53 protein-coding genes and 5 pseudogenes (1 of these 58 running past the window's edge) are annotated in these 55,737 nt (G+C 57.1%); 22 read left to right on the plus strand and 36 right to left on the minus strand.

The features are described 5' to 3' along the window. From RLEG4DRAFT_RS26590 to RLEG4DRAFT_RS26600, 3 genes are all read right to left on the minus strand, one after another. A protein-coding gene (locus tag RLEG4DRAFT_RS26590) for a DUF3320 domain-containing protein (protein ID WP_003581419.1) crosses the window boundary here: on the minus strand, positions 1–3,499 show its 5' portion. It extends 2,063 nt beyond the left edge of the window; the window shows 3,499 of its 5,562 coding nt (coding positions 1–3,499); the start codon lies at positions 3,497–3,499; its stop codon lies off the left edge, out of view. A 161-nt stretch (positions 3,500–3,660) separates the two neighbouring features. Beyond that, positions 3,661–3,921, minus strand: coding sequence for a hypothetical protein (locus RLEG4DRAFT_RS26595; protein WP_125869661.1), 261 nt, complete (start codon positions 3,919–3,921; stop codon positions 3,661–3,663). A 702-nt stretch (positions 3,922–4,623) separates the two neighbouring features. Then, positions 4,624–5,703 (minus strand): LacI family DNA-binding transcriptional regulator, encoded by a 1,080-nt coding sequence (locus tag RLEG4DRAFT_RS26600; protein WP_003581423.1) that lies wholly within the window; start codon positions 5,701–5,703, stop codon positions 4,624–4,626. A 383-nt stretch (positions 5,704–6,086) separates the two neighbouring features. On the opposite strand from RLEG4DRAFT_RS26600, the gene RLEG4DRAFT_RS26605 reads away from it, so the two are divergent. Beyond that, positions 6,087–6,794 (plus strand): GntR family transcriptional regulator, encoded by a 708-nt coding sequence (locus RLEG4DRAFT_RS26605; protein ID WP_003581425.1) that lies wholly within the window; start codon positions 6,087–6,089, stop codon positions 6,792–6,794. 551 nt (positions 6,795–7,345) lie between these two features. Here RLEG4DRAFT_RS26605 and RLEG4DRAFT_RS26610 read toward each other — a convergent pair. The 7 genes and pseudogenes from RLEG4DRAFT_RS26610 to RLEG4DRAFT_RS26635 form a co-directional block, all read right to left on the minus strand. Further along, positions 7,346–8,413 (minus strand): D-alanine--D-alanine ligase family protein, encoded by a 1,068-nt coding sequence (locus RLEG4DRAFT_RS26610; protein ID WP_003581427.1) that lies wholly within the window; start codon positions 8,411–8,413, stop codon positions 7,346–7,348. 610 nt (positions 8,414–9,023) lie between these two features. Then, complete coding sequence (locus RLEG4DRAFT_RS26615) at positions 9,024–10,253, minus strand: ATP-grasp domain-containing protein (RefSeq protein ID WP_003581430.1); 1,230 nt, start codon at positions 10,251–10,253, stop codon at positions 9,024–9,026. Between the two features lie 57 nt (positions 10,254–10,310). Further along, positions 10,311–11,171: a hypothetical protein gene (locus tag RLEG4DRAFT_RS26620; protein WP_003581432.1), complete on the minus strand. Its 861-nt coding sequence runs from the start codon at positions 11,169–11,171 to the stop codon at positions 10,311–10,313. Positions 11,172–11,452: 281 nt separating this feature from the next. After that, a pseudogene (locus RLEG4DRAFT_RS39275) lies at positions 11,453–11,745 on the minus strand (transposase); the annotation flags it as partial. A gap of 510 nt (positions 11,746–12,255) precedes the next feature. After that, positions 12,256–13,140 carry a formyltetrahydrofolate deformylase gene (gene purU / locus RLEG4DRAFT_RS26625; RefSeq protein WP_003581433.1) on the minus strand — a complete coding sequence of 295 codons (885 nt, stop codon included), beginning with the start codon at positions 13,138–13,140 and terminating at the stop codon, positions 12,256–12,258. A 123-nt stretch (positions 13,141–13,263) separates the two neighbouring features. After that, the gene (locus RLEG4DRAFT_RS26630) at positions 13,264–13,959 is read right to left on the minus strand and encodes a GntR family transcriptional regulator (protein WP_003581435.1); all 696 of its coding nucleotides are present in this window, start codon (positions 13,957–13,959) and stop codon (positions 13,264–13,266) included. Next, a complete protein-coding gene (locus tag RLEG4DRAFT_RS26635) occupies positions 13,959–14,732 on the minus strand; it encodes a maleate cis-trans isomerase family protein (protein ID WP_003581436.1) in 774 nt (257 codons plus the stop codon). Before RLEG4DRAFT_RS26635 ends, RLEG4DRAFT_RS26630 begins: the two co-directional genes overlap by 1 nt. A gap of 163 nt (positions 14,733–14,895) precedes the next feature. Here RLEG4DRAFT_RS26635 and RLEG4DRAFT_RS26640 point away from each other — a divergent pair, with 163 nt between their 5' ends. The 7 genes from RLEG4DRAFT_RS26640 to RLEG4DRAFT_RS26670 all read left to right on the plus strand — a co-directional run bounded on the left by RLEG4DRAFT_RS26640 (position 14,896) and on the right by RLEG4DRAFT_RS26670 (position 22,026). Further along, complete coding sequence (locus RLEG4DRAFT_RS26640) at positions 14,896–16,041, plus strand: M24 family metallopeptidase (RefSeq protein ID WP_003581438.1); 1,146 nt, start codon at positions 14,896–14,898, stop codon at positions 16,039–16,041. 9 nt (positions 16,042–16,050) lie between these two features. After that, on the plus strand, positions 16,051–16,260 hold the full coding sequence (locus RLEG4DRAFT_RS26645) for a hypothetical protein (protein ID WP_003581440.1): 210 nt from the start codon (positions 16,051–16,053) through the stop codon (positions 16,258–16,260). Continuing rightward, positions 16,257–17,597, plus strand: a complete 1,341-nt coding sequence (locus RLEG4DRAFT_RS26650; protein ID WP_003581441.1) for an amidase — start codon at positions 16,257–16,259, stop codon at positions 17,595–17,597. Before RLEG4DRAFT_RS26645 ends, RLEG4DRAFT_RS26650 begins: the two co-directional genes overlap by 4 nt. Positions 17,598–17,660: 63 nt before the next feature. Next, positions 17,661–18,725: a polyamine ABC transporter substrate-binding protein gene (locus RLEG4DRAFT_RS26655; protein ID WP_003581442.1), complete on the plus strand. Its 1,065-nt coding sequence runs from the start codon at positions 17,661–17,663 to the stop codon at positions 18,723–18,725. 98 nt (positions 18,726–18,823) lie between these two features. After that, positions 18,824–19,933, plus strand: coding sequence for an ABC transporter ATP-binding protein (locus RLEG4DRAFT_RS26660; RefSeq protein ID WP_003581444.1), 1,110 nt, complete (start codon positions 18,824–18,826; stop codon positions 19,931–19,933). Then, positions 19,926–21,176, plus strand: a complete 1,251-nt coding sequence (locus RLEG4DRAFT_RS26665) for an ABC transporter permease (protein WP_003581445.1) — start codon at positions 19,926–19,928, stop codon at positions 21,174–21,176. Before RLEG4DRAFT_RS26660 ends, RLEG4DRAFT_RS26665 begins: the two co-directional genes overlap by 8 nt. A 10-nt stretch (positions 21,177–21,186) precedes the next feature. After that, entirely contained in the window at positions 21,187–22,026 is an 840-nt protein-coding gene (locus RLEG4DRAFT_RS26670; protein ID WP_003581446.1) for an ABC transporter permease, read from the plus strand. Positions 22,027–22,297: 271 nt separating this feature from the next. Here the strand turns inward: RLEG4DRAFT_RS26670 and RLEG4DRAFT_RS38145 are convergent, their stop codons facing one another. The 16 genes and pseudogenes from RLEG4DRAFT_RS38145 to ccoN form a co-directional block, all read right to left on the minus strand. Next, positions 22,298–22,546 carry a hypothetical protein gene (locus tag RLEG4DRAFT_RS38145; protein ID WP_051040914.1) on the minus strand — a complete coding sequence of 83 codons (249 nt, stop codon included), beginning with the start codon at positions 22,544–22,546 and terminating at the stop codon, positions 22,298–22,300. A 157-nt stretch (positions 22,547–22,703) separates the two neighbouring features. After that, the gene (locus RLEG4DRAFT_RS58710) at positions 22,704–23,009 is read right to left on the minus strand and encodes a hypothetical protein (protein ID WP_003574546.1); all 306 of its coding nucleotides are present in this window, start codon (positions 23,007–23,009) and stop codon (positions 22,704–22,706) included. Beyond that, positions 23,009–23,242 carry a transposase domain-containing protein gene (locus RLEG4DRAFT_RS47255; RefSeq protein WP_245277986.1) on the minus strand — a complete coding sequence of 78 codons (234 nt, stop codon included), beginning with the start codon at positions 23,240–23,242 and terminating at the stop codon, positions 23,009–23,011. The genes RLEG4DRAFT_RS58710 and RLEG4DRAFT_RS47255 overlap by 1 nt, the downstream gene beginning before the upstream one ends. Further along, positions 23,209–23,619: pseudogene (locus tag RLEG4DRAFT_RS39285) on the minus strand (IS66 family transposase); the annotation flags it as partial. The gene RLEG4DRAFT_RS47255 and the pseudogene RLEG4DRAFT_RS39285, both read right to left, overlap by 34 nt. Further along, a complete protein-coding gene (gene tnpB / locus RLEG4DRAFT_RS26690; RefSeq protein WP_003581447.1) occupies positions 23,601–24,041 on the minus strand; it encodes an IS66 family insertion sequence element accessory protein TnpB in 441 nt (146 codons plus the stop codon). The pseudogene RLEG4DRAFT_RS39285 and the gene tnpB, both read right to left, overlap by 19 nt. Then, positions 24,038–24,418, minus strand: a complete 381-nt coding sequence (tnpA, locus tag RLEG4DRAFT_RS26695) for an IS66-like element accessory protein TnpA (RefSeq protein ID WP_003581448.1) — start codon at positions 24,416–24,418, stop codon at positions 24,038–24,040. Before tnpA ends, tnpB begins: the two co-directional genes overlap by 4 nt. A gap of 377 nt (positions 24,419–24,795) precedes the next feature. Further along, positions 24,796–25,461 carry a Crp/Fnr family transcriptional regulator gene (locus tag RLEG4DRAFT_RS26705; RefSeq protein WP_003581449.1) on the minus strand — a complete coding sequence of 222 codons (666 nt, stop codon included), beginning with the start codon at positions 25,459–25,461 and terminating at the stop codon, positions 24,796–24,798. 32 nt (positions 25,462–25,493) lie between these two features. Next, the gene (ccoS, locus tag RLEG4DRAFT_RS26710; protein ID WP_003581450.1) at positions 25,494–25,652 is read right to left on the minus strand and encodes a cbb3-type cytochrome oxidase assembly protein CcoS; all 159 of its coding nucleotides are present in this window, start codon (positions 25,650–25,652) and stop codon (positions 25,494–25,496) included. Then, positions 25,649–27,937 carry a cation-translocating P-type ATPase gene (locus tag RLEG4DRAFT_RS26715; RefSeq protein WP_003581451.1) on the minus strand — a complete coding sequence of 763 codons (2,289 nt, stop codon included), beginning with the start codon at positions 27,935–27,937 and terminating at the stop codon, positions 25,649–25,651. Before RLEG4DRAFT_RS26715 ends, ccoS begins: the two co-directional genes overlap by 4 nt. After that, on the minus strand, positions 27,934–28,419 hold the full coding sequence (locus tag RLEG4DRAFT_RS26720) for a FixH family protein (protein ID WP_003581452.1): 486 nt from the start codon (positions 28,417–28,419) through the stop codon (positions 27,934–27,936). Before RLEG4DRAFT_RS26720 ends, RLEG4DRAFT_RS26715 begins: the two co-directional genes overlap by 4 nt. Continuing rightward, positions 28,416–29,984, minus strand: coding sequence for a cytochrome c oxidase accessory protein CcoG (gene ccoG / locus RLEG4DRAFT_RS26725; RefSeq protein WP_003581453.1), 1,569 nt, complete (start codon positions 29,982–29,984; stop codon positions 28,416–28,418). Before ccoG ends, RLEG4DRAFT_RS26720 begins: the two co-directional genes overlap by 4 nt. A 166-nt stretch (positions 29,985–30,150) precedes the next feature. Next, on the minus strand, positions 30,151–30,336 hold the full coding sequence (locus tag RLEG4DRAFT_RS26730) for a hypothetical protein (RefSeq protein WP_003581454.1): 186 nt from the start codon (positions 30,334–30,336) through the stop codon (positions 30,151–30,153). Between the two features lie 11 nt (positions 30,337–30,347). Further along, on the minus strand, positions 30,348–31,211 hold the full coding sequence (ccoP, locus tag RLEG4DRAFT_RS26735; RefSeq protein WP_003581455.1) for a cytochrome-c oxidase, cbb3-type subunit III: 864 nt from the start codon (positions 31,209–31,211) through the stop codon (positions 30,348–30,350). A gap of 1 nt (position 31,212) precedes the next feature. Further along, positions 31,213–31,365: a CcoQ/FixQ family Cbb3-type cytochrome c oxidase assembly chaperone gene (locus RLEG4DRAFT_RS26740; protein ID WP_003568501.1), complete on the minus strand. Its 153-nt coding sequence runs from the start codon at positions 31,363–31,365 to the stop codon at positions 31,213–31,215. 7 nt (positions 31,366–31,372) lie between these two features. After that, positions 31,373–32,107 (minus strand): cytochrome-c oxidase, cbb3-type subunit II, encoded by a 735-nt coding sequence (gene ccoO / locus RLEG4DRAFT_RS26745; RefSeq protein ID WP_003581456.1) that lies wholly within the window; start codon positions 32,105–32,107, stop codon positions 31,373–31,375. Between the two features lie 8 nt (positions 32,108–32,115). Further along, positions 32,116–33,738 carry a cytochrome-c oxidase, cbb3-type subunit I gene (ccoN, locus tag RLEG4DRAFT_RS26750; RefSeq protein WP_003581458.1) on the minus strand — a complete coding sequence of 541 codons (1,623 nt, stop codon included), beginning with the start codon at positions 33,736–33,738 and terminating at the stop codon, positions 32,116–32,118. Between the two features lie 237 nt (positions 33,739–33,975). Here ccoN and RLEG4DRAFT_RS26755 point away from each other — a divergent pair, with 237 nt between their 5' ends. The 5 genes and pseudogenes from RLEG4DRAFT_RS26755 (at position 33,976) to RLEG4DRAFT_RS26770 (ending at position 38,346) form a co-directional block, all read left to right on the plus strand. Next, entirely contained in the window at positions 33,976–34,707 is a 732-nt protein-coding gene (locus tag RLEG4DRAFT_RS26755) for a Crp/Fnr family transcriptional regulator (RefSeq protein ID WP_003581460.1), read from the plus strand. Positions 34,708–34,733: 26 nt separating this feature from the next. Then, positions 34,734–36,659: a hybrid sensor histidine kinase/response regulator gene (locus RLEG4DRAFT_RS26760; RefSeq protein WP_037094823.1), complete on the plus strand. Its 1,926-nt coding sequence runs from the start codon at positions 34,734–34,736 to the stop codon at positions 36,657–36,659. Positions 36,660–36,874: 215 nt separating this feature from the next. Beyond that, a pseudogene (locus RLEG4DRAFT_RS39290) lies at positions 36,875–37,018 on the plus strand (pseudoazurin); the annotation flags it as partial. Positions 37,019–37,102: 84 nt separating this feature from the next. Then, positions 37,103–37,429 carry a hypothetical protein gene (locus RLEG4DRAFT_RS26765; protein ID WP_003581465.1) on the plus strand — a complete coding sequence of 109 codons (327 nt, stop codon included), beginning with the start codon at positions 37,103–37,105 and terminating at the stop codon, positions 37,427–37,429. A 191-nt stretch (positions 37,430–37,620) separates the two neighbouring features. Continuing rightward, positions 37,621–38,346 (plus strand): response regulator, encoded by a 726-nt coding sequence (locus RLEG4DRAFT_RS26770; protein ID WP_003581467.1) that lies wholly within the window; start codon positions 37,621–37,623, stop codon positions 38,344–38,346. 314 nt (positions 38,347–38,660) lie between these two features. On the opposite strand, the gene RLEG4DRAFT_RS58715 is transcribed toward RLEG4DRAFT_RS26770, so the two are convergent. Beyond that, the gene (locus RLEG4DRAFT_RS58715; protein ID WP_348529959.1) at positions 38,661–39,110 is read right to left on the minus strand and encodes a hypothetical protein; all 450 of its coding nucleotides are present in this window, start codon (positions 39,108–39,110) and stop codon (positions 38,661–38,663) included. Here RLEG4DRAFT_RS58715 and RLEG4DRAFT_RS39295 point away from each other — a divergent pair. Next, a pseudogene (locus RLEG4DRAFT_RS39295) lies at positions 39,100–39,330 on the plus strand (transposase); the annotation flags it as partial. The gene RLEG4DRAFT_RS58715 and the pseudogene RLEG4DRAFT_RS39295 sit on opposite strands and share 11 nt — an antisense overlap. A 214-nt stretch (positions 39,331–39,544) precedes the next feature. Here RLEG4DRAFT_RS39295 and RLEG4DRAFT_RS47260 read toward each other — a convergent pair. The 8 genes from RLEG4DRAFT_RS47260 to nifH form a co-directional block, all read right to left on the minus strand. Next, positions 39,545–39,859, minus strand: coding sequence for a hypothetical protein (locus RLEG4DRAFT_RS47260; protein WP_003581472.1), 315 nt, complete (start codon positions 39,857–39,859; stop codon positions 39,545–39,547). Beyond that, complete coding sequence (gene nifN, locus RLEG4DRAFT_RS26785) at positions 39,822–41,210, minus strand: nitrogenase iron-molybdenum cofactor biosynthesis protein NifN (RefSeq protein WP_003581474.1); 1,389 nt, start codon at positions 41,208–41,210, stop codon at positions 39,822–39,824. The genes RLEG4DRAFT_RS47260 and nifN overlap by 38 nt, the downstream gene beginning before the upstream one ends. Next, positions 41,195–42,673 carry a nitrogenase iron-molybdenum cofactor biosynthesis protein NifE gene (gene nifE / locus RLEG4DRAFT_RS26790; protein WP_003581476.1) on the minus strand — a complete coding sequence of 493 codons (1,479 nt, stop codon included), beginning with the start codon at positions 42,671–42,673 and terminating at the stop codon, positions 41,195–41,197. The genes nifN and nifE overlap by 16 nt, the downstream gene beginning before the upstream one ends. 53 nt (positions 42,674–42,726) lie before the next feature. Beyond that, positions 42,727–44,259 (minus strand): nitrogenase molybdenum-iron protein subunit beta, encoded by a 1,533-nt coding sequence (gene nifK, locus RLEG4DRAFT_RS26795; protein ID WP_003581478.1) that lies wholly within the window; start codon positions 44,257–44,259, stop codon positions 42,727–42,729. Between the two features lie 75 nt (positions 44,260–44,334). Next, entirely contained in the window at positions 44,335–44,709 is a 375-nt protein-coding gene (locus RLEG4DRAFT_RS26800; protein WP_003581480.1) for a thioredoxin family protein, read from the minus strand. A gap of 43 nt (positions 44,710–44,752) precedes the next feature. Next, a complete protein-coding gene (locus tag RLEG4DRAFT_RS39300) occupies positions 44,753–45,061 on the minus strand; it encodes a thioredoxin family protein (RefSeq protein ID WP_003581482.1) in 309 nt (102 codons plus the stop codon). Positions 45,062–45,183: 122 nt separating this feature from the next. After that, positions 45,184–46,650, minus strand: a complete 1,467-nt coding sequence (nifD, locus tag RLEG4DRAFT_RS26805; protein ID WP_003581484.1) for a nitrogenase molybdenum-iron protein alpha chain — start codon at positions 46,648–46,650, stop codon at positions 45,184–45,186. A gap of 87 nt (positions 46,651–46,737) precedes the next feature. Next, a complete protein-coding gene (gene nifH, locus RLEG4DRAFT_RS26810) occupies positions 46,738–47,625 on the minus strand; it encodes a nitrogenase iron protein (RefSeq protein ID WP_003581486.1) in 888 nt (295 codons plus the stop codon). Between the two features lie 530 nt (positions 47,626–48,155). Here nifH and RLEG4DRAFT_RS26815 point away from each other — a divergent pair. The 8 genes from RLEG4DRAFT_RS26815 (at position 48,156) to nifT (ending at position 55,196) form a co-directional block, all read left to right on the plus strand. After that, positions 48,156–49,004, plus strand: a complete 849-nt coding sequence (locus RLEG4DRAFT_RS26815; protein ID WP_003581488.1) for an electron transfer flavoprotein subunit beta/FixA family protein — start codon at positions 48,156–48,158, stop codon at positions 49,002–49,004. Positions 49,005–49,020: 16 nt separating this feature from the next. Further along, a complete protein-coding gene (locus tag RLEG4DRAFT_RS26820; protein WP_003581490.1) occupies positions 49,021–50,145 on the plus strand; it encodes an electron transfer flavoprotein subunit alpha/FixB family protein in 1,125 nt (374 codons plus the stop codon). Then, positions 50,142–51,449 (plus strand): FAD-binding protein, encoded by a 1,308-nt coding sequence (locus RLEG4DRAFT_RS26825; protein WP_003581492.1) that lies wholly within the window; start codon positions 50,142–50,144, stop codon positions 51,447–51,449. The genes RLEG4DRAFT_RS26820 and RLEG4DRAFT_RS26825 overlap by 4 nt, the downstream gene beginning before the upstream one ends. A gap of 12 nt (positions 51,450–51,461) precedes the next feature. Continuing rightward, positions 51,462–51,758: a ferredoxin family protein gene (locus RLEG4DRAFT_RS39305; protein ID WP_003581495.1), complete on the plus strand. Its 297-nt coding sequence runs from the start codon at positions 51,462–51,464 to the stop codon at positions 51,756–51,758. Between the two features lie 200 nt (positions 51,759–51,958). Next, a complete protein-coding gene (nifA, locus tag RLEG4DRAFT_RS26830; RefSeq protein ID WP_003581497.1) occupies positions 51,959–53,044 on the plus strand; it encodes a nif-specific transcriptional activator NifA in 1,086 nt (361 codons plus the stop codon). A 352-nt stretch (positions 53,045–53,396) separates the two neighbouring features. Next, positions 53,397–54,365: a nitrogenase cofactor biosynthesis protein NifB gene (gene nifB / locus RLEG4DRAFT_RS26835; protein WP_432416824.1), complete on the plus strand. Its 969-nt coding sequence runs from the start codon at positions 53,397–53,399 to the stop codon at positions 54,363–54,365. Between the two features lie 299 nt (positions 54,366–54,664). Next, positions 54,665–54,859, plus strand: coding sequence for a 4Fe-4S dicluster domain-containing protein (locus RLEG4DRAFT_RS39310; protein ID WP_003581500.1), 195 nt, complete (start codon positions 54,665–54,667; stop codon positions 54,857–54,859). A 136-nt stretch (positions 54,860–54,995) separates the two neighbouring features. Further along, a complete protein-coding gene (gene nifT, locus RLEG4DRAFT_RS26840) occupies positions 54,996–55,196 on the plus strand; it encodes a putative nitrogen fixation protein NifT (RefSeq protein WP_003581502.1) in 201 nt (66 codons plus the stop codon). Between the two features lie 211 nt (positions 55,197–55,407). On the opposite strand, the pseudogene RLEG4DRAFT_RS40440 reads toward nifT, so the two are convergent. After that, positions 55,408–55,726: pseudogene (locus tag RLEG4DRAFT_RS40440) on the minus strand (hypothetical protein); the annotation flags it as partial. Between the last annotated feature and the right edge of the window lie 11 nt (positions 55,727–55,737).

Here is a 55,737-nt window from a genome sequence, read left to right on the forward strand (position 1 = left end):
GGCCGCTGACCGCCGGGATGTTCCTGTGATGTGCTTTCATGACTTCAAGTCGCGAAATTCGCATGCGGTTCCGGTCGAGCGATGCGAATTCGCCAACCAGCCTGCTGTGGACTTCCCCATCGAACCTCGCGAGATCCGGATCCTGCGAATGCTGATGGCGCAATATCGCCTCGTAGAAAGCCATCTCAAAGTATGGGATGACATCGGCTGTTGCGACCCGGCCGTCCTGAAGGCGTTCGACGACCAGACCGACGCCGAGATTTCCGGCGTCGTTAGCGCGACCGTTGTAGGCAGCATACTTCGAGAGCTGCTCGTCGCTCTCGATCCAGCGGGCGAGCTTTTCACCGATCGACGTGAGCGAGCCCTGGGCGACGTCGCTCGCGCCGAAGAGCACAGCAATATCCGCTTGTAGGAATTTCAGAATGTCTTCGAACTCGGCGGCAAACCGTTCGCCGTGCGATGCCGTAGCCTGTGCTATGGTCGCGATATTGGATCTGTCGGTTACCCGGGAGGCCAGTAGTCGAATGTCACCATTGCGTGACAACCAGTCGAAGACGGCAGCAAGCTTCATCCAGTCGGAGGCCGCGCCATTCCAAAGGTTGCCGAATGCAGCAACCCCTAGCTCACCGGAGTTCTCGACTGCGCGCTTGCGCGTCTGCGCGGCTGCAAGAAGCTCGAGTGCCGCTATCCGGGCGGCGTTGTTCTCCGGAACAGCGTTCGTCAACGCCGCGATCGCTCGGTCGGCCGTCGCGATTTCCTTGAGAACGGCTGAAGCCTGCGTCAGCACTGCCTCGTCCGGTCCAGCGGCAGCTTGGAAGAGCTGGGGCGTGCCGTCACCGAGGTCATTCCAAAGCGAGAACATCAGCTTCCGGGTATCCTCGAGCAGCGCTCTCACTTGCTCGCACCGTGTCGCCACCGATCCCTTGTCTGTCAACCTGCTGGCGATTTGCCTTGCTTCGGCGCCTACCCCGCGAAGACTGCGCATCCACAGCACGAGGTTTTCGAGCGGTTGAGGATCCGACTTCTCTCCTCGCCAGTCGGCGCCGAATGCGCCGCGGCCCAGGCCATCGCCGTCCTTGATCGCCGCGCGCGCCGCTTTGCCGTTCTGCAAGAGATCGAGCAGTCGGATCATTTCGCTGGGATTCGTTTCCGACATCACGGTGCGGAGAAGTGCCTTGGATCTGCGCCAATCGCCACTCAGGAACTTGAAGGCGCGCTGGCCATGGATCGCCACAGCCGTTCGCGCGGCGGTCAGATCCATGTCCCAGGCTTGGTCGCTTACCTTGCCAATCAGCTCCGCCTTTAACTGGCGATACGTCGATACGGCTTCTGCGAGATCGCTGGCTTGATCCAGGCCACGTTCCCATATTGCCGCGACGAATGCGTCCGGGCTCGCGTCGGGGGCATCAGCGACTCTCTCGCCGATGGTCACCAGCCTGCCGATAGATCCAATGGTAGCCGACGCGTTTACGCCAAGCATCTGCTTGAGCGATCCGGCAGCGTTCAGGAACCTAGGCAGCAAGGCCTCGAGCTGCTCGATGGTCTGATGGCCTGATGAAGAAAACGAGGCAGGCAGGCGCCGGAGCGTGGTCACGAGCTGCGATGTCTCTGCTTCCCACGCAGCGTCGCCAAACTGGGCGCGCACTTGCTCGGATAGCCGAAGGAACTCCGCTCCGTCACGGATAACGCTTGCAATCTGCTGTGGAGAAACCTCCCATGCTGGATTGGCCAAGGCTTCAGACGATATCTCGGGCGGGCATGTCGCGAGACGCTCTGCAAGGGCCCGAGCTTCGTCGAATGACACGACGGAATCCGCAGGCTCGCGCTGGAGGGCGTCTGTCACATACCTCATAGAGCTCAAAAGGCCGGCGAGATCTCCGGAAGCATCGGTCAGGCGTGTCGTCAGTCTCTCGAGATCGAGCGGAGTAATGCCGGTCAGGCCGACACCATGCCACGCGTGCTTAGACGGCAGGCCGATATCGTCAATCCGCTGCCCGAGTTCAGAAAGGATGGTGACAATCCGATCCTTTGCGTCCGGGCTCCAGCCAACTGCTGCCGGAAGTTCGATATCCGATGGTGGCAGGCCCATCCTACGCAGGCGCGTCAGGTGACCGATCACCTGGTAGGGCGTGAGATCGTAAGGGCGGTATATCTGGTGCATCCGGGCCGGATGCGCATTCAGGCTATCTCTTGCTTCTAGCAGACGAAGGTCGTGGGCCTCCGCGGCCTCGCCCTTGGGGGCACCAAGCTCCCACACGTGCTGCAGTTCAGCGAGAAGTGCACGCTTGTTCGCTTTGCTGGAGTGAAGTTCGAGACAAGCATCGCCAACGTTCGCCTGATCGAGGCGTCGCTTTACGACCTCGAGAGCGGCCATCTTCTCGGCCATGAACAGGACTGTTTTACCGTCAGCGACCGCTGCCGCAATGATGTTCGCGATCGTCTGCGACTTTCCGGTGCCGGGTGGGCCCTGGATGACAAGGTCGCGCCCGCGGCGGACCTCGTGGATAGCCACCGCTTGCGAACTGTCTGCATCGACGATGTGGGTCATCTCCTGCGGGGAGATATACGCGTCAATCTTCGCGTCATCGTCGAGAAGAGCGTCACTGCGTTCGAAGCCGTTCGACACCAGCCCGGTAATCAGAGCTCGGTCGGTGAACTTCCCGTTCGCTGGCCACAGTGTCGGGTCGAGATCGCGATACATGAGGAATTTCGCGAAGCTGAAGAACCCGAGAACGATGTCATCCGGCTGAACGGACCAGTCTGGCTTCACGGACACTGCGGCTGCCACTTGGTTCGCGTAGGTCTCGAAGGAGAATTCGTCGGTTGACTCGAAGTCGGGCATCCGGATCTTGTGAACCCGGTCGAGAAACGCCTCCAACGACAGGTTAGAAGCAAAGTCCTCAGGACGCGCCTTCAGTTTAAAGCGTTCAGCCGCGCTGCCGCGCATGAGCGAGACTGGTACGAGAACGAGGGGCGCATAACGGATGTTTTCCGCGTTCTGGGGGTCGATCCACTTTAGCGTGCCGAGCCCAAGGAATAGGATGTTGACGCCTTGCTCTTCTTCCAGGGTGCGGGCATCGAAGTACAGATCCAGCAGGCGCTTCTGAAGCGCATTCGGGGTCATCTTGGTTTGAAGCTTAGTATCCGAATGCCGGGTCAGACGACCGCTCTCATCGCGATCCTCGTCATCGGGAAGCGCAAGCTCGATCAGGTCTTCGGCGTCCTCGCCCTCCTTCGGGTCTCTTCCCTTGGCTCCAGCCAGGAAAGTCATAGATTTGCCTTCAGTGACCAGCAGCCGAAAGACCTCGGCTGCCTTCTCGTCCACGATGTCGATCGTCTTAGCGCTTTTGGAAAATCGGGGAACGTTCAGCAGTCTGTTTCGGGCCGACAGGTCGAGCAGCTCGGTTCGTGCTCGTTCAATTTTCGCCTCTACCGAGAGGTTGCTGTCGAAGATCGATTGCTCAGGACTTTCTACTGCATGTGTATTGTCGGCTTGCATGAATTCATCCCATTTCCATGGTGCAACTGATGCATAAAGTTGGGCCGATGGTCCAGTAGTGAGTAAGCAACTTGGGCGATTATTTTAGTGATTCGGCGTGTATGGCCGAAGGGCGTCTTCAGGCGGACAGGGCCGTGGAAGTGTGCATTTTGGTTGGCGCCTTAGGCGCGCGCTGCAGCTCCGTAGAGCTCAATCCTCGTTTCCCCAACCTTCAGCGCATCCGGATCTACAGCACGCAGCAGGCAGTCCTCGCATTCGTTCTGGAACATCGTGGACCTGTAGTAGTGGCTGTAATCCGCATGCGTCCGTCGTTTTGCGATCACGTCCTCATGGGTTACCGGATCCTCGGGCGGCACCTTCGTGGTCAACGCCATTCGATAGAGCGCAGCAGGATAGTGGAGGACGGAAGTGCCGTTTTCCATTAACGAAGCCACGCGCGTCGACCACCTTGATGGAATGGCTCGCGTCCACGAGTTTCCCGCGCCGCCATTCCACTTGCGACAGCATCTCGAGGACTTTGAGCTCGTCGGCACGACCGTCGGCGCGAGATCGACGTGCGGGACCGCCAGGCTGCGCCAACCACTCACCGATCGGTCGAACATCCACGACGGGACCTCAAGAAGTCGACCAGAAGAACAGAAAGGCTGCAGCGGAAAATATGCGTCCCTTTGGACACCGCCTCATGCACGTGAACGAGCCGCCCGAACCAGGGATGCCACGGATACAGAAGCTCGCGAACCTCGGTCCCGTGGGTGTTCTGTCGTCGTGTTGTATAACGAGTTCCGGCCACATAGCGCGATCGGCAACAAGGTGCCGATTTCGCTCATGAACGGCTCATCGGCACCCCCGCCGAGCTGAGCCTTAACCCCGGAAAATTCCAGCTCCCGCTGGCCCAAAATCGGGGAGCACTTCAAAAGCCCGAAAACCCTAGCATCCGGTAGTCCAACGTTTGGGAGCGGTTCATTAACAGGCCGGACTCTAATCCATGCTGGAGGAAATTCTCAGTGGCAGGTCAAGAGCTGGCTCGTCCTTCAGCCATTCTTTAATCAGCGCGGAGATGAGCATGCGAACGGCTCAAAGAGGCTTTGGGAAAAAGTGACGCGGCCATCTCAACGCCGGGAGCCTTACGGCAAATGCGTGCGTTTGCCTATCGGCCAGCAGATGGTGGCGCAACCGCCTTCAACGCCGCGGGAGATGAGTGAGTGCGCACGCCGTGTACTATCTCGCTCTACCACCTGGTATCCGACGTCGACTATTGGGGAGTAATGATGGTTGCCTTGGAGACGGTTGACAATTATTTCTGCCGCTTTTCGACCGATATCCAACCGATCGACTTTCACGGTCGTCAGGGAAGGATTTGTCGACGCTGCGATGGCGAGGTCGTCAAAGCCGGAAATCGCAAGCTGTTCGGGTACATTGATCCCTCGACGTTGGCACTCTAACAAGCCTCCCACAGCCATGACATCGGTAGCAAACGTCAGAGCTTCCACCTTAAAGTTGGACATCAGCGCCACTCGGACGGCCTCCGCTCCGCCATCAAAACTATTTTCACATTTGATGACAGCCGCCTGGACTTCAGGCTCCATAGAGGTCGCCGATCTGTACCCCGCCAAGCGGTCATCGATACGGTCATTAGAATCTTTGCTGGCAGTCACGTGCCAGACGCTGCGATAACCACGAGCGATCAGCATATTTATCAGTTCGACACTGGCATTAAAATTGGAATATCCAACAACAGCGTCGATCGGAGTGGTAGTCAAGTTGGCCCCTTCCACAACGGGAATTCCTGCTTGCTCCAAGCTAGAACGCACGTCCTTCGAATGGCGGACCCCTGTGATGTAGATCGCATCGGGCCTCCGAGCCAGAAAGGATTTGATGAGCTGCAGTTCGAGTTGGTCCGAATACCCCGATGTCCCGATCATCAAACTCATGCCGTGCGCATATAGGACATCGGTCATGCCCTGGATTATTTCAGAATGCTGCGTGTAACCAAGTGCAGGGATTATTGCAGCTATTAAACGCGTCCGATTGCCTGCCAAACTCTGAGCCACGGAGTTGGGTACGTAGTCAAGTTCAGCAATAGCGGACAAGACCTTCTGTCGCGTTAGCGCTGAAACCTTCGTCGAGCCGTTCAAAACACGCGAAACCGTGCCAACGCCGACCTCCGCCCGTCTAGCGACGTCTGACAACAGAACCTTTTCCAACGCAACTCCTATCAGGAGAAGCCTGTTCCCCGAATACGAATATCCGATAGTGGGACCGATTCAAAGGATTTCTTTCTTGACAGGGACGCAAGCGTCAAGATAGACGCGTGGAAGCGCTTCCACGAATGGCTTTTTGCGATGGATAAACTGTTCAGTCACCGTACCGATAATCCGCCCCCTCCTGCCTTTACCCGCGATGAGGACGACAAGGCCGAGCGGTGGATTTGATCGAGGGAGCTTTGGCGTAGACGAAGGTCCTGCCGCAAGATGACAAGAAATGAATGGCTGAGTGCGACGGGTGCAGAGGCTTGGCGACTACAGAGCAGGAAAGGCCAACATTATCTCAAGAATGACATCAAGAAGGCGGCGCCCTGGGAGAAGGCATGTATAAGCAGCACGAAGCTAAACGAGGATGGGATCGGTCAAAGGCCAATAAAGCCTATAAGCGATTAAAAAAGCTTGTTGTCGACTTCGAGGTCCCTCCTGACACGCGACTCGATCCGATTGTAATCAGCAATGCCCTCGATATTAGCGTTACCCCGGTGCGCGAGGCATTGATCCAGCTGGAAGCCGAAAACTACATCACAGGCTCCCCGCGCAATGGCCACTACACCAAGAAACTCAATACAAAGGAGATCTCGGACGAATATGGTATTGCCAACATGGTCCTCCAGCATGTCATTAAAGAAAAACTAGATTGGAATCCCGGGACGTGGTCGGCGCTTCCGGCGATCTCCAGATCAGATGATTATGCCTCGTTCGGGCAGTTCCTGGAGGGATTTTATGAACGGGTCGTTGAAGCTGAAAACAACGAAAGAATGTCGGACCTCTTTCATGAGTTTAACATACGGACTAGATACGTTCGCTCTGTGTATTTGCAACGGCCAGAGCGTCTATTATGTATCAGAGGTGAGATGAGCGAGCTTCTGGCGCTTCTTAATGAGCGGAACAAGAATGGGGCGATCGAAAATGTTGATCGGCAAATGAGAGCGATAATTTACAGCGTTCCCGATCTTGTGCTGGAGGGTAATCTACGCGCCCAGAATAAGAAGGAGAGCTGGACGCAGACGTTGCTGTCAATTTCGATTTAGACCTAACTCGGTGATCTGAACCGTTCAGCTGGACGATGTGGTTGGTCTGCTTGCACGGCGACATTTTAACGTCGCCACCGTCGCGCTGGCCAACAAAACTGCGAGATCGCCTGGCCGTCATGACAACAGGTCAGGGATCGCGCAGCTGCGTCAACGAACGCTGCGCAAATTTTCGGCAATGCGAGGGCAATTGAAGTGTGATGGCAATCCGGTCGGACCGGAATCGACTAAACCCGTTGGACCTATCGGGCCGCAGTGCCCGTCAACGTAATTGGGTGTCGATCCGCGAATCTCATCGAGGCCAGCAGCATGCGCTGCACCAAAGACCGAATAGATAGCAGCAACCGAGAGCTTGGCAGATCACCAAAGCGCATCGTCCAGATGCGAGGGGTATCAGTCTTCTCCGGGACCGGCACCCCTTCATCAGCTGCTTTAGAATCTCCTTCTGCGGGTCTGGAGCCTCACCGTCTTCCGTTCGTTTACCAGCCAGTAAAATGCACCGGAAACTCCGCCAAAAACTGGACCGGTTTGCAGGAATTCAGATCATCCCCTCACGCTCCTCTCGCTAAGCCGTGATCGACAAGCCGATCGATGATTTCTGCGTAGCTGACGCCGCTGGCCGCCATTGCCTTTGGATACATGCTGACGTCAGTGAACCCGGGCATGGTGTTCACTTCGTTGACGACGAAACGCATGTCAGCCTTCAAGAAGAAGTCGACACGCGCCATGCCATCACAACCAAGCGCGCGGAACGCTCGGGCCGCAGTCGCGCGGATCTTCTCTTCAACCTCCCAGTGAAGCTCCGCTGGCACCTTCAAAGCGACTCCTTTATCATCGATATACTTGGCGTCATAGCTGTAGAAGTCGTGGCTTTCGGCCGGCACGATTTCGCCGGGGCGGGAGATAAAGAGTCCGCCTTTCGTATCTTCCAGCACACTGCATTCGATCTCGCGGCCGGCAATGAATTCTTCTCCGATCAGCTTGCGGTCATGCCCGAACGCCTCTGCGAGTGCCGGCGCAAATTCTTGGCTGTCCCAGATCTTCCTCACTCCAACCGACGAACCCTGCCGTGCAGGCTTGATGAAGAGCGGGAGGCCAAGCTGCTCCTTGATCAACTCAAAGTTGGGGGGCGCATGCTGATGAATTGTTACTGAGCGCGCAACTGGCAGTCCGGCTGCTTTCAGAAGCTGCTTGGTAATATCCTTGTCGAGTGCGGCTGCCGAGCCGAGAATGCTGCAGCCGACCAGCGGCACTCGCGCCACCTCTGAAAACCCCTGAACCGCCCCGTCCTCTCCGTGAAGTCCATGCAGGACCGGAAAGAGAATGTCGATCCTGCCCCCATCGGCGGTCTTCCCGTCAGGTCCGATCGCCAGGATACGGCCGCGTCCGCCTGGCACGAGGCAAATCTCGATACCCGTCGAAGGCCTATTTAGCTCACCGTCGGTGAACTTGCTGACCAGCCACCGCCCTTCACGCGTGACGAAGATGGGCAGTGCCTCGTACTTCTGGGGGTCGAGCGCTCGCACCACGTTCGTCGCTGACATCACGGAAACGTCGTCCTCACTGGAGCGGCCCCCGAAGAGCACCCCGATGCGAAGTCTTGTTGGGAAATGGGTCATGAATGCCTCATCGAGAAGACTGGTAGATTCAGAAAACCGATCGCAATGCTGCGATTGTCAAAGCGGCAGGCCGCCCGATATTTCGGTAAGGTAAGTGGGTCGAGGATGTGTTCAGAGCCAGCTGACGGAAGCGAGAATCGCCAAATGCCGGATCGATGAGTCGGTCTCTTACCTCGATCCTTGATTGGACTGATAAGTGTAGCAAGGACAATCCGGTCTGCATGTCGCGCATTGTGGATAGGCGGAACCGATGCCTCGGGCATCAACGGCGCGCAGGTCTGCGAAGGCGGCGTCTTCCAATCTTTCGCCATAGCCATCGGAAGTTTGTCCTCCACCCGTCAACGGGACCGCCCATCATCTTTGAAGCCATGGGTAGTTCAAATGTGGAATTGCCGCGGCCATGTCGAGTCGCGCCGGCGGAGTTGTTGATTCCGGTCGGTGGGCCCGATCCTCCGGGCGGTCCGTAAGACTTCGCTCGTGGTGTGGTGGTTTACGTTTCTCACCGGCCGGTCATCTTCGAAAGGGTGCTGCGCTTTTAATGCGCTGGCCCTGGGGATGGCTTAGGCCTGCCGCCAGCTCCGCTGGCGGCAGGTATGACCACGCAACGTATCTATTCGTCAAGGATCGGGAATGGTGTAATCGACCAACGTATTGAGTCGACGGCACGCTGAAGTATCGCGTCGGACTGGGCGCGGGTGGGTGAAGCCGCGATCACGTGTCCGATACAATCCCGCCAATCGCCTTTTCTGACGATTGCACTCTTTGGTTTAATGTAAAACTTGACCTCGGCCACGCCGGCTATAGCGGCCGCCTGAGTGTCGCCATCGATTGAATCCAGGATGCCGTCCCGATCAGGAACTAGGAAATGGGCGGCCGCAGTTTGCGAATGCCTTTTGCGCAAGTCACATTCGTTGCCGATGGCAAGCTTAATGTGCTCGGTGATGAGGTCGACACCGTAAGCCAGCTTAATTAGCTGAGGGTCGGGCGTGCCGGCGAGACGCGGATTAACTTCAATGACGACTGGTCCACGCTTAGTCCACCGGAGTTCGATGCTCGTTGGACCCCAGCCAAGGCCCAGAGCGCGCAAACAGCCCAGTGAAATATCGACGACCCGCTGATACTCGCTGTCCATCAGCACAGCAGGGAATGTGTACTCACGATAGACGAAGTGCGGTGGCGGACCGAATTCGCCGGCGGCGATCCCAACGACCTCATTCCCCATGATGTCAATGCTGAAATAAGGGCCATCTGCGAACTCTTCGACTAGTATCTCCGGTGGAGATCGCCAGATATGCTTACCACCCAGCAGATGGGCCGTATGTTGTGCTACCTCATCGACATCGCGGCACAATCGGACACCGGTGCTCCCGTTGCCCACGGCTGGCTTGAGAACTACCGGAAGGCCGATCTTAGCGACAAGGTCGTTTACGTCAGCCGCATCCGCTGCGAGGCCATAAATGGGTACTGGCATGGCAGCGTCTGCAAGGAGTTGACGTTGAGCGAATTTGTCACAGCATCGTTCAATGGATACCGGATCGGGTCCAGCTAGCTCAAAATGCTGAGAGAGCCTGCCGGCGGTGGAATAAAATGCTTCCCTGGCGCATGTAATGCCGGCGATGTCATAGCCCGCGCGCAACTGAGAACATTCGCGAACAAGCGCATTGAGGTCGCCTGTATCGACGCGAACTGCGTGAATTCCTTCCGCGAGAAGATAGTCGTACTGAGCTGGATCGGCCGACAAGGTTATTGGATGAAGATCAAGACACTCCGCCGCTTGGACGTATCGCTGACCCGTACCCATTGAATTGCCTTCGATCAGGATGAGTACTCTTTTTTCCATGCTGCTTAATTCTCCTATCTTGTTTGTTTGACCGATTCCCGAGCGGAGATGACGTCGTCAGTTGTTAGCCATACTCGATAGCGCAAGCACTTCGCCCGGCGGCGAGGAGACGTAGCAGGACGCGTAGATGTAGCCGGTCGTGCGCTCGACTTGATCCTCTATGCCGCACTCGGTCATAGCTGTTAGAATCTCGTGCTGTTCCGCAGGTGTGGAGAAGCGGCGCTGGCGTTGTCTGAACTGTTCTATGTGCCTCGTTTCTAATCCGAAATCATCGAGGGCCGCAGCGATGTCGCCATAGCTGAACGGGCGCATTACAAAAGAGATGACCCACGGGCGCGACGTTGCCGTTGCCTCATACACACGTTCAAAGGTTTGCGCTGTGACGTAACCCACACAGCCCGTGCTGATGATGATGTCTGCGTCCGCAAGGTCGCAACTTTCTTCAGCTGTCAAGTCACGGGCTTCCAGGTTGGCAGAGATGCCTGCCTGCAATAGGCCCACATCAAGCGCGTAACGAACAGCCCCCGATGATGCGTCCAGGCCGACAAACTGGATGTCGTCACGGAGACCGCGATTGCGAAAGAAGGCCAGATGCTCCATTAGGTCTACGCGGGATAGTGGTCCACCGGGTTCCAGATAGGCAGCATACAGGTCGTCCAAATTGAGATTCGTGCGTAATAAGGCAGCGTTGATCCCATAGGAGCAACCGATGTCGATGATCTTTAAGTTGGCCTTGTTCCTGACGCGACGATATTCAGCGAGGATCCTTTCGAAAACCGGCTTGGCGCGATCCGGGATCACATAATCCAAGCTCAAATGCGCGCCAAAATAGGCGCGGGGCCACTTTTGACTATAGACCGCCGAGAAATCGTGCTTGACCCGGTTGATGCTGGTGCTATTTGCACTTGCGTGATCCATTGTTCTGCGCACCTTTTATTCGAATGCCGACCCGCGTTGTGGATAGCGGATGACGTAAGACGAGGCTTTACTCGTATTGTTGGCTTTAACAAAGGGGTGAAGCAGACGATATATTTAGTAATATATCTTATATCCTGCGATAAATACGATATGCGCCTGATCTATAAAGAAAAAACGGAAAATATAACCAATTAATATATGAGATTATTCCGGTTTATTTTTCCAACAAATGGCTTTCAGGTGATGCATGCCTGGAATCATGCTAATTTCACGCTGGACTAGAGGAGCTCGCAGCCGGCAGCTTCAACGGCCTGCCGCAGGCCCTCCGCTTATGCGCAGGCAGATTGTCCATCACCACGATGTCGCCGGGTGTCAGCGTTGGGACAAGCACCTGTTCGACATAAGCCCGGAATGACTGCCGTTCATTCACCATCGAGCACCATGGGAGCTGTCATGCCCGAAAGCCGGAATGCACCGGTGGAGGTCTTCCAGTGTCCATGTGGGATCGCGGCCCGGCAACGTTCGCCGCAAAGAGATATCATCCACGCAGCCGGGACATCTTGGTGCTCAGGTCGGAGTGAGTAGGCCGGAGGAGTTTCACCAGCCGGCCTCTCGCAGAACGGTGCGTGAACCTCTCCATTCACACCGCTCCCATCAGGTAAACGTGCTCGTTTCGAATGCTTCCAATGCACGAACAGCCCCAGATTTTCCCGCGCCAGCTTTCGCAAGAAAGGCTGGCGCGTGTCTTATGGGACCCTGATCCAAGCCCTTGGTTTCTGATTAACGTAATCAGCCAGAGTCGACAGGGCCGAACGACTGTACCGGCCTAGTAGGCAATCCATCCCCGAAGCAGTGGATTGAGTTATTTGGCTATTTCGGCCAGCCTCCCCGGCGTCTGCCGCGGGATGATCCAACACTTGATCGTTGCCCGCATCGACTTGAGCGCCGTCGGACTGACCGCAGGCGTGTAGCTACAGAAGAACTCATCCCGCTGTGTATTAGCCACCTGTCGCAGTCCAAACCAGACGAATGCAGGAATTATTTCCAGGCTGCCGAGTATGATGCTTTCTGATGGGAAATTGCTCTAGCCCATTCGCTCTGAGGCGTAGGACCCCGGGCTTGGCGAAAACACGACCGTGCGGTTTCCGTTGAGGAAAACCCGACGATGAATGTGGGCGTGAATAGCGCGGGCGAGGACCTGAGCCTCGACATCGCGGCCAAGAGACACGTAATCCTCAGCAGATTGGGCGTGGGTAACGCGCACAGTGTCCTGTTCAATAATCGGCCCTTCATCGAGATCGGCCGTGACATAGTGGGCCGTCGCCCCAATTAGCTTCACACCACGTTGATAAGCCTGCTTGTAAGGGTTGGCGCCTTTGAAACTGGGAAGGAACGAGTGGTGGATGTTGACAATCCGACCAGACATCTTCTCGCACATCTTGTCGGAGAGAACCTGCATGTAGCGTGCGAGAACCACCAGTTCGGTCGAAGTGGACTCGACAATCTCCATGATCTTTGCTTCCGCGCGCGGCCTATTGTCCTTCGTCACCGGAATGTGGTGAAAGGGGATATCATGATTTACGACCAGCTTCTGGTAATCAAAGTGGTTTGAGATCACGCCAACAATGTCAACCGGCAGCGCACCGATGCGCCAACGGTAAAGCAAGTCGTTGAGGCAGTGACCAAAGCGAGAAACCATCAGCAGGACTTTCCTCCGGTGCGACTGATCGTGGAGTTCGGCTTCCATGTCAAATTTCTGGGCGATGTGGTGCAAGGATTCCACCAACTCTTTCAGAGACTTCCCTTCCTCAGAAATAAACGATACACGCATAAAAAAGCGGCCGGTTTCGAGGTCATCAAACTGGGAACTATCTACTATGTTGCAGCCCATGTCGGCTAGAAACCCAGATATCGCAGCCACTATGCCGCGTGTCGCCTTGCAGGTAACTGTGAGGACAAAACTCGTCATTGTTCGCTCTTTGTCTACTAAGGGAAAATGTCCCCCCTACTGCTCCTGAGGAGGCGGGGAGATAGCCACGGCCTGCGGCTATGATGCAAGTTTAAACCGACGCCACAAATGGTGTTCTGACGATTACCCCGTGGAGATGTATCTCGCGACGCGAGATAGACCGTATGAGATGAAGTTTCGCTGTACGAAGCCAACGGCTCTCAAATCTCCGGCGCGCAGCGCCCGGCAGAGCTCGTCAACTTCCTCCTTAAGGAATCTGACCTCGTCGTCCCACATTCGGTCCACAAAACTATACCAGACACGTGACGCCAAGAAGTACAGCCTGTCGTGGATCTCACGCATAGCAGTATTGCCAATGAGCGCATTGATCGCGAAATGCAGCTTGTGGTTGATCTCCCAGAACTGCTCGAAATCCCGAGACTCAATCAGCGTTTCAATACGCGGGATGAGCGCCTCGACCTCCTGAAGAGACTTACGGCTTTGGTCCGGCTTGCTGAAGTCCCCGATCATCTCGCTGAGCTTTAGGCGGAATGCATAGACGTCCTTGAACTCTTGGAAGTCCACTCCAGTCACGGTTGTTCCCACCCCATTTTTAGTCTCGACCAGCCCTTCATAGTCGAGACGCTGCAGAGCCTGCCGGATGGGAGTGCGACTGACGTTGAATTCCGCCGCAAGCTCAGTCTCCACGAGCAACTCGCCGGGCCGATACCGCAGCAAGCAAATCCTGTCTCGAAGAACGCGATGAATTTCGGATGCCTGTCCTCGGGGAGGCGCGGCTCTTGGGGCCTGCCGTTTGGATGCTGTTACTGTTTTAGACATTAACTTTCTCTAAATAGTCGGCCATACTTGTCGCTCCGATCATTGACGCCTGCCAATCGCAAACAATCCCACATCATCGCCTGATTGCTCGCAATTACTGGCTTACCGGACTCGGCTTCAAGCGCCTGTATGACATCTACCGAACGTAGCGCCCCGCAGCTAATGAAAATGGCATCCGAGCCAGCTCGATCAACTTGTCTCGCAAACTCGAATATATACTCGGGCGTCACCCGCACCATGTCTTCGTCATTCTCGATATTTAGACCTTGTATATTGAGGATCTCAAATCCCCGTTCAGCCATGTAAGCCCGCTCGATTTCGTTGACGGGATCGACATAGGGAGTCGCAACGGTGATTTTCTTGGCGTTCACCGCTTCAAGCGCACGCATAACCCCCGAGATAATGGAAGTCGGCTTGGCCCCAGGCGCGCCGCGGTTTAATTCAGCGAACACTTTATCTTCCCCTATCACCACACTTCCTGAAGTACAGGCATAGCATATAACGTCAAGCTGCACCTCAGGCACGATCAGCGCCGCAGCATCGCCGATGCCCGACGCCATTGCCGACAAAGTATCCACATCAACTCGGTTGGCCATCGGCGCTCGCTGGAAGTGAACACCAACGCCTTCAGGAGCCAGTTTGAACATGTCCTCTTCGATTGTTTGCTCCATCGCCAAAAGAACGAAGCCGATCTTTGCCTTGTAATGGCGCCCCCCATCGAAGCGGATGCCGCCGCGACTGAGAGAATCTTCAATCTTACCAGTCCGCATCATCAACGCCTGCTCCCTGAGGTATCATCATCCTGTACACAGGAGCGCGCGCGATAGCAAGATTTTTCCGTCGAGAGCGGCGAGCAAACGGCATTGACATGGTTTTCGGGCACTGCATAATAGATGCTTAATCCAACCTGCATACAGCTACTAAAGGTACGATAGCATGAGACCCGGTCAACAGCGCACCGAAAAGCTAAAGAAGGCCCTACAAGCAACGGGCTTCGACAGCGCCATTCTTACCAACCCCGACTCTATCGCGTATTTTGGCGAATACCTGGATTATCTCGGCGTCGACTTCGGTCGTCCCACGCTCATGACCGTACCGGTTGATGGCGAGCCAACCATCATTACGCCCCTGATGGAATCGGAAATGTGCGAACGCATGAGTTGGGTGACCGACATTCGCCCGTGGAGCGACGGCATCAACGACGAATGGCGCAGCGTTTTTAAGTCGGCCGTCGAAGGAAAGTCGCGCAGGGTCGCGATCGAGAAGCGGTCAATCCCGGCGCTGGTGGCCAACGATCTGCTTCCAATACTTCGTGGAGCCGAAGTCGGCGATGCCGGGGCCATCATCTCCGAAATCCGGATGATCAAATCGGCCGATGAAATCGGCATCATGCGCAAGGCCGGTGAAGTCGCCGTCGCCATGGTGAAGGGTGCGCGCGAGGTCATCGCCGAGGGCGTTCCAGAATACGAGGTCGCCCTGGCGGTTATCGCCGCGGGAACCAGGAAGGCAGCCTCTTTCCTCGACGATAAGACGGACCGCTTCGTCTCCCCGACGATCTATAATCTCCAGATCATGCAATCGGGAACTGATGTGTGCCTGGTGCACCGCCGTTCTTCGGTTCGGAACTTACGGAAGGGAGACCCGATCTATCTCTGCTTCTGCGGGATTGCCAACTTCCGCAATTATAAGCTCGGGTTCGACCGTGAATTCTTTATCGGCGGAGTAACGGACGAGCAGGCACATGTATACGAGACTGCCGTCGCTGCTCAGCAAGCGGCGCTCGCGGCAATCAAGCCCGGTATTGCCTGCGAGGAGATCAATGTCGCTGCGGAAGCAGTCTACACGGAGGCGGGTTTCTCGGCTGGCTATCGCACCGGTCGTTCCGTCGGTCAGTCGTTCCTGGAATCCCCGGAACTGAAGCGCGGCGAGAAGCGACTGCTCCAAGCCGGCATGACCTTCGCGGTCGACGGTGGGATTACGATCGAAGGAAGCTTCGGCGGGCGCATCGGCGACTCGATCGTCGTGACCGAGAACGGATTTGAATACCTGACGCACTACCCGCGCGAACTCGCTGTCGTTTGAGGTAGGACAATGAGCAGACCCACCTTTGCTACCTTGAAAGCGATAAACGGCGAATTCTTCGAAGAGCGCTGGGACGAAAAGGATCTGGAGCAGCTTGTTGCGCCAACCTTCGGAGTCGTTTCCAGCTTCGAAAAGGTCCTTTCCGACCTACAGCGGATAGTAAGTAAAGATCTGGGCCAGGTGGGCCCCGATGACCACTGTTCGGGGCTCACCAAATGACTGAAAGAAGATCCATCAAACAGACCGCGGCAGAAATTCAGAGCGGCCGCACCGTCGTCGATGTCGTCGAGGACAGCCTTGCCTTGGCCGAAGGGCTGAATCCGGAGCATCACAGCTTCATAACCATTGTCAGAGATGCTGCCCTCTCCCAAGCAGCCAAAGCAGATGCCCGACGACTTGAAGGCAAGCAGCAGGGGCTTTTGGACGGCGTGCCCTTCGCAGCCAAAGACATGTTCGAGACCGCCGGCATTCTCACGACAGGCGGTAGTCCGGTGCTGGAAGACAACGTGCCCGGGAGATCCGCGCTCGTCGTCACGCGTCTCGAAGAGGCAGGCGCTGTATTGATCGGCAAGGCAAACCAGCACGAATTCGCCTATGGTGCCACGGGAGAAAACGGATGGAGCGGTACAACGCGGAATCCATTCGACACCACTCGGTTGGCCGGCGGATCGAGCGGAGGTTCGGCGGCCGCAGTCGCGGCCGGGATAGTGCCCTATGCCCTTGGAACGGACACCGGTGGCTCAGTCCGTGTTCCAGCCGCACTTTGCGGCGTCGTGGGTTTCAAGCCCAGCTTCGGTCGTATGAGCCTTCAAGGCGTCATTCCATACTGCTGGTCGCTGGATCATGCCGGCATCTTCGCCAACAATGTCGAAGACGTGGCACTTGTTTTTGATCAGACGACATCTGTCGGTCAGGCAGCGGTCCCCAAGAACTTGAAGGTCGGGATCGTGAAGGGATGGGCCGAAAGAAGTGAGGCGACCGTTCGCCATGCGTTCCTAACCGCCAAAACTGCACTTGAGCAAATGGGGGCTTCGTTCACCGAAATCGAACTTCCCGACCAATCCGAGGCAAGAACCGTGTCTCTGACCATCCAGCTCGCCGAGACGTTGGCCTACCATGGTCCCAACCTTGCGCGCGCCGGCGCGTCGTTCGGGAAGGACATGCTGAGTGGGATGGCGCTCGGACAGTTTCTTTCGGCCGAATGCTATATCCAATGCAAGCGCATGCTTGAGGTCTATAATCGCGCGTTTTCAGAAACGATGAGCACCGTGGACGTTCTACTAACGCCTGGGTGCCCGATTACAGCCCCAAAAGTTGGAGCCTTGCACGTCGAGGTGGGAGGCGACAACTTGCCCGTCGGAAACGCGCTCACGCTGTTCACATCGTTCTTTAACCTCGTGGGCACACCGGCCATCGCACTCCCGGTCAGCGAGGAGACCGCCACCCTTCCCGTTTCTGTGCAACTGGTTGGCGGTCGCAATCGCGACTACGAGCTCTTGGCAACAGCGCAGGCTTTTGAGGAGGTACTACGAGCAACAAACAAGATTGCGGCATAACCGCTCGTAAGGTCAATCAATCAAGCCGGCCAGAAGACCGGTCAATCCAGAGGAGTAACAAGCATGAACAGAGTTTATTATCTACTGACAGGCATCGCGATTGCCGGCATCTCCACTGCAGCTTTCGCCGCGGATCAGTTGGTAGTCGCTTCATTTGGTGGCGCCTACACGGCGAGCCAATCCAAGGCTTTTATTGAACCCTATATGGCTGAGAACGGCGCCAAGGTGCTCACAGCCGACTACAATGGCGGTCTTGCGGAGCTCCACTCTCAGGTTCAAACCGGTAACGGTGCATGGGATGTCATCGACCTCGAACTGCAGGACGCGTTGCGGGCTTGCGACGACGGCCTCATCGAAAAGATCGACGCCTCCCAACTCGCTCCGGCGGCCGACGGAACCCCAGCCTCGGAAGACTTCCTGCCAGGCACCCTGATGGATTGTGGCGTCGGCACCATTATGTGGTCGAACATCATCGCTTACGACAAGACCAAGTTCCCTAACGGCGGCCCGAAGACCATCGCAGACTTCTTCGATCTCAAAAAGTTCCCGGGCAAGCGGGGCCTGAGCAACAAGCCGAACGTCAACCTTGAGTGGGCGTTGATGGCCGATGGCGTGCCTAACGAAAAGATCTATGAGACACTTGCGACAAAGGAGGGCCTCGACAGGGCCTTTGCAAAACTCGATACGATTAAAGGCGATGCAGTGTTCTGGGGTGCTCACGCGCAGGCCCCGCAACTTCTTGCAGACGGCGAAGTGGTCATAACGGCGGCGGCCAATGGGCGCATCTATGACGCGATTGCCAAGGAGCGCAAGCCGTTCGAAATCGTTTGGGATGGCCAGATCTGGAACCTGGACGTCTGGGCGATCTCGAAGGCGAGCAAGAATAAGGAAGCCGCATTGGACTTCGTAAAGTTTTCCACGACCGGACAGCGCTTGGCAGATATCACGAAGTTTATTAGCTACGGTCCGGTCAGGAAATCGTCCCAAGCTCTCGTCCCGGAAGCGATCCGAACGGGCCTCCCGACCTATGAAGCGAACTTCAAGACATCTCTTGCCAATGATCTCGAGTTCTGGGCGGACCATCAGGATGAGATCAATCAGCGCTGGGCCACCTGGATGGCGAAGTAATTCGTTCGCGTATTCCTTCCTTGGGCGATCGGAGCGTTGCTCCGGCCGCCGGATTGATGCCTTGGCTGCGTCATTTCCACGAGCGAGAACGAGAAATCATGACCACCGACACCAGAGCGTTCGTGAATTTCCACGAAGTTCAAAAAAGCTACGACGGTTCTTCCCTTGTGGTGAAGTCCCTTTCTCTTGCAATTGCGAGAGGCGAGTTTCTGACGATGCTTGGCCCATCGGGGTCCGGCAAGACAACCTCGCTGATGATGCTTGCGGGTTTCGAGCGGCCCACGAGCGGCAAGATCACCGTGGCAGGCCGCGACCTTACGAACCTTCCGCCTCACCGCCGGGATATCGGCATGGTGTTCCAGAACTATGCTCTGTTCCCGCATATGACAATTGAGGAGAACGTGGCGTTTCCACTCGTGGCGCGAAAGATCCCGAAGCCTGAAATCGCCACGCGGGTAACGGGAGCCCTGGAGCGGATCCGGATGGGGGCATTCGCGCAACGCCGCCCAGCCCAACTGTCCGGCGGCCAGCAGCAACGGGTGGCATTGGCTCGCGCTCTGGTCTTCGAGCCGTCGCTCGTGCTGATGGATGAACCGCTAGGTGCGCTTGACAAACAGCTTCGCGAACACATGCAGATGGAGATCAAGCACCTGCACGAGGAACTCGGCCTAACCGTCGTCTATGTCACGCATGACCAGGACGAAGCTTTGGCGATGTCAGACCGCGTGGCGGTTTTCAACAACGGCATCATCGAACAGGTGGGGCCAGCGCGCGCGATATATGAATCGCCTGAAACGGCGTTCGTTTCCTCTTTCGTTGGTGAGAATAACCAACTGAGCGGCGTCGTCTCAGCGATCGCTCTGGAGCTCTGCACAGTTACCATCGGAACAGTCAAGGCAGAGTGCCGTACTGTCGGCTCCTTGAAAAGCGGCGATCGCGTGGTGGTCTCGCTACGTCCCGAGCGGGTGTGCCTGGTTCACGACAGCGGGGTTTACGCCAACAGCGTGAAAGCAATTGCGAAGGAAGTCGTTTATTTCGGGGACCATCTGCGCGTCTCGTGCCAGCTGGAAGATGGACAGACGGTGACGATGAAGCAACCAAACCGAGGCGGGATTCCGCAGACGTCGGTTGGCGAGAGCGTGCTACTAGGTTGGCAAGCAACCGACGCGCGCGCCCTCGCGTCTGAAGGAGTGCCCGGCAATGGCTGATGCGGCAGCAGCTGTCTACGCGGCACCCAAAGACATCGGCCGTCAGGTCGCGCGGTCTCGGCGGATGGAGATGCGAAAGGGCCTTCTGCTTCTGGCGCCTGCATTGCTGTTCCTCTCCTTCACGTTCCTTCTTCCACTGGGTTACATTCTTCGCTTGAGCGTTTACGATCCAACTGTTCACGATGGACTGCCACGGACAGTTGAAGCACTCCAGAGTTGGGGCGGAAGCGGCGCCCCCGGTGAGGAGACGTTCAGAGCGCTCGCAAATGACCTGATCGAAGCCCACAACGGCGATACCGTCGGAACCATCGCCAATCGATTGAACGTCGAGGCAGCGGGACTACGCAGTGCATTCACTAGGGTTGCGCGGCGCCTCGCTCAGAATCCTCCCGCCGACCATTATACCGAATGGTTTCAAAAGTCCGATCCGGTGTGGGCCAAACAGGCGACCTGGCAAGCAATCAACCAGTTGCGTAATGAGGTCAGCGCGAATTACTATCTCGCAGCCATGGATCTCAGGAGAAGTGCGTCCGGTGGCATCGAATTGGCGCCAGAGGAAAATCGCATTCACACCACGCTCTTTACAAGAACGTTTCTTGTCGCGTTTTCCGTCACGGCGCTTTGTATCCTTCTTGGCTACCCGGTCGCTTACCTGATTGCCACCTCTTCGAAGCTCGGTGGCTCGATCATGATCGTCCTGGTTCTGCTGCCATTCTGGACCTCTTTGCTCGTCAGAACCACGGGCTGGATCGTGTTGCTGCAGTCTCAGGGGGTTTTGAATGATCTTTTCGTCTATCTCGGGATCATCTCAGATGAGAACCGAGTGAGGATGATCTACAATTTGGCCGGCACTTTGATCGCCATGACACACATCCTGCTGCCGTTCTTCATCCTTCCGTTATACAGTGTGATGGTTTCGATTCCGCCGCTCTACATGCGTGCCGCGCAGTCATTGGGTGCCCATAGATTCTACGCCTTCTGGAAAGTGTATTTTCCCAACACCCTGCCGGGAGTGGGATCGGGTGCGCTCCTGGCATTCATCCTCGCCGTCGGCTATTATATCACCCCTGCACTGGTCGGCGGGCAGTCTGGCCAGATGATCTCCAATATCATCGCGTTCCATGTTCAGTCTTCCCTCAACTGGGGCTTGGCCGCGGCGCTCGGTATGATCCTCTTGTCCGTCGTCCTGGTCCTCTATGCCGTCTTCCACCGATATTCCGGCGCCAACCGTCTGGTGAACTGAGGGATCAGCTATGTACACATCAATAGTCGAGAATGCTTGGTATGTTCTCTTCCGCATCATTTGCTGGGCCATTCTCATTTTTCTCGTCCTGCCGATATTCGTCATCGTTCCGCTCTCGTTCAACGTGGAGCCTTACTTCACCTTCACCCGTGGCATGCTGCACTTCCAGTCGGAAGCTTATTCCAAGCGCTGGTATGAAGCGTTCGTTTCCGATGCGGGCTGGATGCTTGCCGTCCGCAATAGCTTCATTGTCGGAATTCTTTCGACGCTCCTTGCGACTGCCTTAGGCACTCTTGCTGCACTCGGCTTGAATAGGCCGCTTCCCATGCGCAGCATGATTGTAAGCCTTCTCCTGGCGCCGATGATAGTACCTATTATAGTGCTAGCCGCCGGGACCTACTTCGTCTTCGCGAAGGTTGGTCTCGTCGACAGCTATCTGGGGCTGGTACTCGCTCACGCTACTCTGGGGTTGCCGTTTGTCGTGGTGACGGTGCTGGCCAGCCTGTCGAATTTCGACCAGGGCCTTGTGCGTGCAGGTCTCATTTCGGGAGCGCATCCGACGATGGTTTTCCGGCGCATCACATTGCCCCTCATCGCTCCGGGCGTCCTTTCCGGCGCGGCACTAGCTTTCGTAACGTCGTTCGACGAAGCCGTGATTACCCTCTTTCTCTCCCCAAGTCCGGAATATTACACAGTCCCACGCAAGATGTGGTCCGGCTTGCGTGAACAGATCAGCCCTACCATCCTCGCCGTTGCAACTACGTGGATCCTTCTCTCCTTGGTGCTAATGATCCTGATGGGCGTGCTGCGGCGCCAATCCTCCCAGCGGTCGGCTAAGCCTGTCAGCTAGAGCACGTCCGTTGAACGCGGAATCGGAATAACGATTGAACGAAGCCGCGTTCGCGGCATTTGGAGGATCTGATTGCATGAAGCGCTCCTGATTGAAGGAATGGGCTGTTTTGCCCAACCTTCAGCAGCAGCAAAGCAACAGCCAGGAGGAGACGCCGCATCGATCCGCCGGCTCCACGGCAGGCGCTACCGGCTTTGCCGCCTTCGCGAGCGGCAGCCACGGCGCATCTGCCGGAGACAACCGGGCGAGCGCCTCAAAATTTGCCATCGCCTCATAGGTACGTTGCCTGCTCCATGCCGAGAGCGACGCAGAACAGCGCGCGGTTTTTCGGATCGAGCTGCAATATCTGGCTCAGAATGTTCGTAGTCTCCACCGTGACGAACCCGCCCGACTCCGTCATCAAGGCCGCGGCATGGCCGCCCAGGCGATGCGCGTCCGGGGCTGAGAATCGCATGGCATTGCGGTAGGCCGCCTTTGCGTCGGCGATCCGACCGGTCCTGAGATAGACGGGAGCGATCACATCCCATCCACTCGGATTGGCTGGTGGGATGTCGTTCCGTTTTCGCGACCAGCGTGGCGATGTCTTGGTTGGGATCTCCCGGCCGTGCCTGCAGCGGCAATGTTGACATGTCCGTGAGCGTCCGACGAATGCATTTTTTTCGTCCACGAGGCGCGGTTTAGGACTTGCGGCTTAGCTCATCTGCCATGACGCGCTCGATCATCTCGGGATCGCATTGTTCATCGACGAGGAACTGGCGGATTCCACCATCCCACGTCCTTATGTCGGCCAGGAGATCTCGAAGGTCGTCAATTCCATTTTCGGTCAGGCCTTTTGTGCCATCTTCACTGCCATCGCGGACATATACCAATTCGCCCTCGGCGATATTGTCCGAGTTGGCGGTGACTTCCTCGAGTAGTTCAAGGTTCTCGCCGATCATGCTGGCGACTTCTTTGAGCGTGTAGATGAACCTCGAGCGTGCCATCACGCAGCCTCGCATCGGTCTTTCGCCGGCACCCACTGCCACGGCAGCAATTCCTGAAGCTGATCCTTGGGATGGCTCTGGATCCGGGTCAGGAGGTCTGTGAGATAGACCTCCGGATTGTGACCATGGAGCTTGGCAGTCTCGATGATGGTCAGGATGTTGGCGATGCGCTCACCGCCCTTGTCTGACCCGGCGAAGAGTCTGCTGCCTTCAGGAATGATGTGCCTCCGCACGTCGGACAATTGCAAGGCGCGGCATAGACCAGCTCTTCGGTGGGAAGACCATCGGGCAACGGTTTGCGCTTCGGCTTGTCCGGGGTGTCGTTCAACTCCTGCAAAGGAGCTTTCCCGGAGCGCATCTCAGCCTCGGCACGAGAGGCCTCGATCTCCTCCAGCATCAGTTCGAATTGTTCGATCTTCCGGTCTATCTTTTCCGAAGAAGCGCCATGCTGCCGATGGCGGAGCAGTTCCAGTTGCGCGCGCAGAAGCCCGATAATGGAGTCGCGCTTGATGACTTCGGCTTCCTGGCTCTCAAGTTTCGCCGCCTGTTCCGCGACGAGTGCACGCAAAACAGCTAGCTCGTCCTGACTGTTCAGCGGCGTTGTTTCCATACCCGTGTACATAGCCGATTTGCGCCGGAAGTGCCAGCATTTTGCCCCGGATGTCCTTGCAAAATATAGCTTTTAACCAGTTCGTCCGGGAGCAGAAGTCCACGCAGGTCGGCGCGCCAATCGATCCCATCAACAAGCATCGACAACTGAGCTTGCGTCAGATGCGCAACCCCATCTTTCGCCGTCGGCCAGGGAAAGTATCCGCGTTCCAAAATTTTGTAAAACAGGCAAAACCCTTGGCCATCCCACCATAAAAGTTTGATCCGATCAGCGCGTTTTCCGCGGAAGCCGAAGATTGCGCCGGAGCCCGGCGCTTCCTTGATGACTGTCTCGACCAACGCTGACAGACCATCAATGCCACGCCGCATATCAGTCACCCCGCAAGCCAGATAAACCCGCACATTCCCCGACGGCCCGATCATGCCGCCTCCACACAAGCGACCAGTGACGATAGCACTTCGAGATCCATGTCCGCTGCAATTCTCAGTAAGCGGCCATTCCTTAGGACGATCTCAACGTCTTTGCATCTCGACCGAGCACTGCTCCTCTTGGAACCGTCACTCACGCTCTCCGACGCTCCGATAAGCGATACCGGGATGAACGATGCGGCCTGGGGAGATTCGGGTGGCAAGAGCTTCTTTCGCCAGGCGTAAATCTGCTGCGGAAGAACGTCGTGCCGGCGCGCGACATCCGAAACGGTGCCATCCGCGCTGAACGCTTCTTGCAATATCGAAAGCTTCAGTTCCGTCGACCAGCGACGTTGTCGCTCGGCACCCGTCAGGATCTCAACCTTGCCCATTCATACCCTGTTACGTCACAAATGAATCATCTGTGTCGTAACTTGCGCCAATCCCGCACCTAACCAAAATCCGCTCACCGGACGCTCACACATGTCCGGCGAACCCAGAAAGACATAGCTTGCCAGGGGAAGAAATGCGACGATGCACCGCCTCAGCCAACCATAGACACGGGGAAGTATCCAACGCTTTCCCGCTGCTGCTCGCTTGCCTTGAAATGCCGCCGCGCGACCTCGGCCCGGGAATATTCATAGTCGTTGCGCCCGATCTGGTTTGCCTCCCATGTCGTGGAGGTGGCTTTTGCTCCAGACATAGCGGGCGGGGAGATCGGCACATTAACGCCGATTAAATATCGCGATCCCTCCATTGACTGAGAAAATCAGCAGGCCTTCCGAAGCAGGTCGACGCTGTCGACCAGGATGGTCTTGCCTTTGACCTCGACTCCCGAGGGGATGAGTGCGGCAAACGCACGGGAAAGGGCTTCGGGTGCAAGGCCCAGTTTGCCGGCCAGAATTCTCTTTCGGTAGGGGAGACGGAACGTCACCGGCGACCCGGAAGCCGGGCATCGGCTCATCAGATAATTTGCAACGCGCTGGGCGGCCGTGTGCAGTCGGTCTCGGGCGATACAGTCCATCGCGCCAAGCAGATGCCGGGCCATGATGCGCATGACATTCCGGTGCATGACAGGATATTGGTCCGCGAGCGCTTGTAAGTCCGCGAGGTCGAACAACGCGACCTCAGCCCCATCGGCAGACCACGCGCTGTAGGCGTACGAGCTGCCCTCGGAGAGAAGATATTCCCCGAAGGTATCGCCTGGCTCGCATACTGAGATATCCGCCTCGCGCCCAGTCGATTCCGCTTTTGAAAGCCGCACGAACCCGCGCGTGACGCAATAGACGAACCACGCCCGTTGCCCCTCGGCGATGATCTGCTCGTCGGGAGCAAAGCTTCGCAGTTGAGCCATCGCGGTCAGTTGCTCCGCAGCCGCCTGATCCAAGCCGGCGAACAGATCAGACCGTAAAAGTATAGGATTTATCGCAAGCATGGTTCTTCCTTTCGTGTTGGGCTCGAGTTCGGCTAAGGATTTTTTTGATCGGTTTCGTCATCGAGAAGGATTCGCCAGGCGGCTCCCTGAAGGTCGTCGTACTGGCCGCTCTTCAGCGACCACAGAAAAGCCAGAAGCCCCATGCCTCCCATCAGCAGCGCGATCGGTATGAGATAGATCAGCATGTTCATACGGTTTTCGCCTCCCTGCTCCCGCCGGCCTGCGCCTGAACGAGCGTAGTGCGACGCCCGCCGAATGCGTTCAGACGCAGCGCGTTCGTCACGACGATGATCGAAGATGTCGACATTGCCACCGCCGCGAGGAGCGGCGTCGCCAGCCCGGCGATGGCAATCGGAACCGCCAACACGTTGTAGCCGATGGCCAGCACAAAGTTCTGCCGGATAAGGCTGGCGGATCGTCGTGCCAGAGCGATCGCTTCCGGAACCGCGTCGAGGCGGTCGTGGAAGAAGACGAGGTCGGCTGCCTGACGGCCGATGTCGGAAGCTGTGGAGGGCGCCATGGAGACATGCGCGGCAGCAAGCGCCGGAGCATCGTTGATGCCGTCACCGACCATGAGCACGCGATGATCCTCGTCGCTCAATCTCTGGCATTCGTCGACCTTCTGTTTCGGCGTCAGCGCACCCAGAGCCGTTTTGATACCGAGGGCCCGCGCCGTATTGTCGACGACAGTCTGCCTGTCGCCCGACATCATCAGCGTTTCAAGACCGGCGGCGGCGAGTTGGCCAATCGTCTCGAAAGCGCCCGGGCGAAGCGTGTCGTCGAAGAAGAATTGGGCAAGAACGGCGCCGTTCTTCGACAGGACCACTTCCGAGAACGGGCTGTCGTCAGCGCCGGGCACCGCACTGGTTTCGCAGGCGAACGCGGCGTTGCCAAGCCGATAGACATCCTCGCCGTTCCTGGCCTCCAACCCACCGCCGGGGATTTCCGTGACACTGCCGAAGGACGGCCAATGAGCAAGGTAGGTGTCCCGCACCAGGGCCTGAGAAAGAGGATGGCGCGAATGCGCGGCCAACCCGTGGGCTATGGCGGCGGCGCCTTCATCCACAGCCTCGATCCGGACGAGGCGCGGCCTGCCCATCGTCAGGGTGCCAGTCTTGTCGAAGGCCACGGTGTCGGCCTCCGCCAGTCTTTCGAGCGCCGAGCCGTCCTTCACCATGATGCCCCTGCGGAAAAGTTCGCCCGCGGCAACGACCTGGACCACGGGGACGGCAAGTCCCAAAGCACAAGGACAGGTGATGATCAAGACCGCGACCGCGACCAGCATCGCCCGTTTCCAGTCGCCTCCCAGAAAGCCCCACGTAAGGAAAGATAAAAGCGCCAACAGATGGACGGCTGGAGAATAAAGGGCCGCGGCGCGGTCGGCGATCCGACGATAGCGCGCCCTGCCCCCCTCGGCGGCTTCCATGAGGCCGATGATTTCCGAGAGAAGCGAATTCCTGGCAATTCTCGTCGCCCTGAAGACGAGCGAGCCGGTCAGGTTCATCGCCCCGGAATTCACCTCACTGTGGGGCGCAACGGCAACCGGGCCGCTCTCACCGGTGACGATCGAAAGATCGATATCGCTTTCTCCGCTGACGACGATGCCGTCGACCGGAACGCGTTCGCCTGCAGCAATCGAGATTTCATCTCCCACCGCGATTTCGTCCACCGCGATATAGCGTCGCGACCCGTCCGGCATCATCAGCAACGCGCCGCGCGGGGCAAGCCTTGCAAGGCCGTTGATTGCCGCGCGCGCCTTTTCGCGCATGACATGATCGAGGGTTCTGCCAATCAACAGGAAGAACAGCAACGAAACCGAAGCCTCGAACCACGCGTGCTCGCCATGGTGGATGGTCTCCCACAACGAAACAGCGTAGGAAAGAGTAACGGCCAGCGAGATCGGAACGTCCATGTTGGTGCGCCCGCGCTTCAGCGCATTCCAGGCCGATGTGAAAAAGAAGCGTCCGGCATAAACCAATGCGGGCGCCGCGATCATCGCAGATATCCAATGAAACATGTCGCGCGTCGCAGCATCTGCACCCGACCAGACCGACACCGAGAGCAACATGATGTTGGCGGCCGCGAAACCGGAAACGCCCACCGCTAACAGAAGCTGGTTTCCGAGCCTGTCGTTCTCGGGCGCTGCGGGCGTAAAGAGGTGGGCGCGGTATCCGGCTGCGTTGATCGCCGCGAGGATCTTGGACGGATCGACCGGGTGCTTCTCGATCTCCTCCTGGTAGACGCAGGTTACCCTCCGCGCGGTGAGATTGACCCGGGCCTTGCTCACGAATGGAAGTGCCGATAGCGCTCTTTCGATCGTCGAGATGCAGCCGCCGCAGTGGACGTCGGGAACGCTGAGATCGAGTTGGCGCAATCCTTCGCCGAGCGGGTGGCTGGCAAGACGGGCTTCTTCGGCACTGGATGATGTCGCGCTGAGCGCAAGCACGCTTTCGGTATCCATAGAGCAGCAGGTCATTGGCCGAACTCCGCGGTGTCGACGCGTTTGGCCTCGTGCATGACGATCACGCCGTCCTTTCGCGATACGGCTTCGACGATCCAGTCACCTCCGGCGACCTCATGGTCCGCTTCGAACTGCCCGTCGTCTATCTTGCTGAGCGAGAGGAGGAAATCCTCATGGTCTCCCACGGGACGTTTGAAATTCAGCACGACATCGTCGACGATCGCCGGCGAGCCGTCTCTGTCATGGATTCTGTAGCGTATCTCTTGCCCCTTGATGGAGAGATCGCCCCGGATGCCGGAGGCGGCCATCGCCTTCATCACCGCCGCCTTGCGGTTGAAATCCTGGCTGGCAACATAAGTGTTTTCCACGACGAGGCCGCTCCAGCTGGAGGAAGCATAAAAGGCCATGGTGACGTTGACGGCGATTACCACGGCGAAGAAAGCCGAAGTCGCAAGCAGCATGTGAAAGCCTGTAAAACCTGGAGCCGAAGCCTTCATTTGATGTCTCCCGGTGCATTGAATGTCGCACGGTAGGTCGCCCGATCGGATTGACCCGTATCTTCGATGACGAAGAGCAATTCGTTGATGTCCGCTCCGGTCGGCTCGCGAGTGACGAAGACCTTGAGCGTCGTGGCCGCGTCGGGTTCGGCATGGACCGAGAAGCTCCGGCCGTCTTCTTTGCCGAGCTCGGGAATGCGCATCGTCGCGCCCTCCAGCCCGACCAGGGTCATATTGACGTCCCTCGGCCTCGGCACCATGTTTAGGATGCGAACCGTGTAGCCGTTGCGGATGGACCCGTCGCTTTCCAGGACATATTGCGGGTTCCGGTCGTGAACGACATTGAGTTGGAGCCGCTCCCGGAAAGCGAGATGGAAGATCATGGCGATACCGATCGCTGCCCAGACGACAGCGTAAAATACGATTCTCGGACGGAAGATGATGCGCCAGTCGAAATGCAGCACGGCCGGAATGAAGCTGCCGTCGTCGTTTCGAACCCTGGCCGGCTGGATTGGCGTTCGTCCTTCATCGGTCGCAAGCGCCATGTTGCTCGAATATTCGCTGAGCGTCGCATAGGCGATCAGGCCGCGGGGCTTGCCGAGCTTATCCATGACGCCATCGCAGGCGTCAATGCAGAGCGCGCATGTGATGCACTCCATCTGCTGTCCGTCGCGAATGTCGATTCCCATCGGGCACACCGCCACGCAGGCATTGCAATCCACACAGTCGCCGACCGGCAGGCCCTTGGCCTGCGCCTTCTTTGGGTGGCGCGACCTTTGCTCGCCCCGCCAGTCGTTGTAGGTGACGACGAGGGAATTCTCGTCAAGCATCGCGCCCTGGATGCGCGGCCACGGGCACATGTAGGTGCACACCTGCTCGCGCATCAGTCCGCCGAGCACATAGGTCGTGGCAGTCAGAATGGCGACAGTGGCGTAAGCGGCTGCGGGAGCGTGGCCAGTGAAGAGCGAAACCGCCAGGCTCGGCGCGTCGGCAAAATAAAAGATCCACGCACCGCCCGTGGCGATGCCGATGAGGAACCAGATCGAATGTTTGGCAACCCTCTTCCTCAACTTGTCGAAGCTGAAGGGACTTGCGTCGAGCTTCATGCGCGCGTTCCGGTCACCTTCGATCGCCCGCTCGACCACCAGGAAGAGATCGACCCAGACGGTCTGCGGGCAGGCGTAGCCGCACCATGCGCGACCGACGGCGGAGGTGACGAGAAACAGGCCGAACCCCGCCATGACAAGGAGGCCTGCAACGTAATAGAATTCCTGCGGCCAGATCTCGATGAAGAAAAAGAAGAAACGCCGTGAAGAAAGGTCGATGAGAATTGCCTGGTCCGGCGCGTAAGGGCCGCGATCCCAGCGGATCCACGGCGCGAGATAGTAGATGCCGAGCGTGATCACCATCACGATCCACTTGAACCGGCGGAACTGACCTTCGGCGCGCTTGGGAAAGATCTTCTTCCGGGGCGCATAGAGAGGCTGTCGGTTGCGGCGGGCATTGACCGGCTCGACGCTGACGCGCTCGACGTTATTGGGATCTGGTGCAGTGAAGAGGTTCATGGGACCCTATCCGATTTTCACCTGCCCTTTTCCCACCCGCAGGCGATCCGTTCCTTGATGCAGATCAAGAAAGTCGGCCTTCCCCTGAAATGGAAAGGCCACGCCCCGCGGTAAGGACGTGGCCTGGAGGAACTGCGGAGCTGGGACGTCCTCGACAAGACTTCAATTAGCGGCTCGTCTCCTTGTGATATTTGAGGCAGGTCAAACTTACGATCGAATTGCCGATATTTGCTGGATCGTCCTGTTCGGAAGCCAGGGCCATCGGTTTGGCGCGCGCCGACACGCGCGATCGAATGGCAGCGCGCGGCGTGCCGTAGAGACTGAGGATCGGATTGTGGTCATGAGCAGCCATGGCTTTTCTCCTTAGATGCCACCGCCGAGCGAGTGGACGAAAATGGTCAGTTCCTTGACTGTCGTATCGCCGAGGCGTCCCGCCCAGGCGGGCATGACGCCATGCTTGGGTGAGGCCACCTGGCGAAAGATGGCGTCTTCGCCACGCGCCTTCAGCCAGATCGCATCAACGAGATCCGGCGCTCCCATTTCCGCTTTTCCTTTGGCGTCCTCGCCGTGACATGCGGCGCAATTGTCGAGGAAGACCTGTTTTCCAGCCTCCGCCAGACCCGCATCCGAGGGCGTATTGGTCAATCCCCAGACGTAGGCGGCGACTTGCTTCATCTGGACGGGCTCCAGAACATCGGCAAAGGGCGGCATCTCGGAGGCGTGGGAATCCGCATCGCCGTCGAAGCGGATCCCATGTGCGATCGTTGTCTGAATGGCATCGAGGTCCCCGCCCCACAGCCAGTCGTCATCATTGAGGTTCGGAAATCCTGGACCGCCACTCGCTCCCGAGCCATGGCATGGCGCGCAGTTCACCTTGAATGCGGATGCGCCGCCAGCGATGGCGAATTCACGAAGAGCCGGATCGGAATCGATTTCCCGCACCGTTCTGGCGGCAATCAGCTCATGGAACTTTGTTTGGGAGGCCCTGGCCTGATCCAGGTTCTGTTGCAGCTCGGCGCGACTGGAAAAACCCAGCATGCCCTTCGTCGTATCGGTAATCATCGGGAGCGCGGGATATGCAATCGCATAGCCCACCGCCCAGAGAATGGTGGCATAGAAGGTCCATACCCACCAGCGGGGCATCGGATTGTTCAACTCGCGAATGCCGTCCCATTCATGTCCGGTCGTTTCGACGCCGCTGAATTCATCGATCGGTTTTTCCGACATCTCAATCATCCTTCAAGGGAATATCGGCGGCCTCTTTCGCCGTCTGCTTGCTGCCTGGGCGAAGGGTGAACACGACCGCGCCAACGAAGAATGCCGCCATTGCCAACAGGCCCCAGCTGTCGGCGAAGTGTCTCATTGCAGTATAGGTTTCCATGTATCCCTCACCGGTAGCCGGTCGCGTCGTCGTAGGTCGAGAAATCGACCAGCGTTCCGAGCATCTGCAGATAGGACACCAAGGCATCCATTTCGGTCAGCCTAGCGGGATCGCCATCGAAATCGCCGACTTTCGCCTTGGGGTAGCGCGCAAGCAGGGCCGTCGTATCCGCGTTCGGATCGGCTTGCGCCTTCATGTCGGCCTCGGCATTCGCCAGCATGTCGTCGCTGTAGGGCACACCGACGTCCTCGTTGGCCTTCAGGTCCATTCCGATATCCTTGGCCGTGACGTCCTGCTCTTTGAGGAAGGCGTAGCTTGGCATGATTGATTCCGGCACGACAGCTCGCGGGTTTGCGAGATGCTGGACGTGCCATTCATTCGAATAGCGTCCGCCGACCCGGGCGAGATCCGGCCCGGTCCGCTTGGATCCCCACTGGAAGGGATGGTCGTACATGGACTCGGCTGCCAGCGAATAATGACCGTAACGTTCGACTTCGTCGCGGAACGGTCTGATCATCTGGCTGTGGCAAAGATAGCAGCCTTCGCGGATGTAGATGTTTCGTCCGGCCAGTTCCAGCGGCGTGTAGGGCCGCATGCCTTCCACCTTCTCGATCGTGTTCTGCAGATAGAACAGCGGCGCGATTTCAACGATGCCGCCGATGCTGACGACGAGGAGCGCGCCGACGAGAAGAAGTGTCGCGTTCTTCTCCAATATCTGATGTTTATCAAGTATCGATGCCATGTCTCACCTCATTCAGCAGGCTGTGCTTGGGGCACGAAAGCGGTTGGGATTTCAGCTTCGTAGCGCACACGGCCGCGGATCGTCATGAACACGTTCCAGGCCATGACGAAACCACCCGCCAGATAAAGCGCTCCGCCGACCGCGCGCAGCACGTAGTATGGAATCATCGCCGAGACGGTTTCTGCGAAGGAATAGACGAGGAAGCCCTGGGAGTTGTACTCGCGCCACATGAGCCCTTGCTGGATTCCGGCAACCCAGAGCACCGCGGCGTAAACCACGATCCCGAGCGTTGCGAGCCAGAAGTGCCAGTTGACCATCCGCAGGCTGTAGAGACGCTCGCGTCCCCAAAGCTTCGGCGTCAGGTAATAGATCGCCCCGAAGGTGATCATCCCCACCCAGCCGAGAGCGCCGGAATGCACATGGCCGATCGTCCATTCGGTGTAGTGGCTGAGCGAATTGACGGTTTTGACCGACATCATCGGGCCTTCGAAGGTCGACATGCCGTAAAAGGCGATGGCAACGATCATCATGCGGATGATCGGATCCGTGCGAATCTTGTCCCATGCGCCCGAAAGGGTCATGAGGCCATTGATCATGCCGCCCCAGGAGGGCATCCACAGCATCACCGAGAAAACCATGCCGAGGGTCTGGGCCCAGTCGGGCAGCGCCGTGTAATGCAGATGATGCGGGCCTGCCCAGATATACATGAAGATCAGCGCCCAGAAGTGGATGATCGAGAGCCGATAGGAATAAACGGGCCGGTTGGCCTGCTTGGGTACGAAATAGTACATCATGCCCAGGAAGCCGGCGGTGAGGAAGAAGCCGACGGCGTTGTGGCCGTACCACCATTGGGTCAGCGCATCCTGGACGCCTGAGAAGAGCGAGTAGCTCTTGGAGCCGAGGAACGAGGTCGGGACTGCCAGGTTGTTGACGACGTGCAGCATTGCAATGGTGACGATGAAGCCGAGATAGAACCAGTTCGCCACGTAGATATGCGGCTCTTTGCGCTTCAGGATCGTGCCGAGGTAGACGGCGAGATAAGCGACCCAGACGACGGTCAGCCAGAGGTCGACATACCATTCAGGCTCGGCATATTCACGGGCCTGGTTGATGCCGAGGACGTATCCGGTCGCAGCCATGACGATGAAGAGCTGGTAGCCCCAGAAGACGAACCATGCGAGACTTCCGCCAAAGAGACGGGCGCGACAGGTTCGCTGCACGACGTAGAAGGACGTCATGATCAGGGCGTTGCCACCGAAGGCGAAGATGACCGCCGAGGTGTGAACAGGCCGCAATCGTCCGAAATTGAGGTAAGGTGCGATATTCAGGTCGGGAAACGCCAGTTGCAGAGCGATGACGACGCCGACGAGGAAGCCCACCACGCCCCAGAACACCGTGGCGATCAGGCCGTAGCGGATCACCTCGTCGAAATAGCCTGACAGGTCGACTTTCTGCCGCTGGTCCGGCGGTGCGAAATCGATGTTCCAGACCAGGAGCACAGTTCCCACCACCAGGCAGAAGCAGAGGATGCCCATATGGACCGCAAAGAGATGATCGTGCGCGAACGCGGCTCCCAGCAGCGCTAGAAATGCGGCGACCGCGACCACCATCGTTTCCGTCGTGTAATTCATGATGTCGTCCCCAGTGCAAAGACGACCGCGTCGCGGCCGGCTTTCTCGTCGTTCTAGGCAGGACTGTCATGAAGCCGCCAATCGCTCCTTGATCTACATCAACCAGAAGGCAGCGCGCTCGGGATGGGGCGGCGCTGTTACACACCGTTACAATCTTTCACCCTTTGGCACCCTCCAATCATCCCCCTGTGACGCAGCGGAGTTCTAGTGCACCCACGGCAACGAGGGGACACGACAATGCTGATGCAGACCAACCATGCATTCGAAAACGCCGAGAAGACGAGCCAAGGGGTCCACGCCGGTCAATCTCTATCGTCGATTTTCCTGACATCGGCAGCGGAAACCGTTCCTGCCGGCAAAGCGATATGCTGGGAAGGCGACAAGGTGAAACACTTGTTCCAAGTCGAAGAAGGCGTTGTCCGCCTCCATCGCATCATTGGCGAAGGCCGCCGCGTGATAACCGCGTTTCATTTCGCCGGCGATCTCATCGGCGCGTCGCTGCAAAATGATTTCCTGTTCACCGCCGAGGCCGTCACCGAGTGCAAGATCCGCCGCATATCCCGGAAGAACTTCCACGAGGAAATCGCCCGGTCGGATGCTCTCGGACCTGCATATATTTCCCTGTTATGCCAGGAGGCGGCGGCTGCGCACGAACAGATGGTGCTGCTGTCGAAGAAGAATGCCGAGGAGCGCCTGTGCAGCTTCATCGTGAAACTTGCCTCCCGCCGCAATTCTCAGCCGCGGCAAGGTCTTCTGCGCGTCCCCATGAACCGGCAGGACATTGCCGACCATCTCGGTCTGACCATTGAAACCGTATCTCGGACCATCACGAAACTTGCATCGCGAAATATCGTTATCCCGGAGGGCAGACACGACTTGCGAATCGTCAATCTCGCCCGACTTACGCAGTTGTCCGGCGACGCTGATGATTTTTCAGAGGATTCCTGTCATAGGGTCAACCTGCATTGATGCAACAAGCCGCGGGATCGACGTTCATGCCCCACCGCCTCGTATCACCGAGAACCGCGTCGCCCCAGGAACTGGATGCAATGGTGCACATGCTGGATGGAGCAGACATACTCGTCCATCGTTTTGACGAAACCATCACGCACTGGTCCATCGGCTGCGAGAACATGTATGGCTGGGCAAGGGAGGAAGCCGTCGGCGAGAAGGTCTACGAACTGCTGGCGACGAGATTTCCAGAACCGGCGGAAGACATCCGCGACCAGTTGAAGTCGCGCGGCTTCTGGCAGGGTGAAATCATCCACCGTCACAAGAGCGGGCACGATATTCATGCCGCGTCCCGCTGCGTCCTGGTCAATCTGCCGGATGGCGACCTTGCCGTCATCCAGACGAATACCGACGTCAGCGCGTTGAGGCGCGCTCAAGAGGCGGTCAAATCCCGCGAAGCGCATCTGAGCTCGATTCTCGACACCGTGCCGGACGCGATGGTGGTCATCGACCACAAGGGAACGGTGCTCTCGTTCAGCAAGGCAGCCGAAAAACTGTTTGGAATGCCTTCCGATCAGATTTGTGGCCTCAACGTCAGCAACTTGATGCCGAACCCCCATCGCGACGCTCACGACGGCTATATCGATCATTATATCGAAACAGGCGAGAAACGCATCATCGGCTACGGGCGTGTCGTCACCGGGCAGCGGGCCGACGGATCCCAATTTCCGATGGAACTACATGTCGGCGAAGCGACGGCGAACGGAGAGCGGATCTTCACCGGTTTCGTCCGCGATCTCACCAGCCGGTTCGAAATCGAGGAAGACCTTCGTCAGGCGCAGAAGATGGAAGCCATCGGGCAATTGACGGGAGGCATCGCGCATGACTTCAACAATCTCCTCACCGTCATCAGCGGCAATCTCGAAATGATCGAGGACAAACTGCCGCCCGGCACCCTCAGGGAAATCCTCAAGGAGGCTCAGTCGGCGGCGCAGGACGGGGCAATCCTCACGGGCCAGCTGCTGGCTTTCGGCCGGCGGCAGCCACTGAACCCAAAGCATGCGGACCTCGGTCAGCTTGTGAGCGGCTTCTCGGACCTGCTTCGGCGAACGCTTGGCGAGGACATCAAGCTATCGACCGTCATCGAGGGGTCGAGCCTGAACGTCCTTGTCGACAGTTCGCAGCTGCAGAACGCCATTTTGAACATCGCTTTGAACGCAAGGGATGCTATGCCGAAGGGCGGCAGTCTCACAACGACGATCGCGCGGGTCCATCTCGATGCCGACTATGCAAAGATGTACCCGGAGGTGCGCAGCGGCACCTTCGTGCTCGTCACCATGACGGACACCGGCATCGGCATGAGCGAAGAGGTCAGAAAGCGCGCGATAGAACCGTTTTTCACGACGAAGGAGGTCGGCTCGGGCACGGGTCTCGGGCTCAGCATGGTCTATGGTTTCGTAAAGCAGTCCGGCGGGCACCTCCAGCTTTACAGCGAGCTGGAACGCGGCACGACGGTCAGGATATATCTGCCCGCAATCAACGAGACGAAGCCTCTGGAGCCCACGCTGGATCATGGCAGCGGCGAGAGCCCGCTGCCACGCGGCGACGAAACTGTGCTTGTCGTCGAGGATGATGCCCGCGTCCGCCGCGTGGCCGTCGCCAGGCTCACGTCAATGGGCTACACGGTACTTGAAGCCGAAAACGGCCACCGCGCGCTCGAGTTTCTGCGAGAAAACGCCCACATCGCGCTCCTCTTTACCGACATCGTGATGCCGGGCGGGATCACCGGCGACGAACTCGCACGTGAGGTGCGCGTTTTGCAACCCGATATCGCCGTCCTGTTCACGTCAGGATATTCCGAGCCTGGCCTTGCGGGCAAAGGCATCGTTCCCGGCGCTCAGTGGCTGCGCAAGCCTTATACCGCAAGGGAGCTGGCCTTGATGATCCGCGAGCTTCTCGACGCGACATAAACTCCATAGCAACCATCGCCTGTCCATAAACCGACCTTGGCGCAGGCGAACAGCGCTGGCCCAAAGCGTGTCTCGTCGGTCGTGTCCCCCACCTTTCGGACGATGCGGGCCGCATCAGCCGTTCTCCATTTGACCAGCATCAAAGAGGCCGGGCCGAGCACGTCCTCGAAGATGTTCACGCCGTCAAATCGACCTCGCCGAACAGGGGATATGCAATGCGTTTGAAATTCGGGTTGATCGCCGCAGCGGCAGCATTGATGGTTTCGGCAGGACCGTTAATGGCTACCGACCACCAGGTTCAGATGTTCAACAAAGGCACGGACGGGGGCATTGTGTTCGAACCCGGCATCGCATTGATCGAGGTCAAAGTGTCTTCCTCCTGACTTCGTACCTTGGCAGGAAGCTAGAGGCCGCAGCGACCAGCCTATGACAGGAGCGATCGAATGCCGTATGAAGTCGTCACAGCAAGCCTGAACACAATGGACAAGTCTGGGCGCATCGACGTGCGTTTCGGTCCCGAGATGAAAACCGTCGTCGTCTCTCGACGCGCATTGCTGTCTGTTGCCTCGCCGCCCCGCGCAACCGAAGTGCGCCTTCTCGAATATGTCGGCATGTTCTGCGACATTGCGGCGAGCCGTCTCCGCTCGGAAGCCCTTGGCAACGACACACTTCTGATCACCGCAAACGATGTCCGTAGATGGCGCCACGCCTGGCAATCATCAGAAGTGTCGGCAGACGCGAAAGCGTCATACCGACCTCTTGTGGTTTGAGCTGGATCCGGAGTTATTGTGGCGCAATCATTGGTGAAGAAATGGCGATCGCCGGGAATCCGCTCCCGCCTCCGGCAAATTTCGTCCTACTTCCGACGAGGACAACAACCCGGCTGCTGATGACACCGAAAGGGCGAGCATGTTAAAGACGTGGATATTCGAAACGGCCTGTAACGAGCAACGGATGGACGATGGCAACAGCTCAGCAAGACGCCCATCTTCTCGTCGTTGACGACGATCCGCGCATTCGCCAGATGTTGACGCGCTATTTCGAGGATGAGGGTTACACAGTCTCTTCCGCCTCTGACGGCACCGAGATGCGGATACGCCTGCGCCAGCAGAGTTTCGATGCCATTCTGCTCGATCTCGTGCTTCCCGGGGGTACTGATGGTCTCGATCTTGCTCGGGAGATACGCGCCCAATCCGACGTGCCGATCATGATGCTGACGGGTCGCGACGATGTCGTCGACCGGATTGTCGGCCTCGAAGTAGGCGCCGACGACTATATCGCCAAGCCTTTCCATCTTCGGGAGGTTCATGCGCGTTTGAAGTCGATCCTGCGGCGCCGGCAGTCTTCGCCGCGCAGCGCCGAAGCCGCTGCAGAGGAGGTCATCGGTTTCGAGAGATGGAAGCTCGACCTCAGCCGCCGCCAGCTCCTCGATCCAGAAGGTGTTGAAGTCGAGTTGACGACCGGCGAATTCGATATGCTGATGACCTTCGTGCGCCACGCCGGCCGGGTGCTGACCCGTGACGTGCTGATGGATTTGACAAGAGGTCGAAATCTCGAAGCCTTCGACCGGACGATTGACGCCCAGATCGTCCGGCTCCGCCGCAAGATCGAAGCCGACCCGAAGAAGCCCCAGTTCATCAAGGCCGTGCGCGGTGTCGGTTACGTCTTCACCGCTAAGCTCGATTGAGGGTTTCGAAATCTGCTGGAGTTGATAGCCGTCTTCCGCTTTGCGCTTCGTTGGAACGATTGACGCGGGCGAGTTTTGGCCGTCTCGCCGACTGTGCCTGCGGATGCGGCCACCCACGCGATAGCGGTCGCCGCCTCGCCAATCTTTCTTGCGAAAACTGGGGAAGCATCGGCTATTCGGTTCGGCTGGCGATCACAACTGGTATAGCGACCCTTGCCGGCTTGTTCCTGACGTGAACAGCCCGCCTGCGCTCCCTTCATTGGGCAAGTGAGAACGCAGCAGACCGACTGTCCGCATGCTGCGCATGCACCTTCTCAGGCGACGAGGTCATCTGAGCTGATACGGATGCGCCCATCTCGCTCGATATCGCCGCGATCGTACTTCGCAGAGGCAATCCGGCTGAACAGATCGATATTTTCCTGAAGTCGGCTCTCGTCGCAACGCGGCGGGTCCGCGATATCGAGCAGGGCTTCCTTTTCGATGACGACCATCTGATTCGTGCCGTCCGCATCCATCATTAGCAACGCTTCGTCGCCGGAGGACTTCATCATTCCGCTGACCAATTTCAATGACATTGCATTATCTCCGGGCTGGGTGATGTGCTTGGAAAACCTGCCGCAGAAATGCCTTTGACTGTTCGGGCAAGCTACCGGAAACCTTATCCCGCGACAGCAAAACCGACCTTGATATATATCAAAGGGAATGAGGTGACGATCGCCACATACCGGGCGTTGCGGCTCCTTTGTCTGGTAGCGGGACGCCATCAAGGCGGCCGGCGCCGGACTATGGTTCCTGCCGAAATACTCCCCCGATCAAAATCCGATTGAGCAAGCCTTTGCCAAGATCAAGCACTGGATGCGCCAGGCTCAAAAACGAACTGTCGATGACACCTGGCGTCATCTCGGGTATCTCACCGAAACTATCAAGCCAGACGAATGTGCAAATTATTTCGAAAACGCTGGGTACGCTTCCGTCAAACCTTGAAACGCTCTAGCGTTGAAGGTCAGGTTGTCCATCTCAGTCAGAAAAGGACTGGAAGTCCGTGAGCATAGATGCCCCGTCAGTGACGAGGGCCGTGGCAATCAGTGACAGGAATGTGCCTGAAACGTATGTGCCAACAAACTTATTCGAGTAGGTTTTCTGCTTCAGCGCCCGACTGCAAGATCCGGGATGTTGCCAACAACGTTTGTCCATGTTTTTATATGAGTTTCTTCGAGTCGAAGTTGGGATAGTTCGTGTAAATATAGTCGTAAATTAGGCCACCAATCGCGACGAGATTGTCCTGGTTCTCGTTCATGATCCCGCTGTACTTCGGATCATCGGTTTTTTGTCCAATGAGGTGGAACTGTATCGTGCCCTGGTCGTTGGCGACCTTGTCATCGCTCGGGGGATCGGCATTAGCCTGGGCCAGAACCAGCGGCTTGGCATGAAAGAAAGGGCGTGCTGCATCGTAGCCTTTGTTTGGATAGGCCTGTTCATGATCGTTGATATTCACTGCGGATGTGCTTGGCATGCTGTCTCTCCTGCTGTGAGATCTGAACGGAGGGCGCGAGCGGACGGTAAATCGTGTGGGTCAGTTGAACTATGTTGGTGACGTCGAAGATCATGTCTCGGGTTCCTCGATAAAGGATTTTGAGTTTATGCTGGCTGCCTACACGGTCGAAGACGGGGAAGCCAACCCGCAGCAGCGGAACGGCAAGGCGTTCTGCGGCCTGTCGACCATGGGAGTGCGTGACGAGTAGGTCGGCATCCGCGGCGAGCTGTTCCAGGTCACCCAGATCACCCACCTTGACGGTATCGGCTGGTATAGTTTGCAGTACCTTTGAATGCGCGGTGGTGGTGACCGCGGCTGTAATGACCGCGCCCATACCGACAAGAAATTGTGCAAACTGAAAGAGCTGGTCCGGTTCGCAGGCGATTGCGATCTTCTTCCCTGCCAAGGTAAAATGCCCATTGAGCATCGCCTCCTGCAACTGCATTCGGGCACGACGGACAGCCGTCGGCGCGTTAGCACGCGAAATCGCTGTAAGGAGCCATGTGAAACGGTCGGCGTTATTCAGGCCCGTGAGAGATTCGAACATCACGTATGGTAATCCAGTCAGGCCCTGCAAAGCTTCAGCCGGTCGGCGCATGTGTTCGCCGATGGCGATGCACTGTGTTGCCGCCCCGAGATCGCGGATATGCTCCACCTTCGCGCCACCGCGTGCGATCGGGATCCATCGATCGCGGATAGCTTCGTCCGGCCCGCCGGAGACGTCAGGCAAAATGAGGGGCGTTAAGCCGAAGCCCTCAACGGTTTCTCGCAGATGCTCTACATCGGCAACTGTCATGTTTGAGCCAGTCAGAATCACGACCTTCGCCGGATCTCGATCCTGCGTTCCGGGCCCCGTGATTGCCTCTATCATAGCCGTAACAGCCTTCGACCACCCCTCCTCTAACGCCCCTGCGAAGTCGGGAGTACGTGCGAGTACCACTTCCGTATCAATGGGGTCTCTCGGCCGCGCGCCTTTGGCATTGAAGATATCACCTGCAATATCTTCGTCTCGTGTTTCTGCCACGGCGGTAGTGCAGATCCCGATCAGCCGGGGCCAGGTGCGAGCTTTTAGCTTGACGAGAGCTTTCTCAAGAAAATCTGCGCCGCCCACCACCGTCGCGATCTGGTCCATTGCAGTAGCGTGCAGCGGGACCATATGCTTGAAATGTCTCACAAGCAGCACCAGCACGAAACTGGTACATCCCTGGCTGCCATGAAGTATTGGCAGCGCGCCGTCGATGCCCAAAAAGGCCAAGGCAGCGCCCAGCGGTTGAGACGATTTTAGAGGGTTGATCGCTACCGCCTTTATTTGAGCTAGGATACGTGCCATAATTCTTGCCTCAAATGCAAATCACTTGCGCCCTCTCCGGCAGACTTGGATAGGAATATTGATCCTTCCGCCGGTTTCGCAGCGTTAACGGATCGCTTCCACGGCGCCGGTTCTCGCAACTGCGCCCAGACGGGGTTGTGGATTGCCAAATCAATCTGGCGTGCTAGTTCCACCATGCCGTCGTAACCGGCGTAAGCATGCTGGCGCTCCTGATTGACGTCGAGCCAGGGAATTTTCGCCTCAAACGCGACGAACTGAGTGCGTCCGCCCGAGAGCATGATATCTGGCTTGTGTTCACGCAACATCGCATACAGCTCGCTCGCTGCCATCGATTGGTGAAGATGGTTCTCATCCTTAAGCATCTGCTTAATTCTCTCTTTGTCCCCGATAGTCGATTTCCTGACGGATGTACCAACAATTTCCATGCCGATTTCGATCAGCGCGTGCACGATGGACCAGGATTTGACCCCGCCGGTGTTCAGATGAATGCGCTTCCCCTCAAGCTGACGCCGATACACCTCCAGCTTCATCCAGGCTCTCTCCTCCTCTTCTGCTAAGAGAGCCTCGACGTGATGGAGCAACGCGAAACGAGCGCCTTTTTTTACGAGCAGTTGGGCAATCCGCCGAAGGGATTCGGAGGTGCTGGAAATGCCGTAGAAGGAGCCTTCGAAAAATGGAATATCCCAGCGTTCTTCCATCTTGCGGGCAAGATTGATGAGAGCACTGGAGCACACCATCATAGCTGCACGAGAGCGGTGCGCAGAGGCAACTTGCGCGTAGCACGCGTCCCCGGGGATGCAGGCACGAACACGGATGCCAAGCCTGTCCAATAGAGGTTTTACCGACCAGAACTCCCCGGACAGGTTGAATTCACCGATAACATTGATGTCGTGTGGGCCCGGATCATCGACCTCCACCGTGCCTATTACGTGATCCAGCAGAGCTTCGCCGGCGAGCCTGTTCCCGAGGTTCTTCGAACCGCCGAAGCCCGGCGACTTCACCGGCACCACTGGGATTGCGAACTTTCGCGCCGCGCGTCTGCACACCGCAGCTATATCGTCACCGATCAATTCGGTGACGCATGTTGCGTAGACGAAGATTGCCGCCGGCGCATAACCTTCCTTGATCTCTCCGATCGCCTCGAGAAGCTTCCGCTGACTAGCTCCCGTCACTATCTCGAGTTCGGTAAGATCAGTGGTGAAACTTGTGCGCCAAAGAACTGGACCTGACGACGCCGCGCCCCGGTTGTCCCAGGAATTGCCCTCGCACGCGAGTGGTGCGTGGACGAGATGCGCGACGTCGGTAATCGGCTGCAGCACGACCTTGGCTCCGTCGAAGGCACAGCCACCGCCGGCTGCTGATCCAGACGATGCCTTCTGACATGCCGTGATTTCCGTCCTGCAGTATATCTCGGCGGAACGCTCTCCGGTGTCATGTTGTGTCTGGGTCTCGGTTAAAGACATTGCGCAGCTTTCCAATGCAATGGTGAGATGGCCGGCCTACGCCGGCCAGGCACTTAGCGCGTGAGGTCGTACGACACGCCTGGGCACATGGTCTCCTCATCAAGCCTGTCGAAGATCTTGTCGAGAATGGCTGTTAGAAGACGCAATCCGCCTTGGTAGCCCATGATCGGAAAGCGATGGTGGTGATGGCGGTCAAAAATCGGAAAGGTAAGTCGGACCAGGGGAGTGCCAGTGTCACGCTCGAGGTACTTGCCATAGGAATTGCCGATCAGAAGATCCACTGGTTCCGTCAAAAGAAGCGAGCGCATTGCCCAGAGGTCTTTCCCGGCCCACACCTGCGCACCTGCGCCGAACGGAGAGGATGCGAGCAACTCCTTCATCTCCGCTTCCCAAGCTGCCGTGCCGTTGGTCGCAAGGCAGTGTGTGGGCTCGCCACCGGTTTCCATGACGAAGCGCGCCATCGCGTAAACGAAGTCCGGGTCACCGTAGATTCCGTATTTCTTCCCATGCAACCAGGATTGACTATCGGCCACGGCATCGATCAAGCGACCCCGATCACGATCGATAGCTTCAGGAATTTCCCTCTTGGAAAGCTCAGATATCTTCATCAGGAACTCGTCCGTAGCCCCGACGCCCAGCGGGTAGTGAAACGAGGCGGTGGTCTGACCAAGCTCGCGGCAAAAGTCCAAGGTCTTGCGCGTATTGTAGTGCTGCAGTGATATTGTCGCCTCGGCATGTTTCGCTGCCTTCACGTCATCGATCTTTGTCCCTCCGTCATACATGCGGTACGTGCCGTCGGAAGGTGTGTCGAACTGGTCGGAGGCGTCTTGAATGAGAACGTAGGTCACTCCCATCGTGTCGAGCAGGCGCTTTATCTCTCGATTGTTGCCAACGCAGAAGCCATCGAAGCCTGGAATGATGTTGACGAGTGCTGGCGTGGGCACGCGTTTAGTGCTCTTCCAGAAATTTTCCAGAATGCCTTTGACCATGCTGTCATAACCATCGACATGGCTGCCGACGAAGGCTGGGGTATGGGCGAAGGGTACGTTGAAATCGGCTGGAACGGAGCCTTCATTTTTGGCATTTTCAATGAAGCCGTGAAGATCATCGCCAATGACCTCCGCCATGCAAGTCGTCGAGACCGCGATCATCTTTGGGTCGTAGAGCTTATAGGTGTGGGCGAGTCCATCTACCATATTTTTCAAACCGCCAAATACAGCCGCGTCCTCTGTCATCGAAGACGAAACGGCAGACGACGGTTCCTTGAAATGGCGTGACAGGTGCGAGCGGTAGTATGCCACGCAGCCCTGACTGCCATGGACAAACGACATCGTCCGCTCGAACCCAGCCGCTGCGAAAACCGCGCCAAGCGGCTGACAGGCCTTCGCGGGATTTACGACAAGCGCTTCGCGAGCCAGGTTCTTTTCTCGATATTCCCATGTCCCGGTGAATTCGAGCTGAGCAGGAACGACCTCATCCGGATGCGGACATTCGAACTCCAAATTCTTGGTGGCGAACATCTTCTGGTATTCCGGCTCCCAGAACAGAGCAGTATGATCGAGAACCTTCTCGGCCGATTGCGGCATAGTTTTTCATCCTTTTTCGCCGCGAATGCGGCTGCATAAACACTGGGAGACGCTGCTTTTGCTTCTCCCTTCGAACTACGACCAGTCAGCTATCGCGCGATATAGCCAATCGACGATATCGGGCTCCGAGATTTCACCTGAGAAAGTGTCAACGACCTTCCCAACGTTAAAGATTTTTAGGTCCGGGATTTCCATCACGCCAAATTGTGAAGCAAGTTCCGGATTCTCATCGACGTTGATCTTGACAACTTTGATAATGCCCTCGTCGGCAATTTCTTGGAGAATTGGAGCAATCATCTTGCAGGCGTCGCACCGCTCAGCAAAGAAATCGACCAGAACGATCTTTTTCGATTCCACAACTTCGAGATGGAAGTTCCGTGCATTGATGGTCTTCACAGAGTTATCGACCGATTGCGGCATGTTTTGCCGCGAATGCGGCTGCATAAACATTGGGAGACGCTGCTTTTGCTTCTCCCTTCGAACTACGTGCGATTTATCCAGTTGACGATGCAGTACTTTGGTGTTGCGCTGAGAACGTGCGACGACCTTTCCCGCCGTGGAAGATTTTAAGGGTCGGAGTTGGCACCACGCCAAATCGTGCGGTGAGTTGCGGATTCTTGTCGACATTCAGCTTAACAAATTTGACAATGCCCTTCATCTCGCCGGCAATTTCTTCGAGGATTGGGGCAATCATGGTGCAAGATTGACTCCAAAGGAGACCAGAAATAGACGAGAACGATCTTTTTGATTTCACGACTTCCGAATGGAAGGTACGTGCATTAACGGACTTCAGAGAAGTCATGACTTTTGCTCCACTTAAAGTAGAGATGCTTACAAAGCATACGTCTTACATCTCGCCGCTCAGCAACGAGTGTAATCATCTAGGCCACAACTGCAGTCAACGCGGGCATTGGGGCAGTGCGTTTATTTCCATGGCGCGTCATAAAGAGACCAAACCGGATTATTGATGGCAAGATCCATGTCCCTGGCAAAGATCGCGAAGCCGTCGTAACCGTGATACGGACCAGAATAATCCCAAGAATGCATCTGACGGAAAGGTATGCCCATTTTTTGGACGGGATATTTTTCCTTGATGCCAGAGCCGACGAGGTCCGGGCGAATTGCCTCGATGAATTTCTCGAGTTCGTAGCCGGTCACATCATCGTAGATAAGCGTTCCCTTTTTGACATAGTGGCCGGTGCGTTCATAATCGTCGCCATGACCAAATTCGTAGCCGGTGCCGACAATCTCCATTCCGAGATCCTCATAGGCGGTGATGACGTGGCGGGGACGCAATCCGCCCACGTAGAGCATTACACTTTTGCCATCGAGGCGCGGGCGGTACTTCTCGGTCACCCCTTTGACGAGAGGCTGATAGCTGGTCATGAGCGCTTCGGCCCTGTCTTGCGTCTCCGGCCCGAAAAAGGCGGCAATATTGCGCAAGGAGGCTTCGATCTGGGAAGGACCAAAGAAGTTATACTCCATCCAGGGAATGCCGTACTGTTCCTCCATATGCCGACAGATGTAATTCATGGACCGGTAGCAGTGGACGAGGTTGAGTGTGGCTTTTGGCGCACGCTCCACCTCCGCGAGTGTGGCGTCCCCTGACCAGTTGCCGACCACCCGCAGCCCAATTCCCTCCAGCAGGATACGCGAAGCCCACGCATCGCCGCCGATATTGTAGTCACCTATAACGTTAACGTCGAAGAGACCGGATTCGAAATGGGTATCTTTCTTATCGAAAACCCAGTCGCGTATCGCGTCGTTGGCGATATGATGGCCAAGCGATTGCGATACGCCGCGAAAGCCCTCACATCGCACCGGCACGATCGTTTTGTTGTGCTCCTTGGCCTTCTTGCGCGCCACAGCTTCTATGTCGTCTCCAATCAATCCGATTGGACACTCGGACTGCAAGCTGACACCATTGTTCAGTGGAAACAATTCCTCGACTTCGTCGATGAGCTTCTCGAGCTTTTTATCGCCACCAAAAACGATATCCTTTTCTTGAAAATCGGACGTAAATTGCATGGTAACGAAGGCGTCGACACCTGTCAGGCCGAGGTAATAGTTGCGGCGCTGCGACCAGGAATACTGCCCGCAACCGACGGGTCCATGGGATATGTGGACCATGTCCTTGATCGGCCCCCACACGACACCCTTCGAGCCGGCATAAGCGCAGCCGCGAACGGTCATCACGCCCGGAATGGACTTGATGTTCGATTTCACGTCGGTCTCGCAAAGCGTATCTGAGTCCTGCTCGATTGCCTCTCTGCCCTTTGCGACACCAAGATGCTTTTTGCGGCGCTTAGCCGTCTTATCCGGGTACCGCGAGAGTACCTCGCCTATAAGCCTTGTGTTAAAGTCTTTATCGTTCTCGTAATCGAGGCTCATCGGCCTTTCCTCTCTCGAAGGTTCGAATGGAACCCCACAAGGCGGCATGGGTGTTCGACCACCGCGCCTGGTCCGCGTCCCCCGCCTCTAGGATACCACCTGCCCCTCAATGGGGATAAGTTCTTCAAGCATCTGCTCGTCCGACTTCATGATCCCGAAGTCGAGCAGCATGTCCTCCAGTTCCTCCATGGCGATAGGAGTAGGGATAGTGCCCTTTCCCGAATTTGAGTGGATCTTGTGAGCCAACGATCGATATTCCGCCGCTTGCTTGGAGTGCGGCGCGTATTGGATCACGGTCATCTTTCTAAGCTCTGCATGCTGAACGATGTTGTCGCGCGGCACGAAGTGAATGAGCTTTGAGTTGAGCTTGGCGGCCAGCGCTTCAGCGAGGTCCAGTTCACGGTCGGTCTGGCGCTCGTTACAGATCAGCCCGCCCAGCCGCACGCTTCCGGCGCTGGCGTATTTGAGGATGCCCCTCGCGATGTTGTTTGCAGCATAAAGGGCCATCATCTCACCGGACATCACGATGTAAATTTCCTGGGCCTTGTTCTCACGGATGGGCATCGCGAAGCCCCCGCATACCACGTCACCGAGCACGTCATAGGAGACATAGTCGACATCGTCGTAGGCGCCGTTTTCTTCCAGGAAGTTGATCGACGTGATAACGCCTCGTCCGGCGCAGCCAACACCCGGTTCAGGGCCGCCAGACTCCACACATTTGATGCCTCCGTAACCGACTTTGAGCACATCGCCGAGTTCCAGATCTTCAACCGAACCCTTCGATGCGGCTAGATGGAGGACGGTGTCCTGCGCCTTCGAGTTCAGGATCAATCGGGTTGAATCAGCTTTTGGGTCGCAGCCGACAATGAGGATCTTCTGCTTAAGTTCGACCAGGGCGGCGAGCGTATTCTGGGATGTCGTGGATTTGCCAATGCCTCCCTTTCCGTAAAACGCGATCTGACGCAGAGCAGCCATTCATACTTCCTTCACGTGTTTGACTGACCGAAATGATGCCGCGACATCGCACGCGGCTGGTTCCGTCGCAGCCGCAGAACAACTTCAAGAGCCGTGCCAATTGAAGGGATTGAGGAGCGGATTGGACATTGGTTGTTGTTGCAAACATTTAGCGGAATAAAATGCCGGACCAGAGTATGCTGCTTGTCACAAAGCCGACAAAGACGACGACAGATGTCGTACATATGTCATGAGGCCCAGAATAGGCCGCAGAGTCTAAGCCCCAATGCCATCTACTTCAGTCGAATGAGCTGCATTTCACGCAAATGCCGCCAATCGTGGCGTTCCGCAATAAAACGAAGCCGTGCTGCATCCCGCCAAGCACATGCAGCCACCCCTGTCGCAAACCTGACAAAGCTGTCGCACTGTCGACATCTGACTAAGCCGTCGCCCCGAAACACGCAAGGTAACCAACGCGCGATAGGTTCGGCACGACGAGTGCTAGGACTGGCCCGTATACAAACCTACACTCTGTGGAGCCCAGGAACAGCATGAATATCGTCGTCTGCATAAAACAAGTCCCTGACTCCGCCCAGATCCGGGTTCATCCGGTTACGAACACCATCATGCGCCAAGGCGTGCCGACAATCATCAACCCTTACGACCTTTTCGCCTTGGAAGAAGCACTCAGACTGCGTGACCGCTACGGGGGTGAAATTACTGTTCTTGCCATGGGCCCGCCGATGGCGAAACAAGCGCTGGAGAAAGCTCTGGCACACGGGGCAGACCGAGCTGTGCTCCTGAGCGACCGTCGCTTCGCCGGATCAGACACGTTGGCGACTTCGTTTGCTATCTCGCGAGCAATCGCGAACCTTGGCCTTCGCCGTGCGCCTGAAATCGTCCTGACCGGTAAGCAGACGATCGACGGCGATACCGCTCAGGTAGGCCCTGGGATTGCCAGGCGTCTCGACCTGCAACAACTGACCTACGTAACGAAAATTGTTTCGGTCGATCTCCGTGCCCGAGAGATTACGGTGGAGCGCCGCTCGGAAGGTGGCACCCAAACGTTGAAGAGCCGACTACCATGTTTGATCAGTGTCCTTGAAGGCGGCAACGTCATCCGTCGCGGATCTGTCGCTGACGCATTGCGTGCCGCGCGAACGCAAATCGAAAGCTGGCGTGCAGCCGACGCCGGTATTGTGGAGATAGCTAAATGCGGATTGAGCGGATCGCCGACGGTCGTCAAGCGCGTATTCGCGCCCACCCCACGGGCTGAAAGAGCAATCCAGATCGGAGCAATTGGAAACGAGAGCGGTCGGCTCGCTGACGAAGTAATCGCATCGATCTTCGAGCACCAACCCGCGTTGGAAGCGAGCATTCAACCCAACGGGCTCACGTGAAAAACAAGGAACGAACATGGAAACCCGAGAAGCTGAAGCGCAGTCTCCAATCGTCAGCCGTGCCAGCGCTAGGAAGGAATTGCCAAAACATTTCCGTGACAATCGGCACGTCTGGGTCTTCATCGAGCTGGAACGAGGTCAAGTGCACCCCGTTTCTATCGAGCTGCTCGGCGAAGGGCGCAAGCTTGCCGATAAGTTGGGCGTTCAACTGGCAAGTGTTGTCATCGGGCCTGTAGAGGGGGGCGGAACTCGGTCAGCCATTGCAGAGGCGTTCGCTTACGGAGCCGATTTCGCCTACCTCGTCGAATCACCCCTGTTATCAGACTACCGAAACGAGCCGTTCACCAAAGCTCTCTCAGATCTTGTCATCCTTCATAAGCCGGAAATTCTGCTTCTTGGCGCCACCTCGCTGGGGCGAGATCTCGCCGGTTCTGTGGCAACGACTCTGGAAACGGGGCTTACAGCGGATTGCACCGAATTGGACGTCGATGCGGACGGCTCGCTTGCAGCCACCCGGCCGACATTTGGCGGTTCGCTGCTGTGCACGATTTACACTCTCAACTGTCGCCCGCAAATGGCGACAGTGCGCCCCCGTGTCATGGCGCCCCCCCGTCGGATGACCAACGCGATCGGCTCTGTCATTCGACATGATCTGATGATGATCGAGGATGAGATTGTCACAAAGGTACTCGAGTTCCTTCCGGATGGACAATCGGAAACGATTAGCCTCGCCTATGCCGACATCGTGGTCGCCGGTGGGCTTGGTATCGGCACCGCCGAGAACCTGGAGCATGTGATGGTTCTAGCAAGGACGATTGGTGGTGAATATGGCTGCTCTCGACCTTTGGTTCAAAAAGGTTGGATGGGGGTTGATCGGCAGATCGGCCAAACGGGTCAGACGATCCGGCCCAAGCTTTACCTAGCGGCTGGCATATCAGGGGCAGTCCAACATCGGGTGGGTGTCGAAGGTGCTGACTTAATCGTTGCCATCAACACTGACAGCAACGCCCCCATCTTTGATTTCGCACATGTCGCAGTTGTGGCTGATGCTATCGCTCTTCTCCCGGCGCTGACCGCGGCGTTCGCTAGGCGACTAGCGCCGTATACCCAAACGATGCAAGTAGAGAGGTGCCACCTATGAGGGCCGAGAAATTCGACGCGATCGTAGTCGGGGCGGGTATGTCGGGCAATGCGGCCGCCTATGCGATGGCCAGTCGCGGCCTGAAAGTAGTGCAGTTGGAACGAGGCGAGTACCCAGGTTCCAAGAACGTTCAAGGAGCGATACTGTACGCCGACCCGCTGGAGAAGATCATTCCAAAATTCCGCGATGACGCGCCTCTTGAACGGCATCTGGTCGAGCAGCGATTCTGGATCATGGACGGCACGTCGCATACAGGAATTCACTATCGCTCTGACGACTTTAACGAGCCGAGGCCAAACCGATACACGATCATCCGCGCCCAGTTCGACAGATGGTTTTCGGCCAAGGTGCGTGAGGCAGGATGCACCGTTCTCTGCGAGACATCCGCCACTGGACTCCTCAAGGACTGGAATGGCAACGTGACCGGCATCGTCACCGACCGCCACCGCGATACCATTCGCGCCGATGTCGTGGTGCTTGCCGAGGGGGTGAACGGCTACCTCGGAACAAAAGGGCGTTTGCGTGAAATTCCCAAGCCCGACAGCGTCGCACTTGCCGTGAAAGAGATGCATTTCCTGCCGGAAGATGTTATCGCAGACCGCTTCGGCCTGACCGCGGACGAAGGCTGTGTGATCGAGGCAGGCGGGACTATCACTCGCGGAATCCCAGGGCTTGGTTTTCTTTATACCAACAAGGAGTCTATCTCGATCGGGGTAGGATGCCTCGTTTCCGGCTTGGCGGCAGCCAGCGAAAGGCCATATGATATCCTTGAAGCCTTCAAGCACCATCCTTCGATCCGGCCATTGATCGCCGGATCTGAGGTAAAGGAATATGCTGCGCATCTCATTCCAGAGGGGGGCGCCACGGCTATCCCCCAGCTCTTTGGCAATGGATGGGTTGTGGTTGGAGACGCGGCCCAGTTGAACAATACTGCACATCGCGAGGGTTCGAATCTCGCAATGACATCAGGTTACCTGGCCGGGCACGCGATCGCCGAAGTTAGGAGTCGTGGCGGCTCGATGATTAGAGATAACCTATCGCTTTACAAGAGACTGCTCGATGAGTCCTTCGTCATCAAAGACCTGACGAAGCATAAAGACCTGCCGAGATTTCTCCATGCGAACAGCCAGAGCTTATTTGTTTCCTATCCGAAGTTGATATCTCAAGCGGCGCAAAGTTTCGTCCGCGTCGACGGAGCTTCAAAACTCGATAAGGAAAGGGCCACGTCTGCCTCCTTCTTGAAAGCCCGATCCGGGTGGGGACTAATTTCAGACGCAGTCCGGCTTGCCCGCGCGTGGTACTAAAAGGATACCCAGATGAAACCCATCGTTAAACAGCGTGTCGAAGACAAGCTTTACCAGAACCGATATTTGGTTGACTCAGGCCGCCCCCACATAAAGATTCTCAATCGCCTATTTCCGAGCAGTAACCTAGTCGCATTAACGCAAGTCTGTCCGGCAAAATGTTATCAGCTGAACGACAGAGGTCAGGTCACGATCGTCTCCGATGGCTGCTTGGAATGTGGGACATGCCGTGTGTTATGCGAACCCGAGGACGAGATTAGCTGGAATCATCCGCGAGGCGGGTTCGGGGTACTCTTCAAGTTTGGATGACCAACTTCTTCTCCAGGTCGTTCGAGCCATTCCGAGGGCCAATGCAGGCAAGCAAAGCTTGACGAACCGGCTGGTGGTCGCCCTACCATTTTGTAACTTTTGTTGACCTTCGAAGTCCAGTATGTAGCGCAGAGGACGGTCCACGAACTGTCCCGGGTGCCCAACGCGCGCTCCCCCCAGTGCTGAAATGGAGCGGTCCTGTGGTTAGATCAACTGATGAGACGGTGCCGGAATCCGCATTGCGGTCAGGTGCTGAAATTGTCGGAGAAAGTCCCGCACTCAAGGAGGTCTTTGAAATCGCTAAGGTTGTCGCACGCAGCAACTCACCGGTGCTGTTGAGAGGTGAAAGCGGCACGGGCAAAGAATTCTTCGCAAAGCTGATACACGAGTCCTCGTCACGCCGAAGAAGGCCCTTCGTGAAGTTGAACTGCGCTGCGCTCTCGCCGGGCGTACTGGAATCAGAACTCTTCGGGCATGAGAAGGGCGCCTTCACCGGCGCCGTCGCTGCCAAAGCAGGTCGTTTTGAAATGGCCGACGGTGGAACTTTGCTGCTCGACGAAATAGGAGAAATTTCTGGGGAATTTCAAGCCAAGTTGCTACGCATCTTGCAGGAAGGCGAACTCGAGCGTGTCGGCGGGACGAGGACCTTGAAAATAAATGTCAGGCTGATTTGCGCGACCAACAAGGATCTTGAAACGGCCGTGGCGGCGGGAGAATTCAGAGCCGATCTATATTATCGGATCAATGTCGTACCCATCACTTTGCCACCTCTCCGGGAACGCGGCGGTGACATCCCGCGGTTGGCCGAGAATTTCCTTCAGCGTTTCAATAGGGAAAACGGGCGTTCGTTAAGCTTCGCACCCTCGGCACTTAATATCCTGTCGAAATGCGAGTTCCCCGGCAATATTCGCGAGCTGCAGAACTGCGTACAGCGGACCGCAACGCTCGCCCGTTCAAGCGTGATTGTTCCTGACGATCTCGCCTGTGAACAAGGCCGATGCTATTCCCGGATCCTCAAAAAGGTGGTTGCCGAGCAAGTCGGCAAAGGCGCAGTTCACGGGCTCGCTCGAGATGAAACCGTATCAATGATAAAGCCGCGTGACGCCGCCGCATTCGCACCCAAAACCGAGATGAAACGGTTCGGTGTTATCGATAAGCAAGAGTTGGAAAATGCGATGGCGACGGCTGGGTGGGTTCAGGCTAAAGCTGCGCGGCTCCTTGGCGTTACGCCGCGACAGGTCGCTTACTCCTTGCGCCGGCACGGCATAGAGCCAAAAATCTTCTAGCAACCTCGTCATCGACGCGGGCCTTGTACGGCAGGTCGCGCCAAACAGACTCCGGAAATTCTCCCCCCCGGAAAGGACTTCGAAGTGACCCTGTCATGTCTCCGAGACACCCTGAGCAAAGAGGTCTAAAGCGCACAACGAAGCGCATGCCCGGTTGGAAAAGTGAGGTTTCTCGGGCTGGAATAGCTCTTGCTCGCAGAACTAAGTTTTCAAGCGTCATTGGAGTTCATCGATGTCCACAGGGATGAATAAGCGTAGGACCACCAGCATAGCACCTGCCGCCCGCAAGTCGGAGGTAAAAACGCTCGGTGACTGTGCATCGTCGTCCCGTGGCAGTTCAAAGGCGAATGTTATGGATCCAGCGATCGTTGAAAAGATCAAAGATCACCCTTGCTTCTCGCGCGAAGCGCATCTTTATTTCGCGCGGATGCATCTCGCGGTCGCATCAGCTTGCAACATCCAGTGCAACTACTGCAATCGAAAATACGACTGCGCGAATGAAAGCAGGCCAGGAGTAGCATCACGTAGGCTCACTCCCGACCAGGCGGTGCGCAGGGCCATAGCGGCGGCCAGCCAAGTGCCTCAACTTTCGGTCGTGGGTGTCGCCGGGCCAGGAGATGCGTGTTACGATTGGAAGAAGACAAAAGCGACGCTAGTCGCGATCGCCCGGGAAATCCCTGACGTCAAACTTTGCATCTCTACTAATGGCCTCGCACTTCCCGAACATGTCGACGAGGTTGTCGACATGAATGTCGGGCACGTAACAATCACGATCAATATGGTAGATCCGACGATCGGAAGGAAGATCTACCCCTGGATATTCTATAATGGCCGCCGCTACGTCGGCATCGAAGCGTCGAGAATCCTTCACGAGAGGCAAATGCTGGGGCTCGAAATGCTGACGGAACGCGGGATCCTCACCAAGGTCAATTCGGTAATGATCCCGGGCGTCAACGACGAGCATCTCGTCCAGGTTAACAAGTCGGTCAAGGACAGAGGAGCGTTCATGCACAACATAGTGCCTCTGATTTCGGAGCCTTCACACGGTACTTATTATGGTCAGACTGGTCAGCGTTGTCCTGCGCCTTTCGAACTGACCGCGCTTCGGGATCGGCTTGAAGGCACCACGGAGGTGATGCGCCATTGCCGGCAATGCCGGGCGGATGCAGTCGGTCTGCTCAGTGATGATCGCGCAAATGAATTCACAATGGATCAACTCGCGGCTGCAGCGACCTACGACAGTGGCAAGCGCCATGCATATCGCCAATTAATTGAGCGCGATCGACGCGGCCAAACATTGGAAGCAAAAACGCGACCATAGCAGTCGCCCCAGCGCAGTCTATCGGTGCGCTCCGTATTGCTGTGACAACGGAAGGCGGAGGCCGGATCAATGAACAGGTCAGCCATGCACAGGAAATACAGTGTCTCTCAGTCAATCAACTGCTTAAGATCAGCAATGAACCCCAGGGAAAGCCTGCAGCACGGGCAGTTCAGGCAACGGGCGCCTTTCGCCGCGCCTACATCGAACAGGCAATCGGCGATCATTAGGCAGCAGATATTAGCGTCGACGCATTCGTAGCGCGAGTTGACAAACACTTTGACTGAACTAGGAGCTGAAACATGGCCTTCAAAATCATCGCCTCGCAATGCGCCCAATGCGGCACATGCGAATTTGAGTGTCCCTCAGGCGCAATCAGTTTCAATAATGACAAATTCGTTGTCGATCCTAAAACATGCACAGAGTGCAGAGCTGAGGTGGGCGGCCCCAAATGCCGAGCCATTTGCCCCATTCCGAACACTTGCGTCCCTGCCTAAGCAGTGACAAAAAATGGCTCGCCTGCGGAAGTATTTTCGCGCAGGCGAGGCTCCTGCTCGGCAGCGAGGAGGAGGTATCGGGTCGCGCGACTGCGGAACAGAACAGATCTCACGTGTGTACAAGGAGGCGTGGTCAATGAAAGCGATGATACGGAGAAATGGGGTAGGCTTGTCGATCTATATCTCCAAAAAGGATGTAGAGGAGCCGGTTGTCGCCGTGGAGAATGAAGACCTGTGGGGCGGGCTTGTATTGGTGAGGAATGGATGGCTCCTCGCCCTCCCGCACTTGCCGCTGAATGCCTGCTTGCCCCTTACAGTCGAGGCGAGGAAGCAATGATCAAACAGGGGTCGCGCTTGTGACCTTCGACGGGCGATAGAAGTGATCTCGTTGGCCGCCGTGAACGACATCAATCAGTGGCACGCAGGCCATGATGGCACGGGGCGAACTCGCGCCGCTGATGACGTCTTGCGCGAAGACGAGAGTTGGCGGCCCCTTTCATGATAACGGTGTCGCCGGGCCTGAGTGTCGGCACGGGTTGCTCTATTTAGGCCAAAAATGCCACGCCAACTCATCGCGCCGTCGGGTACCATGGGTGTGGTTATTCCGGAAAGCCTATCCGCCCCCAGTAAAGGGGGTGGTTTTCCAGTGGCCATGGGAAACCGCCGACCGGCAGCGTTCGCCGCATTGGGATCGCCCGCGTGATCGAGACATCTTCGTGGAGAGGCAAGTCTCATCGATAAAATAAGTGTCAATCGGCGTCCAAAAGTTGCACGCCGAAACACAAAAATCAGCCTGGCGGGGTCGAGATCGAGCTGACCATCAAACCAAGCCTGCCGCTGTTTCAAAAGTTCGTCGGGCTCCGGCTCCCTTGGTAGCG

The organism is Rhizobium leguminosarum bv. trifolii WSM2297, from assembly GCF_000271845.1.

Bases quoted from the DNA above. Each gene is read 5' to 3' on its own strand.
- RLEG4DRAFT_RS26595 (WP_125869661.1), bottom strand. From the start codon at position 3,921: ATGGAAAACGGCACTTCCGTCCTCCACTATCCTGCTGCGCTCTATCGA.
- RLEG4DRAFT_RS26605 (WP_003581425.1), top strand. From the start codon at position 6,087: ATGTATAAGCAGCACGAAGCTAAACGAGGATGGGATCGGTCAAAGGCC.
- RLEG4DRAFT_RS26610 (WP_003581427.1), bottom strand. From the start codon at position 8,413: ATGACCCATTTCCCAACAAGACTTCGCATCGGGGTGCTCTTCGGGGGC.
- RLEG4DRAFT_RS26615 (WP_003581430.1), bottom strand. From the start codon at position 10,253: ATGGAAAAAAGAGTACTCATCCTGATCGAAGGCAATTCAATGGGTACG.
- RLEG4DRAFT_RS26620 (WP_003581432.1), bottom strand. From the start codon at position 11,171: ATGGATCACGCAAGTGCAAATAGCACCAGCATCAACCGGGTCAAGCAC.
- purU (WP_003581433.1), bottom strand. From the start codon at position 13,140: ATGACGAGTTTTGTCCTCACAGTTACCTGCAAGGCGACACGCGGCATA.
- RLEG4DRAFT_RS26630 (WP_003581435.1), bottom strand. From the start codon at position 13,959: ATGTCTAAAACAGTAACAGCATCCAAACGGCAGGCCCCAAGAGCCGCG.
- RLEG4DRAFT_RS26635 (WP_003581436.1), bottom strand. From the start codon at position 14,732: ATGATGCGGACTGGTAAGATTGAAGATTCTCTCAGTCGCGGCGGCATC.
- RLEG4DRAFT_RS26640 (WP_003581438.1), top strand. From the start codon at position 14,896: ATGAGACCCGGTCAACAGCGCACCGAAAAGCTAAAGAAGGCCCTACAA.
- RLEG4DRAFT_RS26645 (WP_003581440.1), top strand. From the start codon at position 16,051: ATGAGCAGACCCACCTTTGCTACCTTGAAAGCGATAAACGGCGAATTC.
- RLEG4DRAFT_RS26650 (WP_003581441.1), top strand. From the start codon at position 16,257: ATGACTGAAAGAAGATCCATCAAACAGACCGCGGCAGAAATTCAGAGC.
- RLEG4DRAFT_RS26655 (WP_003581442.1), top strand. From the start codon at position 17,661: ATGAACAGAGTTTATTATCTACTGACAGGCATCGCGATTGCCGGCATC.
- RLEG4DRAFT_RS26660 (WP_003581444.1), top strand. From the start codon at position 18,824: ATGACCACCGACACCAGAGCGTTCGTGAATTTCCACGAAGTTCAAAAA.
- RLEG4DRAFT_RS26665 (WP_003581445.1), top strand. From the start codon at position 19,926: ATGGCTGATGCGGCAGCAGCTGTCTACGCGGCACCCAAAGACATCGGC.
- RLEG4DRAFT_RS26670 (WP_003581446.1), top strand. From the start codon at position 21,187: ATGTACACATCAATAGTCGAGAATGCTTGGTATGTTCTCTTCCGCATC.
- RLEG4DRAFT_RS58710 (WP_003574546.1), bottom strand. From the start codon at position 23,009: ATGGCACGCTCGAGGTTCATCTACACGCTCAAAGAAGTCGCCAGCATG.
- tnpB (WP_003581447.1), bottom strand. From the start codon at position 24,041: ATGATCGGGCCGTCGGGGAATGTGCGGGTTTATCTGGCTTGCGGGGTG.
- tnpA (WP_003581448.1), bottom strand. From the start codon at position 24,418: ATGGGCAAGGTTGAGATCCTGACGGGTGCCGAGCGACAACGTCGCTGG.
- RLEG4DRAFT_RS26705 (WP_003581449.1), bottom strand. From the start codon at position 25,461: ATGCTTGCGATAAATCCTATACTTTTACGGTCTGATCTGTTCGCCGGC.
- ccoS (WP_003581450.1), bottom strand. From the start codon at position 25,652: ATGAACATGCTGATCTATCTCATACCGATCGCGCTGCTGATGGGAGGC.
- RLEG4DRAFT_RS26715 (WP_003581451.1), bottom strand. From the start codon at position 27,937: ATGACCTGCTGCTCTATGGATACCGAAAGCGTGCTTGCGCTCAGCGCG.
- RLEG4DRAFT_RS26720 (WP_003581452.1), bottom strand. From the start codon at position 28,419: ATGAAGGCTTCGGCTCCAGGTTTTACAGGCTTTCACATGCTGCTTGCG.
- ccoG (WP_003581453.1), bottom strand. From the start codon at position 29,984: ATGAACCTCTTCACTGCACCAGATCCCAATAACGTCGAGCGCGTCAGC.
- RLEG4DRAFT_RS26730 (WP_003581454.1), bottom strand. From the start codon at position 30,336: ATGGCTGCTCATGACCACAATCCGATCCTCAGTCTCTACGGCACGCCG.
- ccoP (WP_003581455.1), bottom strand. From the start codon at position 31,211: ATGTCGGAAAAACCGATCGATGAATTCAGCGGCGTCGAAACGACCGGA.
- RLEG4DRAFT_RS26740 (WP_003568501.1), bottom strand. From the start codon at position 31,365: ATGGAAACCTATACTGCAATGAGACACTTCGCCGACAGCTGGGGCCTG.
- ccoO (WP_003581456.1), bottom strand. From the start codon at position 32,107: ATGGCATCGATACTTGATAAACATCAGATATTGGAGAAGAACGCGACA.
- ccoN (WP_003581458.1), bottom strand. From the start codon at position 33,738: ATGAATTACACGACGGAAACGATGGTGGTCGCGGTCGCCGCATTTCTA.
- RLEG4DRAFT_RS26755 (WP_003581460.1), top strand. From the start codon at position 33,976: ATGCTGATGCAGACCAACCATGCATTCGAAAACGCCGAGAAGACGAGC.
- RLEG4DRAFT_RS26760 (WP_037094823.1), top strand. From the start codon at position 34,734: ATGCCCCACCGCCTCGTATCACCGAGAACCGCGTCGCCCCAGGAACTG.
- RLEG4DRAFT_RS26765 (WP_003581465.1), top strand. From the start codon at position 37,103: ATGCCGTATGAAGTCGTCACAGCAAGCCTGAACACAATGGACAAGTCT.
- RLEG4DRAFT_RS26770 (WP_003581467.1), top strand. From the start codon at position 37,621: ATGGCAACAGCTCAGCAAGACGCCCATCTTCTCGTCGTTGACGACGAT.
- RLEG4DRAFT_RS58715 (WP_348529959.1), bottom strand. From the start codon at position 39,110: ATGGCGTCCCGCTACCAGACAAAGGAGCCGCAACGCCCGGTATGTGGC.
- RLEG4DRAFT_RS47260 (WP_003581472.1), bottom strand. From the start codon at position 39,859: ATGCCAAGCACATCCGCAGTGAATATCAACGATCATGAACAGGCCTAT.
- nifN (WP_003581474.1), bottom strand. From the start codon at position 41,210: ATGGCACGTATCCTAGCTCAAATAAAGGCGGTAGCGATCAACCCTCTA.
- nifE (WP_003581476.1), bottom strand. From the start codon at position 42,673: ATGTCTTTAACCGAGACCCAGACACAACATGACACCGGAGAGCGTTCC.
- nifK (WP_003581478.1), bottom strand. From the start codon at position 44,259: ATGCCGCAATCGGCCGAGAAGGTTCTCGATCATACTGCTCTGTTCTGG.
- RLEG4DRAFT_RS26800 (WP_003581480.1), bottom strand. From the start codon at position 44,709: ATGTTTATGCAGCCGCATTCGCGGCAAAACATGCCGCAATCGGTCGAT.
- RLEG4DRAFT_RS39300 (WP_003581482.1), bottom strand. From the start codon at position 45,061: ATGACTTCTCTGAAGTCCGTTAATGCACGTACCTTCCATTCGGAAGTC.
- nifD (WP_003581484.1), bottom strand. From the start codon at position 46,650: ATGAGCCTCGATTACGAGAACGATAAAGACTTTAACACAAGGCTTATA.
- nifH (WP_003581486.1), bottom strand. From the start codon at position 47,625: ATGGCTGCTCTGCGTCAGATCGCGTTTTACGGAAAGGGAGGCATTGGC.
- RLEG4DRAFT_RS26815 (WP_003581488.1), top strand. From the start codon at position 48,156: ATGAATATCGTCGTCTGCATAAAACAAGTCCCTGACTCCGCCCAGATC.
- RLEG4DRAFT_RS26820 (WP_003581490.1), top strand. From the start codon at position 49,021: ATGGAAACCCGAGAAGCTGAAGCGCAGTCTCCAATCGTCAGCCGTGCC.
- RLEG4DRAFT_RS26825 (WP_003581492.1), top strand. From the start codon at position 50,142: ATGAGGGCCGAGAAATTCGACGCGATCGTAGTCGGGGCGGGTATGTCG.
- RLEG4DRAFT_RS39305 (WP_003581495.1), top strand. From the start codon at position 51,462: ATGAAACCCATCGTTAAACAGCGTGTCGAAGACAAGCTTTACCAGAAC.
- nifB (WP_432416824.1), top strand. From the start codon at position 53,397: ATGGATCCAGCGATCGTTGAAAAGATCAAAGATCACCCTTGCTTCTCG.
- RLEG4DRAFT_RS39310 (WP_003581500.1), top strand. From the start codon at position 54,665: ATGGCCTTCAAAATCATCGCCTCGCAATGCGCCCAATGCGGCACATGC.
- nifT (WP_003581502.1), top strand. From the start codon at position 54,996: ATGAAAGCGATGATACGGAGAAATGGGGTAGGCTTGTCGATCTATATC.